Here is a 54,682-nt window from a genome sequence, read left to right on the forward strand (position 1 = left end):
GACCGACGCGCACCAATGTCAACGACTTCCGGGCAATCCTGATCGTCTGATCGCGTCCGGCGACGGATTGTTCAGGATTTCGTCACTGGCCGCGGCGCGCCGTCTCCGCCATCTCTCTTTGCAACGGACGCCGGCCCTCGGCGCCCGATCCCGTGAGAGGAGCGCGGCATGGGCCTTCTGGTCGACGGCGTCTGGCAGCAGAAAAAGCCCGGCTGGGCGCGCGAGGACGGGCGCTTCGTCCGTCAGGATTCGGTGTTCCGCAACTGGATCACGCCGGACGGCAGCCCCGGACCGAGCGGGGAGGGCGGCTTCCCGGCCGAGGCCGGACGCTATCACCTCTACGTCTCGCTCGCCTGTCCCTGGGCGCACCGGACGCTGATCATGCGTGCGCTCAAGGGGCTCGGGGACGCGATCGGCGTATCGGTGGTGCACTGGCTGATGCAGGACGACGGCTGGACCTTCGCGCCGGGGCCGGGCGTCGTGCCCGATCCGGAGTTCGGCGCCCGGTTCCTGCGCGACATCTACGTCGCTGCCGACCCCCATGCGAACGGGCGCGTCACCGTGCCGGTGCTGTGGGACAAGAAGCGGAAGACGATCGTCTCGAACGAGTCGGCCGAGATCATCCGCATGCTGAACTCCGCCTTCGACGGCGTCGGCGCGGCGGCGGGCGATTATTACCCCGAGCCGCTGCGGGCCGAGATCGACGCGGTCAATGCGCGGGTCTACGACACGGTCAACAACGGCGTCTACAAAGCCGGCTTCGCGACCTCGCAAGCCGCCTATGAGGAGGCCTTCGGCGCCCTGTTCGAGACGCTCGACTGGCTCGAGGCCCGGCTCGCCGGGCAGCGCTTCCTGATGGGCGACCGGCTCACCGAGGCCGACATCCGCCTCTTCACGACGCTCGTCCGCTTCGACGCGGTCTATGTCGGCCATTTCAAGTGCAACCGGCAGCGGATCGCCGATTACCCGGCGCTGTCCGGCTATCTGCGCTCGATCTACCAGATGCCGGAAGTCGGCCCGACGGTGAATTTCGAGCACATCAAGAAGCACTATTACCAGAGCCACACCAACATCAACCCGCCCGGCATCGTCCCGTCGGGTCCCATCCTCGACCTCGACGCCCCGCACGACCGCGAGACCCTCGGAGCGTGAAGGGACGGTCCTGCGGGCTGCGCAAGTTCGGTGACCCGCGCAGCCCGCGCCATCCGTCATGCCGGCCTTGGTGCCGGCATCCATAATCGTGCCGGTCGGCGTCTGGACGAGACGCGCTCCACCCGTCCTTCCCGCGACGGCGGGAAGCCATCAAGCCGCGCTGTGTTCGCCCGTCTCGACGCGCGCAGCGCCGCTCGTCCTGCCGCCCGTCCTGCCGGCCTCCCTCAACCCGTGTGAAACACCTCTTCCATCGCCGCCCACCATTCGCCCTTGGCGCGGGTGTTGAGCGGCACCTGCATCGGGCCGCAGAGCGCCCACCATTTCTGCGTCACCGGGTCGGCCGCCATCTTCGCCGTGTCGGCGGCGAAATCGGTGCCGTGATATTCCCAATAGGCGAACATCACATTCTCCGGCTCGCGCAGGAAGATGGTGTAGTTGCGGATGTTGCAGGCGGCGATCATGGCGAGAACCTCCGGCCAGACCGCGGCGTGGACGCGCTTGTATTCGGCGATCGCCTCGGGCTTCAGCCCGATCACGTGACCCATGCGCTGCATGTTTTTCCTCCCTCGGACGAGGAGAGGAGACTAGGCCGCCATCTTCCATATTTGAAGGCGGCCTTCTCTGATAAATTGCGCCCGGCGATCGAGGGAGGCCGCATGGCGGAAGAGGAGGGGCGCTATCGTGCGCCGGCGCTCGACAAGGGGCTCGACATCCTGGAGCGGCTCGCCGCGGCCGAGGAGGGTCTGTCGCAGGCCGAGATCGCCAAATCGCTCGGCCGCAGCGCCAACGAGATCTACCGCATGCTCGACCGGCTGGTGCGACGCGGCTATGTGCTGCGCACCGCCGGCGACCGCTACGAGCTGACGCTGAAGCTCTTCGCGCTCGGCCAGCGCCATCCGCCGACCCGGCGGCTCGTCGGCCAGGCCATGCCGCTGATGCGGGCCTTCGCGAAAGCGGCCGAACAGGCCTGCCATCTCGCCGTCTACGACCGCGGCCGTGTCGTCGTCATCGCGCAGATCGATGCGCCGAGCTATTTCACCTATACGATGCGGGTCGGAGCGCAGCTCGGCCTCTATTCGACCGGCTCGGGCCATGTGCTGCTGGCCTTCGCGCCACCGGCCGAGCGGGCCTTCATGGAGGCGGAGCACGAGGACGGCTTCGAGGATGCCGCGCCGCCCGAAGGCCTCGCGAAGCGTCTCGCCGAAGTGCGGGCGCGCGGCTACGAGCTGATGCCGAGCGCGCAGGTCGAGGGCGTGCAGAACATCTCGGTTCCGGTGCTGGGGCCGGAGGGGACGGTGCTCGCCGCGCTCACCTGCCCCTATATGCGCCGGATCGACCGCGACGACCGCCCCGATCCGCGCCGCACCCTCGCTCTCCTCGTCGAAGCGGGCCGGGACCTGTCGCGCCTGTCGGGCGGGACGGGGTAAGGCCCCCTTCGCCACGAAGAGGACGAGCCCTCGCCCGCCGGCGAATTCGGCTGTTGCCGACTTCGCCTTTTCCCCCCTCGGCTCGGCAACAGCCGAGCCGAGGGGGAGAGGGGTAGGGTGAGGGCCTGCCTTCTACAGCGACATGCCGCCGTCGGCGGTGAACCACTGGCCGGTCGTGTAGCCGCTCTCGTCGGAAGCGAGATGGACGGCGATCGCCGCGATCTCCTCGGCCTTGCCGAGCCGGCCGATCGGCTGGCGGGCGATGAAGGCGGCGCGCGCCTTGTCGTAATCGCCGGTCGCGTGCATGCGGCCCTCGAGCGACGGGCTCTCGACCGTGCCCGGGCAGATCGCGTTGCAGCGTATGCCGTCCTTGATGAAGTCGATGGCGATCGAGCGGGTGAGGCCGATCACCGCCGCCTTCGAGGCGGAATAGACGAAGCGGTTGGTGACGCCCATCGGCACGCCGGCGACCGAGGCGATGTTGACGATCGAGGCGCCGCCATTTGCCACCATGGCCGGCAGGAAGGCCTTGATCAGGCGGAACATCGAGCGGGCGTTGAGGTCGAAGGCGCGCTCCCAGTCCGCCTCGCTCGCCTCGAGAATCGTGCCGGCATGGACGATGCCGGCGCAATTGAAGAGCACATCGGGCGCCCCGGTCTCCGCCGCGAAGGCGGCGATCGCCGCCGCGTCGAGCACGTCGAGCTTGCGGGTCGTGACGTTCGGGATGCCGGCGAGGGCGGCGAGCGTCTCCTCGTTGACGTCGGTCGCGACGATCCGCGCCCCCTCGCGCGAAAACGCCTCGACGGTCGCCCGTCCGATTCCCTGCGCCGCCGCGGTGACGACGCACAGCTTGTCCTTCAGACGATCGACCATTCTTTCCTCCGGTCGCGGCGGGAGAGCCGCCTCTCCCCGATGAAGCAACCATTTATCTGTGAATGGCCTCTCCGGCAATGGAAAGGGCGGCCCGCGGCCGCCCTCCGTCTTCGGTCCTGCCGGGCGGAGCCCGTCTCAATAGGTGGCGCGGCCGCCCGAGACGTCGAACACCGCGCCGGTGGTGAAGGAGCATTCCTCGCTCGCCAGCCAGGTGATGATCGAGGCCATCTCGGTCGTCGTGCCGAACCGGCCCATCGGGATCTTCGACAGCATGTAGTCGATATGCGCCTGGCTGACCTGCTGCAGGATCGGCGTGTCGACCGTTGCCGGAGTGATCGCGTTGACCGTCACGCCGTCGCGCGCCAGCTCCTTGCCGAGCGACTTCGTCAGGCCGATCACCGCTGCCTTGGAGGCCGAATAGGCCGAGGCGGTCGGATTGCCCTCCTTGCCGGCGATCGACGCGACGTTGACGATGCGGCCATAGCCGTTCTTCTTCATCAAGGGTGCGATGTAGCGGTTGCAGTAGAAAAGGCCGTTGACGTTGATGTCGAACACCCGCTTCCACTCCTCGACCGGATAGTCGACGACGAGCGCGTTCTGGCCGGCGACACCGGCCGAGCAGACGAGCACGTCGATCTTGCCGAGATGGCCTTCCGCCGTCGCCGCGGCCGCCTCGACCGCCGCCGGATCGGTGACGTTCACCGCGATGCCGTGCGCCCGCTCGCCGAGTTCGGCCTTCACGGCCTCGATCCGGCCGGCGTCGACGTCCCAGATGCAGACCGAGCCGCCCTCGGCGACGATCCGCGCCGCCGTCGTCAGGCCGATGCCCGATGCGCCGCCCGTCACAACGGCGCCGCGTCCCTCGAACCGCCTCATCCCGTCCATGTCGTCGTCCTCTCCTCCGCGCCGAGTGCGCGGCGCCCTGTTTAGGCGCGGCGGCGCGCCGGCACAACGGGCGGGAAGCTGGCGCGGCGCCCCGATCGGGGCTAAGGGTCACCGCTTGAACGGCCGGAACGGACGAAGAGAATGGCGCTCGACAGGGTTGAAGACGCGATCGCGGCGATGGCGGCGGGCGAGCTGGTGGTGGTCGTCGACGACACCGACCGCGAGAACGAGGGCGATCTGATCATGGCCGCCTCGAAGGCCGCGCCCGACAAGATCGCCTTCATGATCCGCCATACGAGCGGCATCATCTGCGTGCCGATGATGCCGGACCGCGCCGAGACGCTCAACCTGGCGCCGATGGTCGCCAACAACCGCGATCCGATGCGCACCGCCTTCACCGTCACGGTCGATTACAGGCACGGCCTCACCACCGGCATCTCGGCCGAGGAGCGCGCCAACACGATCTCGGCGCTCGCCAACGACAATTGCGCGGCTTCCGATTTCGTCCGGCCGGGCCATATCTTCCCGCTCATCGCGCGGGAGGGCGGCGTGCTGATCCGCTCCGGCCATACCGAGGCGGCGACCGACCTCGCCCGTCTCGCGGGTCTCGAGCCGGTCGGTGTGCTCGCCGAGATCGTCAATGACGACGGCACCGTCAAGCGGCTGCCGCAGCTCCTCGAATTCGCCGCCGAGCACGGTCTGAAGATCATCTCGATCGAGGACCTGATCGCCTATCGCGCCCGCACCGAGACCTTCGTGCGCGAGGTCGATGCCTTCCCCGTCGCGATCGGCGGCCGCACCGCGAACGCGATCGTCTACGAGACGCCGTTCGATTCCATGCAGCATCTCGCCATCGTGTTCGGCGACGTGCGCGAGCAATCCGACATCCCGACCCGCATCCATCGCGCCGATCCGATCGCCGATCTCATTCAGAACGGCTCACAGGCCTGGCTGCGCACGACATGGAAGCGGCTCGGTGACGCCGATCGCGGGGTCTTCGTGCTGTTGCGGACGCCGATGATCATCCGCCCCGACGGACTGCCGGAAGGCACCGACGGCGAGGAACGGCACCGTTCGGCGCAGAGCCGCCGCCAGCGCTGGCGCGAGGTTGGGCTCGGCGCGCAGATTCTGCGCCATCTCGGGGTCCGCTCGATCCGCCTCCTCGCCGCGCACGAGCGGCAGTTCGTCGGCCTGCAGGGCTTCGGCATAGAGATCGTCAAGACGGAAATCTGCAGCGACTGACCGCCTCGCCGAGCTGCCGCGCCGAGCCCTTCGCCCCCGGCCTCCCTGTGACGGCGATCACAAGAGCGGGAACCGGCTTGCAGCCTCTTCATTGTCTTCCGCGAAACGGCCGACGGCCGGGAAAAGACAAAGGAGGCTCCGATGCTTCAGTGGGCTCTGATTTTCTTGATCGTGGCGTTGGTCGCTGCGGCGCTCGGCTTCGGCGGCCTGGCCGGTACGGCGGTATCGATCGCGAAGATCATCTTCGTCGTCGCGCTGATCCTCTTCCTCATTTCTGCGATCATGCATCTCGTCCGCGGGCGAGGCGTCTAGCGGCGCGGAAGAGCCGCCCCGCTTCTCCCCCTCGGCGGGGCGCGCCACCGCGCTTGAGACCGACGCCCGGACCGTTCCCTCCCCGCGGTCCGGGCGTCGGCCTTTTCACGTCCGGCCTTCGTTCCGCCGGACCCGCTTGCGCATGTTCAGAAGCCGAAAAGCCCCGGCGCCGCGACGGCGCCGGGGCTTTTGTGGGTGCTTGCGGGTTCAGCTGCGGATCGCGAGCGCGCGGCCGATCTCGGCCATGGAGGCTTTCGCGCTCTCCGGATCGGGCAGCGGCGCGCCGCCCTCGAGGATTTCCTCGAGCCGGGCCCGGGCGCGGCTGACGCGGCTCTTCACCGTGCCGACGCGCACCCGGCAGATCTCCGCCGCTTCCTCATAGGAGAAGCCGCTCGCGCCGATCAGGATCAGCGCCTCGCGCTGCTCGTCGGGCAGGAGCTGCATCGCGCGGAGGAAGTCGTCCATCTCCACCCGGCTCGTCTGGCCACCGATATCGGCGAGCCGCGCCGCATGGCTGCCGTCGGCATCCTCGATCTCGCGGCGGCGCTTGCGGCCTTCCGAGTAGAACTGGTTGCGCAGGATGGTCACCAGCCACGCATGCAGATTGGTGCCCTCGGTGAACTTGTCCTTGTTGGCGAGCGCCCGCATCACGGTTTCCTGAACCAGATCGTCGGCGCGGTCGCGGCTCCCGGCCAACGATCGGGCGAAGGCCCGAAGCATCGGCAAGGCGGCGACGAGTTCGTCCTTCATGCTGAACTTTTTCTCGGGATCGTTCACGTCGGCTCGCCGTCCGGCGCGGCCTTGGTGGCGATCTTGCTGTCGATGCTCTCGAGGAGCGACATGATGTCGTCGGGCAGCGGCTCGGCGAGCGCGTCATCGAAGACGCGTCGCAGCTGCCGTCCGATCCAGTCTTCCTTGCGCGGGCCGACCTCCTTGGCCGCCGGGGGCTCTGCCCCCGGAAAAGGGGTACGCAGGCCCTCGTTCTTGTCTTTGCTCACACTATCGGGTCCCGAGGTCATGGTTCGTCCCAGATTGCCGGCCAGAAAAGGGGCCAGCGCTAGGCAATCGTTCCGGGCGCGGATGGTTCCGCCGGGTCAGCAAATTTGAGGAACCAAGGGCGGACAATAGCGTTTGTGTTCGTCCCGCGGACCGTCTCGACAACAAGGGGGAAAAATGTCCGTCAGCATGTCCCAGGCGCTCGCGCCCCATCTGCCCTTCCTGCGCCGCTATGCGCGTGCGCTGACCGGCGGGCAGCAGAGCGGGGACGCCTATGTGCGCGCGTGCCTGCAAGCGATCGTCGACGATCCCTCGGTACTTCCCGAAGGCGAATCGCCGCGCGTCGCGCTCTATCATCTCTTCCATGCGCTCTGGTCCGGCACCCATGTCGATGCCGGCGAAGGGTCCCTGACTGGGGCCGAGGCGACGGCTCAGGAACGGCTCTCCACCATCCCGCCCACGGGCCGCCAGGCGCTTCTGCTCGTCGCGATGGAAGGTTTTTCGGAGGCCGAGGCCGCCCGCATCATGGATCTGTCCGAAGACGGTGTGCGCGGTCTGGTCACCGAAGCGCTCGCCGAGATCGACCGGCAGACCCGCACCTCGGTCCTCATCATCGAGGACGAGCCGATGATCTCGATGGACCTTTCCGGCATTGTCGAGGAACTCGGGCACCAGGTCTCCTCGGTAGCGCGCACGCGCGACGAGGCGGTGCGGGCCGTCGAAGCGCGGCGCCCGGGGCTCGTCCTCGCCGACATCCAACTCGCCGACGGGTCGTCGGGCATTGATGCCGTCAAGGACATCCTGGCGAGCTTCGCCGTGCCGGTGATCTTCATCACGGCGTTTCCGGAGCGCCTGCTGACCGGTGAGCGGCCGGAGCCGACCTTCCTGCTGACCAAGCCGTTCGATCCCCGTACGGTCAAGGCGGCCATCAGCCAAGCTCTGTTCTTCCGGTCGTCGGCCTCGCTCGCCGCGTGAGGGCGGAAAGGGCCCGCATGGGGCGGGCCCTTTCGCCGGTTCGTCAGAGCTTGCTGTACCAGGCGTCGACTTCCTGCTCCGCCTTGTCTTTGGCGATGCCGTAGCGTTCCTGGATCTTTCCGGCGAGTTCTTCCCGGCGACCCTCGATGATGTCGAGATCATCGTCGGTGAGCTTGCCCCACTGCTGACGGGCCTGGCCCTTCAGCTGCTTCCAATTGCCTGCGATCGTGTCACGGTTCATTGCGTTTCTCCAATTGTCTTGGATGACGGAAGAACAATGATCGCTCGCATCAATCGTTCCGAGCCGGGGAGGTGACATGGGCGGCCTGATCGAAGCGGTCCTGGGAGAGGGGGCCTTTCTTCCGCACGGCGTCTGCCTGCTCTGGTCGCCGGCGCTCCTCACCCTGCACGCCCTGTCCGACGCGCTGATCGCCGGCGCCTATTTCGTCATCCCGCTCGCCATCCTGCGCTTCCTGACGCTGCGGCACGATTTCGCGCCCTCCTATCGCCGCGTCGCCTATCTCTTTCTCGCCTTCATCTTCCTCTGCGGGCTCACCCATCTGATCTCGCTCGTCACCTACTGGCAGCCGCTCTACATCATCGAGGGCGGCGTCAAGGCGCTGACGGCTGCCGTGTCGGTGGTGACGGCGATCCTCGTCTGGCCGATCCTGCCCAAGCTCCTGACGCTTCCTTCACCGCAGGCGCTCGAGGAGTCGAACGCGCATCTGAAGCGCGAAATTCAGGCCCATGTGGAAACGCTCCGGCAGCTGAACGACAGCCGCGCCGATCTCGAGCGCCGGGTCGCGCAGCGGACGCGGGAGCTGATCGAGACCAATCAGCGCTTCGAGGCGGCACTGGCGAGTTCGGACGTCGCCGTCTTCTCGCAGGACCGCGATCTCGTCTTCACCTGGAGCTATGATCCGCACGGGCTGTGGCCGGCGCGCGAGGTGGTCGGCCGCACCGACGGCGACACCCTGCCGAGCCTCGTTTCCCAGGAAGTGGTGCGGGCGAAGCGGACCGTGGTCGAGGGCGGCCGCGGTGCGGCGATCAACATCGAGGTCGCCGCCGAGGATGGCGCGAGCCAGTATCTGCGGCTGTCGATGGATCCCTTGCGCGACGATGCCGGCGAGATCGCCGGCCTGACCTCGGCCGTGGTCGATCTCACCGAGCGGCACGATTACGAGACCCGCCTCTCCGCGCTGACGAGCAGCCTCGCCGAGGCGAATGCCCGCTTCGATCTGGCGCTGCGCGGGTCATCGATCTCGGTGTTCACGCAGGACGAGCGGCTCCGCTACACCTGGGTCTACAACACGCCGCTCGCTCCCGACCCCTCGGCGATCGCCGGCCGTACCGACGCCGAGCTGATGGGCGAAGACCGTGCCGCGGCGCTGATCGCGGCGAAGCGCGCCGTGATCGAGGCCGCCGCGCCGCGTACCCTCGATTTCGAGCTCGAGATCGAGGGGCGGCCGCGCTCCTTCGAGATGCGACTCGAGCCGATCGTCGCGCTCGACGGGCGGGTCACCGGCCTTGCCGGCGTCGCCGTCGACATCACCGAGCGGCGTTCGCACGAGCGCCACCTGCGCCTCGTGATGCGGGAACTGACGCATCGGTCGAAGAACCTGCTTGCCGTGATCCAGGCGATGGCCCGCCAGACCGCGGCGCGCAGCGACGACCCCAAGACCTTCGTCGAGCGCTTCTCCGCCCGGCTCCGCGCGATGGCCGCCTCGCATGATCTGCTCGTGGCGCAGGAATGGCACGGCGCCTATCTGCCCGATCTCGTCAAGGCGCAGCTCGCCCAGGCGGTCGATCCCGGCTCGGAACAGCTGGTGACCGAGGGGCCGCCGGTCAGCCTGCGGCCCGATGCGGCGCAGAATATCGGCCTTGCGCTGCACGAGCTCACCACCAACGCGGCGAAATACGGCGCGCTGTCCGTGGCCGACGGGCGGATCGCGATCCGCTGGCGGCTCGAGGGCGATCGCTTCGTGCTGCGCTGGGAGGAGCGGGGCGGACCCCCGGTCGAGCCGGCGTCGCGGCGCGGCTTCGGCGTCACGCTGCTCGAGCGCACCGTCGGTCAGGCGCTCGACGGCACCGTGTCGGTGTCGTTCGAGGACAGCGGTCTCGTCTGCGAGATCGTCATTCCGGCGAGCCATCTGCTCGCCTGACAGGCTGCCGGCGCCTCAGCGGCGCCGGCCGAGCCCGCTCGTCAGCCCCATCATGAAGGCGGTCGCAGCCGTGACGGCGCCTCGCGAGGCGGCGAGACGGCGCGCGCGTTCCCGCCGCCACGCGGCGATCACCAGCACGGCGAGGCCGATGAAGAGAAACAGGGCGGCGAAGATCAGTTTCGCCCCGAGCGGCCCGTAGGTCCGCGCGATCAGCTCATATCCGGCTGCCGTGACGAAGCCGAGCCCGATGGCGATCAGAAGCCCGGCGAGCAGCATCGCCGCCAGCGAGCGGGCCGCGCGGCCCGCGCCCTGGACGGCATTGCCGATCGCGGCCGCTGCCACCGCCTGAAAGAGTGCCCCGATCAAGACGCTGTCCTCCGCTTCAGCGGCGGGAGAACAGCGTGCCGAGCAGAAGCCCGACGCCGGTCGCGATCAGCACCGACGGGATCGGGTTGGCGGCGATCCGGCTCTCGAGATCCTCGGCGAGCATTTCACCGCGCCGCCGCGCATCGTCCGCGCTCATGCGCAGTGTCTCTCCGGTCCGCTCCGCCGCATTGCGCAGCGCGTCGGCGCCCGCCTCGACCCGCTGCGCACCGAGCGTGCGGATCGTCTCGGCGAGTGCGGCGACGTCCGCTCGCAGTACCCGAAGCTGTTCGGCGACGTCGCCGCCGTCGACCGTGTTCTCGCTGCCGAGATTGTTCTCTGCCATTTTGGTTCCTCTGCGCTGTCGCCGATCATGCGCGTCGGCCGCGTCGCTATCCTGTCTTCCGCCGGCCTTCGATCTCGTCGTGCCGCCAGACGTGACGCAAGGGGCGGCCGATCTCGACCGCCTCGATCGCCGCCGCCAATTCGATCGCCAGCCGCTCCAGCGGCGCGCGCTCGGGCGGCGCTGCGGACCTCGCCCGGCGTGCCGTCGCAGCGAGCCAGTGCTTGAGCGTGTCGCGCTTCTCGCCCGCGGTCAACGCGCCGTCCTCGAGCACCTCGTCCGGTGCTGCGAAGCCTGCATAACCGCCCATTTTCTTTATCGGCACCAAACCGCCGCTCCATTCTCGAGCCCCACCGGCCGTTGAACGGGGGAACAGGCCGTTCGGTTCCCGTGCGGCAGCAGCGGGAACCGACGCGCTGCCGCATTCTTGTCCTTCTTCAAGCGGCCGGTTCCGTGCCGCGGGCGCCTCCGTTATGGTGGCCGCAGCACGACCGACCGACCTCGTTTCCAACACCGCACAAGACTGGGGGCTCCGGATGGACCTGACATTGACCGCGCGCAACTCCTCTTCGCTGACGGAGCCGGCCGGGGGGCGTGTCGTTCCGGTCATCCTGTGCGGCGGTGCGGGCTCTCGGCTCTGGCCCTATTCGCGCGAGGCGCGGCCGAAACCCTTCCTGCCGCTCGTCGACGGCGAGACCACCTTCACGGCGACCCTGAAGCGCGTTTCGGACCGCTCGCTGTTCGCCGCGCCCGTCGTCGTCGCAAACGAGGATCACCGCTTCCTCGTCGCCGAGGAGGTGCGCGGGCTCGGCGTCGAGGCGACCATCATTCTCGAGCCGGAGCGGCGGGATTCGGCCGCCGCCGTGGCCGTCGCCGCGGCCTTCGTCGCGGCGCGCGACCCGGATGCGGTGGTGCTGATCCTCGCCGCCGATCACGTCGTGCGCGACGTTGCGGGCTTCCATGGCGCGGTCTCCGCCGCGCTCGCCGCCGCGCGGGCCGGCGCCATCGTCACCTTCGGCATCACGCCGACCAATCCGGCCACCGCCTATGGCTATATCCGCCGTGGCACCGCACTGCCTGAGGCCGAGGCGGTCTCGGCCGTCTCGGCCTTCGTGGAAAAGCCCGATGAGGAGACCGCGCAGCGTTATCTCGACGAGGGCTATGTCTGGAACAGCGGCAACTTCATGATGCGGGCCGCCGCCGGTCTCGCCGAGATCGAGCGACTCGCGCCCGAGGTCGCCGTCGCCGCCCGGATCGCGGTCGAGACCGCAAAGACCGACATCGACTTCCTTCGCCTCGACGGCGACGCCTTCGGGCGCGCGCCGAAGGTGTCGTTCGACTATGCCGTCATGGAGAAGACCGACAAGGCGGCGGTGATCGCCGCCACCTTCGACTGGTCCGATCTCGGCACCTGGGAATCGATCTGGGATGCCGGCCGGCCGGATGCCGCGGGCAATGTCGTGGTCGGCGAGGCCGTGCTCGAGGCGGTCAGCGGCAGCTATGTCAATGCCGACGGACCGGTGGTCGGTGTGGTCGGCGTCGACAATGTCGTCGTGGTCGCCACCGAGGATGCGGTGCTCGTCACCGACCGGTCACGCTCGGGCGAGGTGAAGCAGCTCGTGGCACGGCTGCGCGAATCCTATCCCGAAACCGTCGCGAGCCATATCCGCGTCTATCGGCCCTGGGGTTACTACCAGTCGATCGACAAGGGCGCCCGCTATCAGGTCAAGCGCATCGTGGTGAAGCCCGGCGCGCGGCTGTCGCTGCAGAACCATTTCCACCGCTCGGAACACTGGGTCGTCGTCACCGGCGTCGCCCGCGTGACCGTGGACGAGACTGTGCGGCTCGTGGGCGAGAACGAATCCGTCTACATCCCCCGCGGCGCGGTGCATCGTCTCGACAATCCCGGGAAAATCCCCGTCGAACTGATCGAGGTGCAGTCCGGCAGCTATCTCGGGGAGGACGACATCGTCCGCCTCGAGGACGACTACAATCGGAAATAGCCTCCGCCCTTCGTTCGAACTATACTCCTCTCGGGCAGGATAAACCGAGTCCACCGCGACGTTGCGCGGCGGGCCATCGCGGCGATGTCGTGGGGTCGGGCCGGTGCGCCAAGGGATCAGGCGCGTCGGCTTGCCGCGCGGTTGCGCCGGCGGGAGAGTATGGGATGGCGGGAGAAGGGGGCGGCATCCGCGATGTCGGCGGCATCGCGGCGGGTCCGATCTCTGGCGAAGACCCCGAATCGGCGCTGGCGCGGCTGATTCGGATCCGGGATCGCTTGCGGGAACTCTGGTCGTCCGACCGGGCGAGCCTGCCGCGCGACGAGATCGCCGCGCTGATCGAGGCGATGGCCGATTCCGAGCGCGAGATCCGCGAGCTCCGCCACCGGATGGTGGTCAGCGAGCGGCGCGATTCGCTCACCGGCGTGCTGAGCCGCCCGGCCATTCTCGCCGAAACCGAGGCTGCGATCGCCGGATGCGCCGGCGAGGGCCGGGGCGCCGCCCTGCTCGCCGACATCAACCGGTTCTCCGCGATCAACGAGCGGTTCGGCTCGTCGGCGGGCGACGGCGTGCTGCGCCAGGTGGCGCGCCGGCTCGAACGGCTCGTCGAGGCACGGTCGGACGAGACGGCGGAGGGAGAGGAAGCGCGGCTCGGCCGCATCGGCACCGATCGTTTCCTTGTCCTCCTGCCGCGCATCGCCTCCGACCGCGAGGCGACCGATGTCGCACTCGGCATCCTGCACATCCTCGAGGAGCCTGTGGTGGTCGGCACGGAGGCGGTCGCGGTGACGGCGAGCATCGGCATCGTGCATCTGCCCGAGGATGCGGGGACGGCCGACGCCGCGCTCGCCCGTGCCGCCGCCGCGCTCGCCGATGCCAACCGCTACGGCCGCGGCCGGATCGCCCGCTACCGGCCCGAGATCGGGCCGCCGGCGCCCGCCATGCGGGCGCTCGAGCCGGATCTGCGCAGCGCCGCGCGCTTCGAGCAGCTCCACCTCGTGTTCCAGCCCAAGGTGCGCTGCGCCGACGGCGCGATCGTCGGTGCCGAGGGGCTGCTGCGCTGGCGCCATCCCGAGCACGGGCTGATCGGGCCGGATCAGTTCATCCCGCTCGCCGAGGAGACGCTGATCATCGAGCAGATCGGCGGCTTCGTCCTGGGCGCGGCCTGCAAGGCGGCGCGCGCGATCAAGAATGCCGGCTTCGACATGACGGTGGCGATCAATGTCTCGGCGCGGCAGTTCGGCCAGCCCGCCTTCATCGAGCGCTTCTGGCGGGCGATGAAGCAGTACGATCTGGAGCCGGAGCGCTTCGAGATCGAGATTTCCGAACTGTCGATGCATCCGAGCCGCGACGACATGGCCGGCGCGCTCGAGGCGCTCAGGGCGATCGGCTTCCGGCTGATCCTCGATGATTTCGGCCGCGGCCAGACCTCGCTCGCCTTCCTCGCCGGGCTGCCCTTCGACGGGATGACGATCGACCGCTCCTTTGTCGCCGGCATCGGCCATTCCTCGACGGCGGAGCGGATGATCGGCGGCGCCCTCAAGCTCGCCGATGAGCTCGGTCTCGAGACGATCGCCGAAGGCGTCGAGACGGAGGCGCAGTTCGCCTTCGTGCGCGAGCGGCGCTGCGCCTTCGCGCAGGGCTTTCTCCTGTCGCCGCCCGTCGAGCTCGACGATTTCCTCGCGCTCGTCCGGCGCTCGCCGTTTCTCGGACCCGCCTCGCCCTCCTGAGGCGGGTCAGAGCGTTCCCTTGCCGGCGTCCGAGCCGAGCCGGGCGCGCCGCCGCTGCAGCACCAGCACGACGGCGAGGGCGGTGAAGATGACGAGGAAGGAAAGACCCGTCGTCACCGTGCCGAGCGCATAGAGCACCGGCGTCGTGACATTGGTCGTCATCGCATAGATCTCGAGCGGCAGCGTGTTGAACGTGCCGGCGGTCATCATCGTGCGGGCGAATTCGTCATAGGAGAGGGTGAAGCCGAACAGCGCGACACCGATCAGGCTCGGCAGGATCAGCGGCAGCACGACGAAGCGGAATGTCTGCCAGGGGCTGGCGCCGAGATCGCGTGCCGCCTCCTCATAGGCCGTATTGAAGCGGTTGAAGACGGCGAGCATGATCAGGAGGCCGAAGGGCAGCGTCCAGGTCAGATGGGCGCCGAAGGCCGAGGAATACCAGGCCGGCCGGATGCCGATCACCTGGAAGAGCAGGCCGATGCCGAGGCTGATCAGGATCGACGGCACGATGAGGCTCGCGACCGCCAGGTAGAAGAGCGGCGTCGAGGCGCGGAAGCGGCGGCGGAAGGCGAGGCCGGCGAGGAGCGAGACGAGCACCGTCACCGCCATCACCATGACGCCGAGCGACAGCGAGCGACGGAACGAGCCGCCGAAATCGCCGACCGCCTGCGTTTCGAACAACCGGCCGAACCAGGTGAAGGAGAAGCCGTTCATCGGGAAGGTGAGGCCGCCATTCTCGCCCTGGAAGGAGAGCAGCACGATCGTCGAGAGCGGGCCATAGAGGAACAGCACGAACAGCACGAAAAAGGCGGCGAGCAGCCAGAAGCCCCAGCCGCGGGTCTCGCTCAGCATGGGATTGCCCCCCCAAGAAGAGTTCGCTCTGTGAAGTCTTCCCCTCTCCCGCCGGCGGGAGAGGGGAAGGCGGCCGTCGTGTATCGAATAGCCCCCATCACAGCTCCTTGCGGATGTCGACGACGCGCAGGATCGCCGCGACCATCAACAGCACGACGACGAGCAGCACGACCGCGTTCGCGGCGGCGGCGGGATATTGCAGCAGCGACATCTGGTTGCGCATCATCAGCGCGACCGAGGCGCTCTGCCCGCCCGACATCACCTGCACGGTGGAGAAATCCGCCATGATGAGCGTGACGACGAAGATCGAGCCGATCGCGATGCCGGGCTTCGCGAGCGGGATGACGACGTGGACGAGCGTCTGGAAGGCGGAGGCGCCATTGTCGCGCGCCGCCTCGATCAGCGCCCGGTCGATGCGCACCAGAGAGTTGAAGATCGGCGTCACCATGAACAGCGTGTAGAGATGCACCATGGCGAGCACGACGGCGAAATCGGAATAGAGCAGCCATTCGACCGGCTGGTCGACGAGGCCGATGCTCTGCAGGAACCCGTTCATCAGGCCGTTGCGGCCGAGAAAGGGAATCCAGGAGATCATCCGGATGATGTTCGAGGTCAGGAAGGGCACGGTGCAGACGAGGAAGAGCACGGTCTGCATCGTCGCCGTGCGGATATAGAAGGCGAGGAAGTAGGCGACGGTGAACCCGATCGAGAGCGTGATCGCCCAGACGATCGCCGTGTATTTGAGCGTGTTGAGATAGGTCTTCCACGTCACCCAGGAGCCGAGCACGTCCTGATAGTTGGTGAGGATGAAGTCCGGAATGACGCGGGCGAAGTCGTAATCCCAGAAGCTCACCACGACGATGGTTATGATCGGCACGAGCAGGAAGAAGCCGAGGATCAGGGCGAGCGGCAGCGCCTGCAGATAGGGCACGAAGGCCGGCGTCTCGCCCGGCAGCTTCGTCGGCCGCCGCGTCGCGGCCTTCGGTCCGGGCGCGGCGGGGGCGGCCGATGGGGCGAGGACGGCTGTCTCTTCGACGGTGGTCATGCGCGCTCCGCTCGGGAAGGGTCCTCCCCCGCGACGCGGGGGAGGACGGATTGGCGACGCTGCCGTCAGGCGGCGATGAACTCGTTCCAGCGGCGGACCATGTAGCGGTCCTCGTCCATCACGGAGTTCCAGCAGGCGACGGCGCCCATGCGGGCCTCGAACGAGCCGCCGTCGCGGACAGCGCCGGCCTTCTCCATCACCTTGCCGTCGGGCGAGAGGATGTCGCCCTTGGCCGGCTTGCCGTCGACCCAGTAGCCCCACTCGTCTTCCGACATGAACGCCTTGGCGGTCTCCATCGCGGCCGAATAGTAGCCCTGGCGGTTGAGATAGGCGCCGACCCAGCCGGAGAGATACCAGTTGATGTATTCATAGGCCGCATCGAGCGTCGCGCCCGAGACGTGCTTGGCGATGCCGAGGCCGCCGCCCCAGGCGCGATAGCCTTCCTCGAGCGGCTGGTAGACGCACGGAATGCCCTTCGAGCGGACGGCGGCGACGGCCGGCGACCACATCGACTGGATCACAACTTCGCCCGAGGCCATCAGGTTGACGCTCTCGTCGAAGGTCTTCCAGAAGGCGCGGAACTGGCCTTCCTGCTTGGTCTTGATCAGGAAATCGATCGTGGTGTCGATCTCCGCCTTCGTCATGTTGCCCTTGTCGGCATATTTGATGATGCCGGCGGATTCGGCGATCATCGCGGCGTCCATGATGCCGATCGAGGGGATGTTGAGGATCGACGTCTTGCCCTTGAAGGCGGGGTCGAGAATGTCCTTCCAGTTCTTGATCGGACGGCCGACGAGGTCCGGACGGATGCCGAGCGTGTCGGCATTGTAGATCGTCGGGATCAGCGTCATCCAGTTGGTCGGCTCCTTCGCGAAGGTGGTCGACTCGGCGCTCTCGACGAAGCCGACCGTGTGCGGCGCGGTGCCCTGCGCGATGACCGAGTCCGGCTTCAGCTTGCCGGTGACGAAGAGCGGCACGATCTTGTCGAAATACTTGATCTTCGACACGTCCATCGGCTGCATGACGCCGGCCGGGAAGACCTTCTTGCAGATCCAGTATTCGATGTCGGCGATGTCGTAGGAATCCGGCTGCGTCACGGCGCGCTGCGCCGCGGCATCCGAATCCATCGCCGTCATCTCGAGCGTGATGCCGAGATCTTCCTTGCACTTCTCGGCGATCGCGTTGAGCGCCGACACGCCGGTGCCGAACTGGCGCAGCGTGATCGGGTTCTGCGCCCAGATGGTCGGAAAGCCGGTGATCGCGCCCGAGCCGGCGGCGAGACCGGCGGCGGCGGCCGATCCCTTCAAGAGCGAGCGGCGGGAAATGCCGCGCTTCTTCGTCGTCGTCATGATGAGGAGCTCCCTGTTCCCTCTTTGATCCTCGCGGCCGAACGCGACCGCTCGAATGGCGGTGGCGGCCGTCAGGCCGCGAATTCGTGGATGTCGGCCTCGTCCCAGGTCACGGCCGTGGCGTCGCCGACCTCGACGGGGCGGGCGAAGAACACCTTGTCCGGCACGATCGCGACGAGCTCGGTGCCATCCTCGGCGACGAGGCCGACGACGACGTTGCTGCCCTGATACTCGGTCGAGCGGACGATCGCCCGTCGGCCACCGGGTGCATCGTCCTGTGGCACGAGGCTGACCCGGTCGGCGCGCACCGAGACCGTCTTGCCGAAGATCGGCAGGATGTTGTGGCCGCCGATGAAGCGGGCGACGAACTCGCTCGCCGGGGTCTCGAAGATCGCGCGCGGCGCGCCGGCCTGCTCGATGCGGCCGTGCGACATGATCACCACGAGGTCGGCGAGCGCCATCGCCTCCTCCTGGCTGTGGGTGACGTGGATGAAGGAGATGCCGAGCTCGCGCTGGAAGCGCTTCAGCTCCGCCCGCACCCGGATCTTGAGGAAGGGATCGAGCGCGGAGAGCGGCTCGTCGAGCAGGAGGATCTGCGGGTCGGTGACGAGCGCACGGGCGAGCGCGACGCGCTGCTGCTGGCCGCCGGAGAGCTGCGCCGGCAGCCGCTCGGCATAGGGCGTCATGTCGACGAGGGCGAGCATCTCGTCGGCCCGCTTGTGGCGGGTCGGCTTGTCGATGCCCTTCATGCGCAGCGAGAAAGCGACATTGTCGCGCACCGAGAGATGGGGGAACAGCGCGTAGGACTGGAACATCATCGCCGAGCCGCGCTGGGCCGGCGGCTTGTCGTTGACGATCTGGTTGCCGAGCACGATGTCGCCGTCGGAGACGGATTCGTGTCCGGCGATCATCCTGAGCGTCGAGGACTTGCCACAGCCGGACGGCCCGAGCAGGCAGCAATAGGTGCCCGCCTTGATCTTGAGACTGATCGAATCGACCGCCACCGTGCCGCCATAGCGCTTGGTGACGGATGCGAGCTCGAGATCGGCCGGTCGCGCCATCGCTGCCTCCAAAAATCGATGCGAAGAGGAGTCGCAAGCGGCGTGCCAAGCGCCTTCGCACCTGCGAAATGGCGTCAAGCTATTGATTTTACGGACACCGGACCGGTGCCGGGACTTATGAGCCCAATTTGAAGGCGGTTTTGCCCGTGCTCAATTTTGGGGCGACGGGACACAAAGATTCAGCACGATCGTATACGATCGGTGTTTGCCTCGTATCCGCCGGCAGCGTAGTCTCATCCCGGTCGGCAGACCGCCGACGGACAGCCATGCAGAACCGAGCTCCCCCCGACCGGACGACCCTTCTCGCCCCCGCCTCAGGACGGGTGCCGCCGCGTTCCGCACGCGCCGCCTCGATCCATGCCGAGCTTCTGGCGGCGATCGTCGACCGCCGGCTGGCGCCGGGCACCCGCCTGCCCGAGGACGAGATCGGCGCGATCTACGGCGCCAGCCGGACGATCGTCCGCGCCGCGCTCGAGGCGCTGTCCCACGAGGGCCTGGTGACGATCGAGCCGAACCGCGGTGCGGGTGTCGCACGGCCGAGCGTCGCGGAAGCCGGCGAGGTCTTCCAGGCGCGCGGGGTGATCGAGCCGCAGGTCGCCGTGCTCGCGGCCGCAGGCGCGACGCCCGAAGCGATCGCGCGGCTTCGCGCCTGCATCGAGGAGGAGCACGCCGCGCTCCATGCGGGCGAGCATCGCCGGGCGATCGTGCTGTCGGGCAATTTCCACAATCTGATCGCCGAGATGGCGGGCCAGTCGATCCTCGCCCTCTGGGTGCGCGAATTGGTGCTGCGCTCCTCGCTGATCCTGTCGCTCTATTGGCGCCGGCCGGAGCTCACCTGCGCCACCCCGGCGCATGCCGCGCTGATCGACGCGCTCGCCGGCGGAGACGCCGCCGCCGCGGCCCGGTTGATGGCCGAGCACATCGCCGATCTCGCCGAGGGCCTCGACCTGACCGAGCGGAGCGCGACACCGGTTCCGCTCGCCGATCTCCTCGCTCCGCCGCGATAGGCGGCGAACCCGGCTTGCGCCGGCACCGCCGATCGGCTATTCGACTGTCGTTCCGCGGGGGAAGTCCCGCGGAGCCGTAAGCGTTTCCGTCAAGCAACGCGCTCATCGACCCACGCGGATCGGCCGTGGGTCCGCCGATCCGTCGGCGTGCGCACGGCGAACCTTACGAGATCTCGAATGTCCTTGCCGTTTCACTTCCTCCGCCCGCGAAAGCTGCCCGCGCGCTTCAATGCCGCGGCCTTTCCCTTCGTCCTGTCGATCGCCATGACGGCGATCGTCTCGGCGGTCTCGACGCTGAAGAGCCTCGGCTTCGCGCCCGGCTTTCCGGGCCGCTGGCTGTCGGCCTGGGGGCTCTCCTGGCTGATCGCCTACCCGGTGCTCCTCCTCATCCTTCCCGCCGTCCGGCGGATCGTCGCCGCGGTGGTGGTTCAGCCGCCGCTGCGGCGGTAGAGCTCGGGGTTCAGCGCCGGATCATTATACATCTTGAACTGGCGATAGAGGCGGAAGCCGCGTGTTTTCGCCTCGATCTCTCCGATCAGGGTGTCGAGCGCCGCGGCGAGATCGCCGCGCTGGCGCAGGATCGTCGCGAGCTTGGCGGCGCAGGCCGAGCGGTGCGCGTCGGACGCGTCCGGCCGCTCCGCTTCCTCCCGCATGTGGTAGGCCTTGAGGGCGAGGATCGACAGCCGGTCGACGATCATGCCGGGGGTCTCCGAGTGCATCGGGCAACCCTCGGGGAACGGCCCGGCAGCGGCAGCCAGCCAGTCGTCCAGCCGCTCGACCGCATTGTTGCGCTGCTGGTTCAGCCGGTCGATCGCCCGCTTGGCGCGGTAGACGTGCTCGAAGCCGAGATCGTCGCGGCGCGCGCGGTCCTCCTCGTGCCAGAGCTGAAAATTGAAGCCGTGATTCTCTTCCATCGCGGCCATGGCGCCGTCGCCGGAGGGCGTCACGGGTCCGCTGTGCCACAGCACCGTCAATTCGACCTGACGCTCGACCAGCGCGGCGATGTCGAGAAGGGGCATCAGGAAGGGACCGTGACGGTGGCAGCCGGAATGAGCGCGCGCGCCCGGGCGAAGACCTCGGCCGGCGAGAGCGGGCCGTGGCCCTGCGGCTCGTCGCGGAGCGGCAGGACGTTCGCGTTGAACGGCCCGGTGCGGTCGTGGAACGAGGCGAGATAGATCGCGACGCAGGGCGTTCCGGTCGCGGCGGCGAGATGGAGCAGCCCGGAATCATTGCCGACGAACACGTCGGCCGCCGCCGCCTGATAGACCGCATCGGCGAGATCGGTATCGGTGAAATCGCGCAGCCGCTCCGCGGCCGCGGGTATCAGGGCGGCGCGGATCGTCGCCGCCATCGTGCGCTCGGAAGGCCCGCCCATCACCCAGACCTCGAAGCCGGCGGCGGCCGCGGCCGCGGCGAGCGCGACATAGCGCTCGAGCGGCCAGCGCCGCTCCGGCCCGTTCGATCCGGGTGCGATCGCGATGATCGGCGGGCCGTCCTCGGCAATGCCGGTGCGCCGGCGCCAGGCGGCGAGGTCGGCCGCCGAGACCTCGAGCCGCGGCGGCGGCAGGTCGACCGGCTCGCGCTCCATCGGCGGCATGGCGAGCATGGCGCAGCGCATGCCGATATGGATGTGGTCGAACTCGCCGCTCCGCATGTCGTTGACGAGGCCGTAGCGCATCTCGCCCCGCCAGCCGGTGCGGCGCGGAATGCCGGCAAGGAAGGGGGCGAGCGCGGCCTTCACCGTGCCCGGCATGATGATCGCCGCGCGATAGTGCCGGTCGCGCAGGCGCCGTGCGAAGCGGAACGCTGCGGCGAGCGAGAGCCGGCCGCGCACATGCGGCTCGACCACCGCCGCACGCAGTTCCGGCATGAAGCGGGTGAGCGGGGCGCAGAGCGGGCTCGCCACCATGTCGATCGGCCGCCCCGGAAAGCGCGCGGTGAGTATCCGCACGGCGGTGTGCGCCCGCACGAAATCGCCGATCCACTGGAACGGGACGACCAGAATCGCGCCGTCGCCCTCGCTCGCTCTCGCCTGTCGGTCCGTCACGCGTGCCCCGCCTTTCCGCCCGTGCCATGACTGCGGTGCCCGGCCCGCCGCGTCAAGCCCGCCACCCCTGCTTGTGGTTTGTGCATTTCAGATTGGAACTGCTCAAGACAGTCTCTTGACGGCACGTTTGGAATTTGTCCAACTGATCAAGTTTTCCGCGGCCGCGGAACCAAGAACGACAGAGGGCGCGGCAAGCGGGCCGATGTATGGCGGGGTCGGAGTCGCCCTGCCGCGCCGTTATGGGAGACGCGTTCTTGAGCACGATTTCTGCGCCGGATATCGCCTCCGGCCGCCTGGCGCCGGAGGATTACCGCGCCAATTTCGGCGACATCCATCCGCCGCTCGATCGTCATCAGGCGCTCGTGGAGTCGGACCGCTGCTATTTCTGCTATGACGCGCCCTGTGTCGCGGCGTGTCCGACCTCGATCGACATTCCCCTCTTCATCCGCCAGATCAGGACGGAGAACCCGAAGGGGGCGGCGGAGACCATCCTGTCGCAGAACATCCTCGGCGGCATGTGCGCGCGCGTCTGCCCGACCGAGACGCTGTGCGAGGAAGCCTGCGTGCGCGAGGCGGCCGAGGGCAAGCCGGTGAAGATCGGCCTGCTGCAGCGTTTTGCCACGGACGTGCTGATGGAGACGGGCGAGCAGCCCTTCGTCCGCGCGCCCTCGACCGGGCGGCGCGTCGCCGTGGTCGGCGCCGGCCCGGCCGGTCTCGCGGCCGCGCATCGCCTCGCCATGCACGGCCACGACGTGGTGATCTATGACGCCAGGCCCAAGCCCGGCGGGCTCAACGAATACGGCATCGCCGCCTATAAGGCGCCGGACGGCTTCGCGGGCGCCGAGGTCGATTTCATCCTGTCGATCGGCGGCATCACGGTCGAGAACGGCAAGGCGCTCGGCCGCGACATCGCGCTGTCGGAGCTGCGCGGCGCCTATGACGCGGTCTTCCTCGGCATGGGTCTCGCCGGCGTCAATGCGCTCGGCCTCGACGGCGAGGAACTGCCCGGTGCCGAGGACGCCGTCGATTATATCGGCCGGCTCCGCCAGACGGACGACCTCGCCGCCCTGCCGGTCGGCCGCCGCATCGTGGTGATCGGCGGCGGCATGACGGCGGTCGATGTCGCCGTGCAGTCGAGGCGGCTCGGTGCCGAGGAGGTGACGATCGTCTACCGCCGCGACCGCGCGGCGATGGGCGCCTCCGCTTATGAGCAGGAGCTCGCCGCGACCGACGGCGTGGTGATCCGCCACAACGCGCAGCCGCTGCGGCTCGTCACGGAGGGCGGCCGGGTCACCGGCGTCGTCTTCGAGCGCACCCGCAGCGAGGCCGGCGCGCTCGCGGCCACCGGCGAGACCTTCACGCTGCCCGCCGACATGGTGTTCAAGGCGATCGGCCAGAAGCTCGTGCCCGCCGCCTTCGAGGAGCCGGGCGCGGCGCTGACCCTGAAGGGGGGCAAGATCGCCGTCGACGAGGAGCGCCGCACGACGCTGTCCGGCGTCTGGGCGGGCGGCGACTGCGCCGCCACCGGCGAGGACCTCACGGTCGCCGCCGTCGCCGACGGCCGGATCGCCGCCGAATCCATCCACCGCGCATTGAGCGCCGCCTGAGGGGCACCGCCATGGCCGACCTGCGCACCGAATTCGTCGGAATCAAATCGCCGAACCCGTTCTGGCTCGCCTCCGCGCCGCCGACCGACAAGGCCTACAATGTCGTCCGCGCCTATAAGGAAGGCTGGGGCGGCGTGGTCTGGAAGACGCTCGGCGAGGACGGCCCGCCGGTCGTCAACGTCTCCGGCCCGCGCTACGGCGCGATGCATGCCGGCGACCGCCGGCTGGTCGGGCTCAACAATATCGAGCTGATCACCGACCGGCCGCTCGAGATCAACCTGCAGGAGATCAAGCAGGTGAAGCGCGACTGGCCGGATCGCGCCCTCGTCGTCTCGCTGATGGTGCCCTGCGTCGAGGAGAGCTGGAAGGCGATCCTGAAGCGCGTCGAGGAGACCGAGGCGGACGGCGTCGAGCTGAATTTCGGCTGCCCGCACGGCATGAGCGAGCGCGGCATGGGCTCGGCGGTCGGCCAGGTGCCGGAATACATCGAAATGGTGGCGCGCTGGTGCAAGACGCACACCCGCATGCCGGTGATCGTCAAGCTCACGCCGAACATCACCGACATCCGTTACCCCGCCCGTGCGGCGAAGGCGGGCGGTGCCGACGCGGTGTCGCTCATCAACACCGTCTCCTCGATCATCGGCGTCGACATCGATACCTTCGCGCCGCTGCCGACGATCGACGGCAAGGGCTCGCATGGCGGCTATTGCGGCCCGGCGGTGAAGCCGATCGCCCTCAACATGACGGCGGAGATCGCCCGCGACCGGGAGACGCGCGGCCTGCCGATCTCCGGCATCGGCGGTGTCACCACCTGGCGCGACGCGGTCGAGTTCATGGCGCTCGGCGCCGGCACGGTGCAGGTCTGCACGGCCGCGATGACCTATGGCTTCCGGATCGTCAAGGACATGATCGAGGGCCTGTCGCAGTATATGGACGAGCGCGGCTTCCGCAGCGTCGAGGAGATCGTCGGCCGCGCCGTCCCGAACGTCACCGACTGGCAGTATCTCAATCTCAACTACGTCGCCAAGGCGAAGATCGACCAGGATCTCTGCATCGAATGCGGCCGCTGCCACATCGCCTGCGAGGACACCTCGCACCAGGCGATCACCAGCATGAAGGACGGCAAGCGCCATTTCGAGGTGATCGACGAGGAATGCGTCGGCTGCAATCTGTGCGTCAGCGTCTGCCCGGTCGAGGATTGCATCACCATGGTGCCGCAGACGGCGGGCGTCGACCCGCGCACCGGCCTCGCCAATGACCGGCCCTATGCCAACTGGACGACGCACCCCAACAACCCGATGGCCCGGCCGGCCGCGGAGGTGGTCGCCGAGCCGGCCGAGTAGGTTCAGCTCTCCAGCGCCTCGACCTCCGCCGTCATGCGGCGGAGGCGTTCGGAGAGGTCGCGCGTCATGTTGGCGTAGATCCGGACGATCATCTCCGGATGCGCCTCGCCGACCTCCTTCAGCTGTTCGACCGAGAAGCCGTAGCAGACCACCCGTTCGCGCGCGACGACCTCGGCGGAGCGCCGGCCGCCATCGATCACCGCCATCTCGCCGAAGGAGAGGCCGGGTCCGAGCGAGGCGATGCGGATCGTCTTGCGGCCGTCGCGCTCCGGCGCCGGCACCTGCACCGACACCGAACCGCGGGCGATCACGAAGAACACATTGGCGGCGTCACCGGCCCGGATGAGCGTGTCGCCCGTCTCGAAGACGAAGGGCCGCGCCATCGCCTCGAGCCGCTTGATGTCCTCGGCCGGCAGGCCGCGGAAGAGGTCGATCGAGGCGAGCGAGAAGCGGCTCTCCTCGCCGCTCAACCCCGCCGCGGCGATCAGCCGGTTCTCGAACCATTCGAGCGCCGCGTCGCGATCGGCGAAGACGCGGCCCGAGAGACCGCCCGGCGCCTCGGCGAGGCCGCGATGGAGGTCGCCGAGCGGCCCCTCGGCGCCGAGATGGGCGAAGGCGAGGCTGCGCTGCGGCGTCGCGAAGCCCGCGGCGAGCCGCAGCAGCAGGCTCGACGCCGCCTCGTCCATCGAGGGCACGCGGCGCAGATCGAGGATCAGATGGTCGGCGTCGCCGGCGAGCGCGCCGACCCGCCGCAAGAGGCGTTCGGTCGAGCCGAAGAACAGCGGCCCCTGCACCTCCAGAATGGCGATGCGGCGCCCCTCGGCGTCGAGCACGCGCCGCTCGGCCGGCCCGCGCACCCGCTTCGAGCGGGTGACGTCGGCGCGCAACTCGCGGCGGATCACGGTGCGGGCGGTGATCTGCGTCTTGAAGACGTGCAGCCCGAAGGTCGCCGCGATGTCGCGGCAGGCGGCGACGCCGCGCACGCTGTTGCCGTGCCCGTCGATCGGCGGCGAGAACACGGCGATGCCGAGCTGGCCGGGGATCACCGCCATGATCGAGCCGGCGACGCCGCTCTTCGCCGGGATGCCGACATCATAGGACCATTGCCCGGCATAATTGTACATGCCGCAGGAATTCATCACCGACAGCACGTCCGGGATGAACTCGGCGGCGAGCGCCCGTTCGCCGGTGAGCGGATTGACGCCGTTATTGGCGAGCGCGGCGCCCATCACGGCGAGGTCGACGGCCGTCACCTCGATCGCGCATTGGCGGAAATAGACGTCGAGAATGTCTTCCGGTGCCGCACGGATCATGCCGCTGTTGAGCATCATATAGGCGATCGCCCGGTTGCGGTGGCCGGTCGCCTTCTCGGATTCGAACACCGCCTCGTCGATCGCGAGCGGCCGGCCGGCGAAGCGGCCGAACAGAGCGAGCAGGGTGTCGATCCGCTCGCCGAGCGTATGGCCGCGCACCGTCTCGGCGACGGCGATCGCCCCGGCGTTCACCATCGGGTTGAACGGACGGTTGTGCACCTCGTCGAGCACGATCGAATTGAACGCCTCGCCGGTCGGCTCGACGCCGACCCGCTGCAGCACGGCCTCGCGGCCGTAGCGCTCGAGCGCATAGCCGTAGAGGAAGGGTTTGGACACCGACTGGATGGTGAAGGGCGTGCGCGCGTCGCCGGCGGCGTAGACCTTGCCGTCGACGGTGGCGATGGCGATGCCGCATTGCATCGGATCGGCCTTGGCGAGTTCCGGGATGTAGGAGGCGACCGTTCCGCCGGACATCCGGCCGATGCGGAAATGGAGGTCGTCGAGATAATCCTGGATCGGGTCGGGTGCCGCCGTGTCCGGTCCGTGTCCTGCTGACGTCATGCTTCCCCTCGATGCCCCAGACGCGGGGGGAATGATACAAGGCCCGTGCCAGCGAAATGAAGAGAAAGCGAAGACGGCTGAGCTTCGTGAGGCCTCAGTCCGGCCTCGGCCGCAGTCCACCGAGGATCAGCTCTTCGAGCGTCCGCGCCGCCCGGTCGAAATGGGCGGTCTCGGACGGCTCCGCACCGAGCACGGCGCGCACCTGGACGTCGAAATCGGCGTAATGCTGCGTCGTCGCCCAGATCGTGAAGACGAGGTGATGCGGGTCGACCGGCGCGATGCGCCCTTCCGCGATCCAGCGGCGGATCACTTCGGCCTTCTCGTCGACAAGGGCCTTCAGCGGGCCGGCGAGGATGTCGCCGATCACAGGCGCGCCCTGCAGGATCTCGAGCGCGAAGAGCCGCGAGGCCTTCGGGCGGTCGCGCGACAGCTCGAGCTTGCGGTCGATATAGGCCTTCAGCTCGGCGAGCGGCTCTTCGCCTTCGCCGAGATGGGTGAGCGGGCCGAGCCAGTCGTCGAGCGTATGCTCGAGGATCGCCCGGTAGATGTCCTCCTTGCGGCGGAAGTAATAGAGGAGGTTCGGCTTCGTCATGCCGGCCCGTTCGGCGATCTGGTCGATCGTCGCACCGCGGAAGCCATAGGTCGAGAACACGTCGAGGGCCGCGTCGAGGATCTTCTCCTCGTTCGCCTGCTGGATGCGGGTGCGCTTCTTCGTCCGTTGCGCGCGGGCGGCCTCGGGCGGGTTCATCGGCGCGGCGGCAGGGAGGGGCGCATCGGGGCGTGCATCGGGGCCTTGGCGACGAGGAAGAGGAGCCGGAGCCCTCCTAGGCCAAACGGCTGCGTCGCGCAATTCGATCTGCACCGCCTCAGAAGCTCGGCGGCGTGCAGGCGGTGACGAGTTCGAGCTCGCCCTCGCCGATGTTCCTGAAGGCGTGCGGCTTGCGGCTGTCGAAGAAATAGGCGTCGCCGGGGCCGAGTTCGTAGCGCGTTCCGGCCACTTCGAGCAGCATCCGGCCGCGGATCACGAGCCCGGCCTCCTCGCCCTGATGCGACAGCATCGCCTTGCCGGACTCGGCGCCCGGCTGATAGCGCTCGTGCAGCATCTGCAGGCTGCGGCCCTCGAGATCGGAGCCGACCTGGCGGTAGGAGATGCCGCCGCCGGCGATCTCCTTCAGTTCCGCCGCGCGGTAGACGACCTTCTCCGCCTCGCCGCCGTCCTCGGCGAAGAATTCGGCGAGGCTGATCGGGATGCCGGCCAGAATCTGCCGCAGCCCCGAGACCGAGGGGCTGACGCGGTTCGCCTCGACCATCGAGACGGTGGCGTTCGAGACCCCGGCGCGCTTGGCGAGCGCGCGCTGCGAAAGGCCGTGCCGCAGCCGCAGCGCCCGAAGCCGCGCCCCGACATCGAGTTCGTAGGGGCGGCCGGTCATGGCGGCAGGGCAGGGCGGCGAGCGTTCATGTGTTCAAGATATAGAACGTTCTTAACGCCGCCTGTCAATTGACCGGCCAAATGGCGGGGGTTACGTTCACGAAAATGACCGCCCCGACCGGCCGGCCGGTCCCCCGGAGCCCCCGATCATGTCCGCTTCCTCGCGCCTCAACAATCTCGACGCCTTCTGGATGCCGTTCACCGCGAACCGGCAGTTCAAGCAGAATCCGCGTCTCCTCGTCGGCGCCGAGGGCATGCGCTACACGACCGCCGACGGCCGCACCCTGCTCGATGCCGCCGCCGGCCTGTGGTGCGTCAATGCCGGCCATGCCCGGCCGCGCATCGTCGAGGCGGTGGCCAAGCAGGTCGCCGAGCTCGATTACGCGCCGGCCTTCCAGATGGGCCATCCGAAGGTGTTCGAGCTCGCCGCGCGGCTCGCCGCGATGTTCCCGAGCCCGCTCGACCATGTCTTCTTCACCAATTCCGGTTCGGAATCGGTCGACACGGCGCTGAAGATCGCGCTCGCCTATCACCGCGCCAAGGGCAATGCCGGCAAGTTCCGCCTGATCGGCCGCGAGCGCGGCTATCACGGCGTCGGCTTCGGCGGCATCTCGGTCGGCGGCATCTCGAACAACCGCAAGACCTTCGGCACGATGCTGACCGGCGTCGACCACATCCGCCACACCCACGATCTCGCCCGCAACGCCTATTCGAAGGGCCTGCCGGAGCACGGCGCGGAGTTCGCCGACGATCTCGAGAAGGTGATCGCGCTGCACGACGCCTCGACCATCGCGGCCGTCATCGTCGAGCCCGTCGCCGGCTCGACCGGCGTGCTCATCCCGCCGAAGGGCTATCTCGAGCGGCTGCGGGCGATCTGCGACAAGCACGACATTCTCTTGATCTTCGACGAGGTGATCACCGGCTTCGGCCGTCTCGGCAAGCCGTTCGCCGTCGATTATTTCGGCGTCGTGCCGGATCTCGTGACGACGGCGAAGGGCATCACCAACGGCACCATTCCGATGGGCGCGGTGATGGCGTCGAAGACGATCTACGACACCTTCATGAACGGCCCGGAGAACATGATCGAGCTGTTCCACGGCTATACCTATTCCGGCCATCCGGTCGCCTGCGCCGCCGCGCTCGCCACCCTCGACACCTATGAGGAAGAGGGCCTGCTCGAGAAGAGCGCGGAGACGATCGCCTACTGGCAGGACGCGGTGCACAGCCTGAAGGGCCTGCCGCACGTCATCGACCTCAGGAATCTCGGCCTGATCGGCGCGGTCGAACTGGAGCCGATCGCCGGCGCCCCGACCAAGCGCGCCTTCGCCGCCTTCCTGAAGGCCTTCGAGACCGGGCTGATGATCCGCACGACGGGCGACATCATCGCGCTCTCGCCGCCGCTCATCATCACGAAGGCGGAGATCGACGAGCTGTTCGGCAAGCTCGCGGCGGTGCTCGAGGCGATCGACTGAGCCGGTCGCCATCGAACGGAAGACGACAAGAAGAAGGGGAGGAGGCCTCCATGGAGACGATCCATAACGCGATCGGCGGCGCGATCGCGCGTTCGACGTCGCTCAGGACCCAGCCGGTCTACAATCCGGCGACCGGCGAGGCGACGGCGATGCTGCCGCTGTCGACGGCGGCCGAGCTCGATGCCGCGGTGGCGGTCGCAAAGGCCGCCTTCCCGGCCTGGGCCGACACGCCGCCGCTGAAGCGGGCGCGCTTCATGTTCCGCTTCAAGGAACTGGTCGAGAAGAACGCCGACCGGATCGCCCGTGCGGTCTCCGCCGAACACGGCAAGACGCATGACGACGCGCTCGGCGAGGTGCAGCGCGGCCTCGAAGTGGTCGAGTTCGCCTGCGGCATCCCGCATCTCCTGAAGGGCGAGTTCTCGCGGAACGTCGGGCCGTCGATCGACACCTATTCCGATCGCCAGGCGCTCGGCGTCGTCGCCGGCATCACGCCGTTCAACTTCCCCTGCATGGTCCCGCTCTGGATGTATCCGATCGCGGTCGCCTGCGGGAACACCTTCATCCTCAAGCCCTCGGAGCGCGATCCCTCCGCACCGATGGTGATCTGGGAACTGTTCCGCGAGGCCGGCTTCCCCGAGGGCGTGCTCAACATCGTGCACGGCGACAAGGAGGTGGTCGACGCCATCCTCCACCATCCGGATATCAAGGCCGTCTCCTTCGTCGGCTCGACCCCGATCGCGCACTATGTCTACGCGACCGGCACGGCGGCGGGGAAGCGCGTCCAGGCGCTCGGCGGGGCGAAGAACCACATGGTGGTGATGCCCGACGCCGACATGGACAAGGCGGCCGATGCGCTGATGGGCGCCGGCTACGGCTCGGCCGGCGAACGCTGCATGGCGGTCTCGGTCGCGGTGCCGGTCGGCGAGAAGACGGCCGACGCGCTCGTCGAGGCGCTCGCGCCGCGTGTGCGCGCCCTCAAGATCGGTCCGGCGACCGATGCCGAGGCCGAGATGGGCCCGCTCGTCACCAGGCAGCACATGGACAAGGTCCTCGGCTATATCGACAGGGGCGTCGCCGAGGGGGCGCGGCTGGTCGTCGACGGCCGCGGCTTCACGCTGCAGGGCTACGAGAACGGCTATTTCGTCGGTGGCACGCTTTTTGATCAAGTGGGCAAGGAAATGACGATCTACCGTGAGGAGATCTTTGGTCCCGTGCTCTCCGTCCTGCGCGCCCAGTCCTTCGGCGAGGCACTTTCGCTGATCAATGCCCATGAATACGGCAACGGCACCGCGATCTTCACGCGGGACGGCGATGCCGCGCGCTCGTTCGCCGACAAGGTCGAGGCCGGCATGGTCGGCATCAACGTGCCGATCCCGGTGCCGGTCGCCTATCATTCCTTCGGCGGCTGGAAGCGGTCGATCTTCGGCGACCACGCGATCTACGGGCCCGAGGGCATCCGCTTCTACACGCGGCTGAAGACCGTCACGAGCCGCTGGCCCGACGGCATCAAGTCGGGCGCGGTGTTCAACTTCCCGACGATGTGAGGCGCCTAGCGATGGCCGAGCCGCTCGCGGGCCAGGGCCGCCAGAAAGCCGGAGCGCGTACCGCCCTGGCCCTTGGCCGCCCGATCGATCGCCTCGACGAGATGCTCGTCCATTGTGATGTTGATGCGGACGGTCCGGCCCGGTGGATCGTAGGGCAGCAAGGTGACGATATGGGGTTCGCTGAACTCGAAGGCGAATTCCGGATCGGCCCGGATTGCATCGAGGGTGCGCGGGATCGGCATTGCCTCGCCATCCTCGGCCATGCCTTCGAGGTGGAAAGCGAGCGCTTCGGCGCCGTTCGCAATCGTCTCATCGAGCGTGTCGCCGGCCGAGATGCAGCCCGGCACGTCGGGAAAGGAGATGCCGTAATTCCCGGCTTCGCCATGGATCAGGGCCACGATCGATTTCGCCATCTCAGATCCTCTCAAAGGCAGGGGCCCGGTCGGGCACGCCTGTTTCGAAGCAGTCACGCCTCAAGCGTCCCGATTCCAGGGCCAGCCGGCTTGCCGGTAGATGGATCGGACCGTTCCGAGCTTGATATCCCGGCGCGGATGAGGAACGGTCACGCGACCGGGTCTGCTCGGATGCTTGAAATTGTGATGCGATCCGTTGATCGACACCTCGACCCAGCCCTCGTCGTGAAGCCGCCTGATGAGGTCCTTGCTGTCCGTCACGATGCCGCCCCGCGCGAATACACACTTATGCGCATGGATGCCCGAAATCAAGCATGACGACCAACGGAACGGTGATCCCATGACCTCCCCGACCGACAATCTCCGCATCAAGGGCGAGCGGCTGTGGGACAGCCTGATGGAGATGGCGAAGGTCGGGCCGGGTCTGCGCGGCGGCAATAACCGGCAGACGCTGACGGATGCGGACGCCGAGGGCCGCGCCCTGTTCCGCCGCTGGTGCGAGGCGGCGGGCATGACGGTGGCGGTCGACAGGATGGGCACGATGTTCGCGACGCGGCCGGGCACCGATCCGGACGCGCTGCCCGTCTATATCGGCAGCCATCTCGACACCCAGCCGACCGGCGGCAAGTTCGACGGTGTTCTCGGCGTGCTCGCCGGGCTCGAAGTGGTGCGCAGCCTCAATGATCTCGGCATTCGCACCAGGCATCCGGTCGTCGTCACCAACTGGACGAACGAGGAGGGCGCCCGCTTCGCGCCGGCCATGCTCGCCTCCGGCGTCTTCGCCGGGGTGCACACGCTCGACTGGGCCTATGGCCGCAAGGATTCCGAGGGCAAGAGCTTCGGCGACGAGCTCGCCCGCATCGGCTGGGTCGGCGAGGAAGAGGTCGGCGCGCGCAAGATGCACGCCTATTTCGAGTATCACATCGAGCAGGGGCCGATCCTCGAGGCGGAAGACCGGCAGATCGGCGTCGTCACCCATTGCCAGGGCCTGTGGTGGCTCGAATTCACCCTCACCGGCAAGGAGGCGCACACCGGCTCGACGCCGATGGCGCTGCGGGTCAATGCCGGCCTCGCCATGGCGCGGATCATCGAGATGGTGCAGCGGGTCGCGATGGACAGCCAGCCCGATGCGGTCGGCGGCGTCGGCCAGGTCGCGTTCTCGCCCAATTCGCGCAACGTGTTGCCCGGCAAGGTGGTTTTCACCGTCGATATCCGCAGCCCCGACCTCGCGAAGCTCGACGGCATGCGGGCGCGCATCGAGGCGGAGGCGGCGGAGATCGCCGCCGCCCTCGGCGTCGGCTGCACGGTCGAGGCGGTCGGCCATTTCGATCCGGTCACCTTCGACCCGACCCTCGTCGGCCGGGTGCGCGCCGCCGCCGAGCGGCTCGGCTACAGCCACAGAAACATCGTTTCGGGGGCGGGACACGATGCCTGCTGGACGGCGAAGGTCGCACCCTCGACGATGATCATGTGCCCGTGCGTCGACGGGCTGAGCCATAACGAGGACGAGACGATCACGCCGGACTGGGCGGCCGCGGGTGCGGACGTTCTCTTCCACGCCGTGATCGAGACCGCCGAAATCGTGGCGTGACGCGCCAGAGTAGAGCAAGAAAAGGGAGCAGCCGATGTCGACCGTGATCAAGGGTGGCACCATCATCGCCGCCGACCGCACCTATGAGGCGGACATCCTGATCGAGGGCGAGACGATCAAGGCGATCGGTCCCGACCTTGCGGGCGACACGGTGGTCGACGCCGCCGGCGCCTATGTGATGCCGGGCGGCATCGACCCGCACACCCATCTCGAAATGCCCTTCATGGGCACGACCGCGGCCGAGACCTGGGAGAGCGGCACCTTCGCGGCGCTGTCGGGCGGCACGACGACGGTGGTCGACTTCGTCATTCCGGGCGAGGACGGCATGCTCGCCGCGCTCGAGGCCTGGGAGGGCAAGGCGACCCGGCAGGCCTCCTCCGACTACTCGTACCACATGTGCGTCACCGGCTGGTCGGAGAAGCATTTCGACGAGATGGCGAAGGTCGTCGAGCGCGGCATCAACACCTTCAAGCACTTCATGGCCTATAAGGGCGCGCTGATGGTCAATGACGACGAGATGTTCGCGTCGTTCCAGCGCTGCGCCGCGCTCGGCGCGCTGCCGCTCGTCCATGCCGAGAACGGCGACATCGTCGCCGCGCTGCAGAAGAAGTTCATGGATGACGGCGTCACCGGGCCGGAGGCGCACGCCTTCTCGCGGCCGCCCGAGGTCGAGGGCGAGGCGACCAACCGCGCCATCATGATCGCCGATGCGGCCGGCGTGCCGGTCTATATCGTGCACGTCTCCTGCGAGCAGGCGCACGAGGCGATCCGCCGCGCCCGCCAGGCCGGCATGCGCGTCTATGGCGAGCCGCTCGTGCAGCACCTCACCCTCGACGAGGGCGAGTACTTCAACCGCGACTGGGACTATGCCGCGCGCCGGGTGATGTCGCCGCCCTTCCGCGACAAGAAGCACCAGGACAGCCTGTGGGCCGGCCTCGCCGCGGGCTCGCTACAGGTGGTGGCGACCGACCACTGCGCCTTCACGACCGAGCAGAAGCGCTTCGGCCTCGGCAATTTCACCAAGATCCCGAACGGCACGGGCGGGCTCGAGGACCGCATGCCGGTGCTGTGGACGAAGGGCGTCGAGACCGGCCGGCTGACGCCGAACGAGTTCGTCGCCGCGACCTCGACCAACATCGCCCAGATCCTCAACATCTATCCGCAGAAGGGCGCCATCCTGCCCGGCTCGGACGCCGATCTCGTCGTCTGGGACCCGAAGCTCACGAAGACCATCTCGGCGGCGAACCAGAAGTCGATCATCGATTACAACGTCTTCGAGGGCGTCGAGGTGCGCGGCCTGCCGCGCTACACGATCTCGCGCGGCGAGGTGGTGTGGACGGACGGCAGGAACGACGCGCCGCGCCCCGGCCGCGGCAAGTTCGTCAAGCGCAAGCCCTTCCCGGCGATCAACAAGGCGCTGTCGACCTGGAAGGAACTGACCGCGCCGCGCGCCGTCACCCGCTCGCCCGAGCACATGCCGATCGGCGTCTGAGACGGAGAAGCGATGCGCGTCGGGGGCGGGACGATGGGGTCGATGGCGGCGGCGGCCGGCGGTCGCGAGGCGGTGATCGAGATCGACCGCCTCTCGCTCACCTACGAGACCAATGACGGTCCCGTCCACGCGCTCTCCGACATCGATCTGTCGATCGGGCGGGGCGAGTTCGTGTCGCTGATCGGGCCGTCGGGCTGCGGCAAGACCACGCTCCTGCGCGTCATCGCCGATCTCGAACAGCCGACCGGCGGCGCGATCGCGGTCAATGGCGTGTCGCCCCGGGCGGCGCGCGAGGCCCGTTCCTACGGCTATGTGTTCCAGGCGGCGGCGCTCTATCCGTGGCGCACCATCGCCCGCAACGTCGCGCTGCCGCTCGAGATCATGGGCGTTCCGAAGGCGGAGCGCGAGCGGCGGGTCGCCGACAACCTCGCCCTCGTCAACCTCGCCGGCTTCGAGCGCAAATATCCCTGGCAGCTCTCCGGCGGCATGCAGCAGCGCGCCTCGATCGCCCGGGCGCTCGCCGTCGAGCCGGACCTCCTCCTGATGGACGAGCCGTTCGGCGCGCTCGACGAGATCGTCCGCGATCATCTCAACGAGCAGCTCCTGAAGCTCTGGGCGAAGACGCAGAAGACCGTCGTCTTCGTCACGCACTCGATTCCGGAGGCGGTGTTCCTGTCGACCCGCATCGTCGTGATGTCGCCGCGGCCGGGCCGGGTGACCGACATCGTCGACTGTTCGGCCCTGCCGCGCGAGCGCACGCTCGACGTGCGCGAGACGCCGGAATTCTTGGCGATCGCGCACCGCGTCCGCCAGGGCCTGCGCGCCGGGCATTCCTATGAGGACTGAGCAATGAGCGCCTCTCTCGCCGCGCCTCCGGTTCGACGCCCGCGGGGCCGCGAGGGTGCCTTCGTTCCCGTCCTCGCCGTCGTGCTGGCGCTCGTCGCCGTCTGGTATGCCGGCGCTTATGTCCTCAACCGGCCGCAGGTGATGGACGCCTTCGCGCGGCAGAAGGTGGAGCCGGATTTCGAAAGCCTCGTCGCCGCGACCTGGTCGATGGAGCGGCCGGTCCTGCCGGCGCCGCATCAGGTCGCCGCGGAGCTCTGGAAGACGACGGTCGAGCAGCGCATCACCTCGAAGCGCAGCCTCGTCTTTCACGGCTGGATCACGCTCTCCTCGACGCTCGTCGGCTTTGCGATCGGCACCGCGCTCGGCATCCTGCTCGCCGTGGCGGTCGTCCATGTGAAGAGCCTCGAGAAGAGCCTGATGCCGTGGATCGTCGCCTCGCAGACGATCCCGATCCTCGCCATCGCCCCGATGGTCGTCGTCGTGCTCAATGCGGTCAACATCACCGGCCTGCTGCCGAAGGCGGTCATCTCGACCTATCTCTCCTTCTTCCCCGTCACGGTCGGCATGGTGAAGGGGCTGCGCTCGCCCGAGATCCTGCATCTCGACCTGATGCGCACCTTCAGCGCCAGCGCCTGGCAGACCTTCTGGAAGCTGCGCCTGCCGGGTTCCGTCCCCTTCCTCTTCACCTCGATGAAGGTCGGCGTCGCGGCGAGCCTCGTCGGCGCGATCGTCGCGGAACTGCCGACCGGCGCGGTTTCCGGCCTCGGCGCGCGGCTCCTCTCCGGCTCCTATTACGGCCAGACGGTGCAGATCTGGGCGGCGCTCGTCGCCGCCTCGCTGCTCGCCGCCGCGCTCGTCACGATCGTCGGCGCGATCGACCGGCTGGTCGTGCGCCGCATGGGCATGGCGCGATGAGGGCGCGAAGGAAGGCCCTCACCCTGCCCTCTCCCGCGAGCGGGAGAGGGGATGCCCGGCGGGTGTGTTGGGTGGGGGATGGGATTGCCGGGCGGATGTCGAAAGGTGAGGGACTGTCCCTTCCATCCGTCATGCCGGCCTCCGTGCCGGCATCCATGATCGAGGCGGATGGGGGAGGGGACGTTTCGGTGTCGCATGACGGGGCGCCGTCGCGCGGACGGCCCGGAGGCACGATGATGGACCCCGGCACGGAGGCCGGGGTGACGGGTGTCCGGGGTAGTCGGGGTGGCTCTCGCATGGGGCGGGGAAGAGCCCTCACCCTACCCTCTCCCGCGAGCGGGAGAGGGGATGCCCGGCGGGTGTGTTGGGTGGGCGGTGGGATTGCCGGGCGGATGTCGAAAGGTGAGGGACTGTCCCTTCCATCCGTCATGCCGGCCTCCGTGCCGGCATCCATAATCGAGGCGGATGGGGGAGGGGAAGTTTCGGTGTCGCATGACGGGGCGCCGTCGCGCGGACGGCCCGGCGGCACGATTATGGACCCCGGCACGGAGGCCGGGGCGACGGGTGTCCGGGGTAGTCGGGGTGGCTCTCGCATCGGGCGGGGAAGAGCCCTCACCCTACCCTCTCCCGCGAGCGGGAGAGGGGATGCCCGGCGGGTGTGCGGGGCGAGGGGAGGGCGGCGATGACCGCGGTGCGCGGGTTGCTGCAGCCCTGGCTGATCCTGCCGCTCATGATCCTCGCCGTCGTGCTGCCGCTCGATGCGGCCGATCCGGCGAGCCTGTTGCCGCGGCAGGGGCCGTTCGCCTGGACCGCGCTCGTCGCGCTCGGGGCGGCGGCGGTCGCCGCGGCGAAGGCCCATGAAGGGCCGAGCGCGGGGCTGCTGGTGCTCGCCTTCGGAACGGTGGTCGGTGCCCTTTTCGCGCTCGACCGTCTGCCCGCGATCGCCGGCCATCCGGGGCCCGGCTATCTCGCCTTCGCCGCCGCGACCTGGCTCGCCGCCTGGGCGCTCGTCTCGGAACTCTCGGCGATGCCGACCCGCGCGCCGGCCGCCGCCTTCCTGATGCGGCTCCTCGTCCCCGCGCTGTTCGGCCTCACCCTCCTCGTCGCCTGGGAGATCCTGATCGTCGCCTTCGCCGTGCCCGCCGTGCTCCTGCCGCCGCCCTCGGCGATCGGGGCGCGGATCGCCGTCTCGATCCCGACGCTCGCCGCGGATTTCCGCCAGACCTTCCTGAAGGCGGTGGTCGCCGGCTATGCGATCGGCTGCGGTGCGGGCTTCCTCGTCGCCATCCTCGTCGACCGCGTGCCCTTCCTCGCCCGCGGCCTGCTGCCGGTCGGCAATCTCGTCTCGGCGCTGCCGATCGTCGGCATCGCGCCGATCCTCGTGATGTGGTTCGGCTTCGACTGGCAGTCCAAGGCCGCGGTCGTCGTGGTGATGACCTTCTTCCCGATGCTCGTGAACACCGTCGCCGGCCTCGCCGCGGCCGATCCGATGAGCCGCGACCTGATGCGCACCTATGCGGCCGGCTACTGGACGTCGCTCCTCAAGCTGCGGCTGCCGGTGGCGATGCCCTTCATCTTCAACGCACTCAAGATCAATTCGACGCTCGCCCTGATCGGCGCCATCGTCGCCGAATTTTTCGGCACGCCGATCGTCGGCATGGGCTTCCGCATCTCCACCGAAGTCGGGCGCATGAACATCGACATGGTGTGGGCGGAAATCGCGGTGGCGGCACTCGCCGGCTCCGCATTCTACGGCGCCGTCGCGCTCGTCGAGCGCGTGGCGACGTTCTGGCACCCGTCGTTTCGCAGGTGAGAAGGCGGCTGTCCTTACCGAAACCGGAGGGGTTGATGAAGAAGGTTCTGTTGGGTGCGCTCGCGCTGGCCGCGGGCCTGATGACCGGCGTGTCGGCGCAGGCCGCGGACGCGCTGACGCTGCAGCTGAAATGGGTGACGCAGGCGCAGTTCGCCGGCTATTACGTCGCCAAGGACAAGGGCTTCTACGAGGAGGAAGGCCTCGACGTCACGATCAAGCCGGGCGGCCCCGACATCGCCCCCGAGCAGGTCATCGCCGGCGGCGGCGCCGACGTGATCACCACCTGGATGCCCGCCGCGCTCGCCAGCCGCGAGAAGGGCGTGCCGCTCGTCAACATCGCGCAGCCGTTCAAGACATCCGGCCTGATGCTGACCTGCCGCAAGGAGACCGGCATCGCCTCGCCGGCCGACTTCAAGGGCAAGACGCTCGGCGTCTGGTTCTTCGGCAACGAATATCCCTTCCTCGCCTGGATGGCGAAGCTCGGGCTCCCCACCACCGGCGGCGCCGACGGCGTCACCGTCGTCAAGCAGGGCTTCAACGTCGACCCGCTGCTGCAGAAGCAGGCCGACTGCATCTCGACGATGACCTACAACGAATACTGGCAGGTGATCGACGGCGGCATTCCGGAGAGCGAGCTGGTCGTCTTCAAATATGAGGACCAGGGCGTCGCGACCCTCGAGGACGGGCTCTATGTGCTCGAGGACAAGCTCGCCGACCCGGCCTTCGTCGACAAGCTGGCACGCTTCGTGAAAGCCTCGATGAAGGGCTGGGCCTATGCCCGCGAACACACCGAGGAAGCCGCGAAGATCGTGCTCGACAATGACGAGACCGGTGCGCAGACGGAGAAGCACCAGCTGCGCATGATGGGCGAGATCAACAAGCTGACCGAGGGCTCGACCGGCAAGCTCGACGAGGCGGATTACAAGCGCACCGTCGCGACGCTGCTGTCGGCCGGCGGCGAGGACCCGGTGATCACCAAGGAGCCGCAAGGCGCCTGGACCCACGCCGTGACCGACAAGGCCGGCATCGAGTGAGAGACCGGGCGGCCGCCGAACGGGAACACCCGCGGCCGCCGCCCTCGATCCAGAGGGGATCGTGAACGGGCGCCGCAGGGCGCCCGTTCTGCGTTTCGGGGGGAGGGACCCGGTGTGACGGATCCTCGCCTGCGCGAGGATGACGGGTGCGCGACATGGCGGCGGTGCGTCACGTCGCCCGGCGGCACGATTATGGACCCCGGCACGGAGGCCGGGGTGACGGGTGTGCTGCGGGGCGAGGGCCTCCGGCGGCGACGCATTCACCCCCCACCCCGACCCTCCCCCACAAGGGGGGAGGGAGGCTGTCGCTCCCTCGCCCTTCCGGCCGCTCCCGCGTCGCGTGCCGACCGTTTTCCGAACAGCCCCCTCCACCCGTCATGCCGGCCTTCGTGCCGGCATCCATAATCGTGACGTACGGGCCGTGAGAAGGGGCGTCCCCATCCGTCATCCCGGCGAAAGGCGGGACCCATCACGCCGCGCGACGGTCGCCCCGATCGGACCCGGCCCGAGCTCGGCTTGATGGGTCCCGGGTCTCGGCTATGCCTCGCCCGGGATGACGCGTGGGCGGGCTGGTGGTGTCGCTCGCGCCGCCCGGCGTCCCGATTATGGACCCCGGCACGGAGGCCGGGGTGACGGGTGTTCGGGGGGGCGAGGGCGGCCGGCGGCGGCGCATTCACCCCCCACCCAGACCCCCCCCCACAAGGGGGGAGGGAGGCTGTCGCTCCCTCGCCCTGCCGGCCGGCGGGGGGCGCGCTGACGTCGGAGAGGGCCGGGCGAGCGCGGCGGGAGAGGGCCGGGCGAGGGGTCTACACGACGTTCTTTTCGAGCAGCTTTCGGCCCGCGGCGATGCGGTCATAGCCGAGCTCGGCGAGGTCGAGCGTCTCGTAGCGGCCGGCGACGACCAGTTCGGCGAGGCCGCGGCCGACCGCCGGGGCCTGCTGCAGGCCGTGGCCGGAGAAGCCGTTGGCGACGAGGAGGCCGGCGAGCGGCAGCGGGCCGACGACCGCATTGTGGTCGAAGAGGTTCATGTCGTAATGCCCGGCCCAGGCGCGCCCGGGGCGGATCGCCTCGAAAGCCGGGATGCGGGCGGCGAGCACCGGCCAGATCGTCTCCTCGAACAGCGTGTGGTCGACCTCGAAATCCTCGGCTGGCGGGCCGTCGAGATCGTCCGGCGCGACGCCGGCGATAAAACCCTCGCCCTCCGGCCGGCAATAGACGCCGGTCGGATCGATGAGGAGCGGGAAGCCGGCGAGCCGCTCGCGGCAGGCGAAGGTGAAGACCATGCGCTTCTTCGGCACCACCGGCAGAGGAAGGCCGAGACCCGCCATCAGCGGGGCGGTGCCCGAGCCGGCGGCGAGGATCACCCTGCCGGCGGCGATGCGGGCCCCGTCGGCGAGGCGGACGCCGGTCGCGCGGCCGCCCTCCCGCTCGACCGCCACCACCTCGGCCGAGACGGTCTCGACGCCGAGCGCGCGCGCCTTGCGGCGGAGCGCCTGCATCAGGCCGTAGCCGTCGAACCAGCCTTCGCCCGAACGGCCCCAGGCGCCGGCGGCGAGCCCCTCGGTCGACAGCCAGGGAAACTGCGCCGGCAGGTCCGGCGCGTCGAAATGCAGGATGTCGGCGCCGAGCGCGGTCTGCAGCCGATGGTTCTCGGCGAGCTGGGCCGCGCCCGCCGGGGTGGCGAGGAAGAGATAGCCGCCCTCGACGAGGCCGATCGACGGCCGGTCGCCCTCCACCTCGAGGATCGTGCCGATCGCGCGGAGGAAGGCGATGCCCTCGAGCGAGATGGCGATGTTGACGGCGCTCGAGAACTGCTGGCGGATCGAGCCGGCCGACAGCGCCGTCGCGGCGAAGCGGAAGGTCGGATCCTTCTCGACGAGCAGCACCCGGCCGGAAAAGCCCGGATGGGCGGCGAGATGATAGGCGGCGGACGCGCCGTGCACGGCGCCGCCGACGATGACGACATCGTAGCGCGAACTCGGATCGGTCATGGGATGGGCACCAGAGGGCGGTCGATCGCTTCGCGGAGCGCGAATTTCGATTCGATGCGGGCGACATGGGGGAGGCGGCCGAGCACCGTCGCGTGCAGGCGCTCGAAATCGGAAAGGTCGCGCGCGGCGATCCGCAGCAGATAGTCCGAGGCGCCCGACATCAGGAAGCAGGAGAGGATGTTCGGGCATTTGCGCGCCGCCGCCTCGAAGGCGCGCAACGCCTCGTCGTTCTGGCGGTCGAGCGAGATCTCGACGAAGGCGGTGATGCCGAGGCCGACCGCGGCGCCGTCGACCACCGCCTTGTAGCCCTTGATCACCCCCTCCGCCTCGAGCCGGGCGAGCCGGCGCGAGCAGGCGGAGGCCGAAAGGCCGACGCGCGGGGCGAGATCGACCGTCGCCACCCGCCCGTCGCGGGCGAGCGCCGACACGATCTTCGCGTCGAACGGATCGATGTGCATGGATCGTCGAAGGAGTGGCTGGAGGGCGGCGAATTCATGCGCAGCCTAGCATTCCAGCGCGCGAAATCGCAAGGAAACGCCGCTGCGGCGGGCTTAATCTTTCGGCCTATAAGAAACCCGGGGGATCGATCATGCTCGTCGGCGTGCCGAAGGAGATCAAGAACAATGAATTCCGCGTCGGGCTGACGCCCGGCGCGGTCCGCGAATATGGCGCGCACGGCCATGCCGTGCTCGTCGAGCGCGATGCCGGCGCCGGCATCGGCGCGACCGACGCCGATTACCGCGCGGCGGGCGCGGAGATCGCGGCCGACGCGGCGGAGGTGTTCGCCCGCGCCGCGATGATCGTCAAGGTGAAGGAGCCGCAGCCGGAGGAGTGGAGCCAGCTTCGCGAGGGGCAGATCCTCTTCACCTATCTGCATCTGGCGCCCGATCCGCAGCAGGCGCGCGGCCTGATGGCGTCGGGCGTCACGGCGGTCGCCTATGAGACGGTGACCGACGGGGCGGGCGGCCTGCCGCTGCTCGCGCCGATGAGCGAGGTGGCCGGACGGCTGTCGATCCAGGCGGCGGCGACGGCGCTCGAGCGGCCGCATGGCGGCCGCGGCATCCTGATGGGCGGCGTGCCGGGCGTGCCGCCGGCGAAGGTGGTGGTGATCGGCGGCGGGGTCGTCGGGCTGCAGGCGGCGCAGGTGGCGGCCGGCATCGGCGCCGAGGTGGCGGTGCTCGACCGCTCGCTCGCCCGGCTCCGGGCGCTCGACGCGCATTTCGCCGGCCGGGTGCGGACCCGCTTCTCGACGCTGCACGCGGTCGAGGAGGAGGTCGCCTCCGCCGACGCGGTGATCGGCGCGGTGCTGATCCCGGGCGCTGCGGCGCCCAGGCTCGTCAGCCGGGCGATGCTCGGCACGATGAAGCGCGGCGCGGTGCTCGTCGACGTGGCGATCGACCAGGGCGGCTGCTTCGAGACCTCGCGTCCGACGACGCACGCCGCGCCGACCTATGAGGTCGACGGCGTCGTACACTACTGCGTCGCCAACATGCCGGGCGCGGTGCCGCTCACCTCGAGCCATGCGCTCAACCACGCGACGCTGCCCTTCGGCCTCGCCCTCGCCGACCACGGCCTCGCCGCGCTCGCCGCCGACCCGCATCTCCGGAACGGCCTCAACGTCCACCGCGGCCGGATCACCCACAGGGCGGTGGCGGATGCGCTCGGCGAGCCCTTCGCCGACCCCGCGGGCGACCTCGCCGCCTGATCGCCTCACCCCGCCCGGGCGCGGCGGTCGGGGCGGCGGGGCTTCGCGGCGAGGTCGGCGAGGATGGGGCAGTCGGGGCCCGCATCGCCCGGGCAGGCGGCGGCCATCGTCGCGAGCGTGTCCTTCAAGGCGACCAGTTCGGCGATCGCCGCGTCGAGCCCGGCGAGCCGGCTCTTGGCGATCGCCTTGACGCCGGCGCTCGCGCGGTGCGGGTCGTCCTGCAGGGCGAGCAGATGCCGGCAATCGGCGATCGAGAAACCGAACCGGCGGGCGCGCTGCAGGAAGACCAGCCGCTCGACATCCGCCGTGCCGTAGTCGCGATAGCCGTTCGCCGCCCGGCTCGGCGCGATCAGGCCGATCTCCTCATAATAGCGGATCGTCTTCGCCGGCAGGCCGGACCGTTCCGCCGCGCGTCCGATGTTCATGGGCTCCTCCCGGCACACAGCTGTCCTGGGCTCGCAGGCGTTCGCGCCATGAACGCGCCCGCCGCGTCCTTCGTTGCCGGACCATCGGGCGCCAGCGCCTTTCGGCCGATGGCCGGTCTCGTCCCCTGCGGTCGCGCGACGTCCTTTCGGGCCGTGTCCGGCCCCGGCGGGCCGGGTCGCGTCGGGTCCGGTGTCGTCATGACCGGTCGCGCGATGTTCCGCCGGGGCTTGCACGTTTCGAGAATCGTCATGGAGGGCGTCTCCCGGGCGGCGACGGGCCGCGGCCCGCCGGATCGGGGAGGACGCCGCGCGCCTGCGCCCGCTCCTCTCCGATATGGGTCCGCCGCGGGTCCCGTCAATCGGCGGCGCCGCATGCGGCGCGGCCGGGCCGGCGCCTTGCCGAGGCCGGGGCTCCTAAAGCGGTGTCTCCGTCGGCCCGCTCGTCTCGGCCGGCGGGCTCACCGGATCGTCTTCGGGCGTCTTGCCGATGATCTCGATCCGCACACCGCGCACGTCGATCGCCGTGCCGTCCCCCGGCACGCCGGGCTCGATGAGGAGCAGGTCGTTCTCCGGCCCCGCGCCGCGGTCGGGCGGAACCGCCCAGGTCGCCGAGAAGGTCTGCCACTCGGCGTCGGGCCGGCCGATGATCCACGGGCCGACCGTGCGGCCATTCTGATAGGTGAAGCGGAACGAGCCGGACGGCCGGTCCGGCGAGCCTCGGGCGACGACGATCAGCCGGATGGTCTGGCCGGCCAGACGCTCGAAGGCACCGCGCCCGACATTGAGCCGCGTGCCGGTCGAACTGGTCGAGGTCGAGATGCGGACGAAGCCCTGGTCAGGCCCGCCGTCGAAACGCACCGGATTGGCGGGGGCCGACTGGAAGACGGTCGGATCGCGGCCGTCGAACAGCACGATCGTGCCCTCCGGCGCGTCGCCGGCCGGGGCATCGACCGCCGCGACGGAGACCTGCGTCGCGCCGTCGTCGACGAGTTCCTGCACCGTCGGCTTCGCCGGCGCCACGACCTTCTCCTCCGGCAGGGCGGGCAGGGCGTTCGGGTCGGCGAGCTGGGGGGCGCCCGCCTGCTCGATGAGAGACGAGACGAACCAGACGCACCAGACGAGGCCGAGGATCACCAGCGTCGCGCCGACGCCGGCGAGGAGGGTGGAGGGCGACCGCGCCGCGACATCGCCGCCGAACCGGGCGAGGAAACCGCTCCCCCACCCCACGCCTCCGTCCCGCTCCGGATGCGCCGCGCCGCGCGGCCCGGCCTCGCCGTCCCCGTCCTTCTCCTCCTCATCATCCGCCTCTTCCGGCTCCATCCGGCCCCAGGCGACTTCGGTCTCCGTCGCAAAGCGGTCGCGCCCTTCGTCCGCGCGCCAGGCCGTCCCGGCTTCGAAGGGGGCGGGGTCGTCGTGCCAGGCGGCGGGTAAGCCGCCGTCGTCTCCCGGCCGCGCGCCGGCCGGAGCGGGTGCGGCCGTCTCGGCCTCCTGCTCGGCGAACGCCGGTTCGAGCCCGCCGGACGCGATCTCGATCTCGATCCGGTCGACGGCCGAATCGAAATCGCCCAGCCGGGCGTCGATTTCGTCGCGCGTCAGCGGCGGATCGTAGGACCACAGGAGACGCACCATCGCCTCGCGCGCGCTCGCGAAGGCGCGCGCGCGCGAGGCCGGATCGTCGGCCGGGAGGTGCGCCATGGAACGGCGAAGGACGGCATAGAACTGCGTCATGAGCTACCGCAGTGGCGCCCGCTGGTTAAGGTCACGTTAGCTTCCTTTGCTCCCGGCCTCACCCGAGCAGGGACCGCCCGCCGATGATGCGGGGGTCCGCGGTGCCGATCACTTTCTTCTCGCGTCCCGCATAGGCGACGCCCGCGAGCACATGGCGGATGATTTCCAGCCGCGCGCGCTTCTTATCGTTCGAACGCACGATCGTCCACGGGGAGTCGCGCGTGTCGGTGGCGTCGAGCATCCGGTCGCGCGCCTCCGTGTAATCGTCATAATGCTCCAGCGCTGCATAATCGATCGGCGAAAGCTTCCAGATCTTGAGCGGGTCGTGACGCCGCTCGTGGAATTGCTTCATCTGCATCTCGCGGCCGATCTCGAGCCAGAACTTGAACAGCACGATGCCGTCGTCGATCAGCATTTCCTCGAGCTTCGGCGCCTCGCGGAGAAAGCAGCGATAAGCGTCGTCGTCGCAGAAGCCCATCACCTTCTCGACGCCGGCCCGGTTGTACCAGGAGCGATCGAACAGAACCATTTCGCCGGCGGTCGGCAGGTGGGCGATGTAGCGCTGGAAATACCACTGGCCGGCCTCGGTCGGGGTCGGCTTCGGCAGGGCGACGGTGCGGGCGCTGCGCGGATTGAGATTCTGGCGCATCGCGAAGATCGCGCCGCCCTTGCCGGCCGCGTCCCGCCCCTCGAACAGCAGGACGAGCCGCCGGCCCTCGGCGATGATCGTCTGCTGCAGCTTGACGAGCTCGATCTGCAACTGGCGCAGCGCGGCGAGATAGGGCTCGAGGCCGAGCTTGTCGGTGTAGGGATAGCCGCCCGAGGCGAATGCCCGCTCGGCGACGAAGGCGGGCAGCACCGGATCGTCGAGATCGAAGGCGCCGTGTTTCGTGTCGATCGCCGGCGCGTCCTCGGCGGGGGCGATTTCGGCCGGCAGGGTCTCGCCCGGCTTCTTCTTTTTCTTCTTGTCGTTTCGTGCCATGGCCGGGGGGGCTCCAGGGACCTGTCGTGCGGGCGTCATGATGATCGGCCCCAGTGACAGGTCATGCGATCATGACGCCGATTCGGACGTCAACAAGGCAGGACGGCGAACCGGTCGAAGAAAGGGTCGGACGGGATGAGCGAAGGCGATGCCGAGGAGACCGGCATGCTGGGGCGGCTGCGGGCGGTCCGTTTCCGGCTCGCCGCCATCGTGCTGATCGTTGCGGCCTTCGCGCTCGCCGGCACGATCGAACCGCCAGCCGCCCTGCTCCTCGCCGCCATCATGGCGCTTCTCTGCCTCGCGCCGGCGGCCGGGACGGCCCGCGAGGCGCGCCTGCCGAAGCCCGCCGCGGCGCCGACCTGGCCGGAACTGGGGGTGAAGAGCGTCACCGACGCGCTGCCCTATCCCTGTTTCGTGCTCGATCGGCGCGGTGTCGTGCGCTACGGCAACACGCTCGCGCAGGGCGCCTTTCCGATCCGGCCGGGCGACCCCTTGAGCTTCCGGCTGCGGGCGCCCGACCTCGTCGCCGCCTTCGAACGGGTCGCGGCCGGAGGGGCGGCGGAGCGCGTCACCTTTTCCGAGCGCGTGCCCACCGAGCGGTGGTACGACGCCTGGTTCGCCGGTCTCGACCCGCGCAGCAACGGCCTGCCGGCCTTCGTCGTCCTCGTCTTCCAGGACCTCACCGAGCAGCGCCGGCTGGAGCGGGTGCGCGCCGATTTCGTCGCCAATGCGAGCCACGAACTGCGCACCCCGCTCGCCTCGCTGTCCGGCTTCATCGAGACGCTGCAGGGCCCGGCGCGCGACGACGCCGAGGCCCGGCGGCGCTTCCTCGCCATCATGCACGAGCAGGCGAGCCGGATGAGCCGGCTGATCGACGATCTCCTGTCGCTCTCGCGCATCGAGATGAAGGCGCACATGCGGCCGCAGGCGCCGGTCGATCTCGCCGCCGTGCTGCGCCATGTCGTCGATTCGCTCGAGCCGCTCGCCCGCGACAACGGTGTCGCGATCGAGACGGAAGGGCTCGGCACGCCGGTGACCGTCGCCGGCGACCGCGACGAGCTGGTCCAGGTGTTCGAGAACCTCGTCGAGAACGCCTGCAAATACGGCCAGGGCGGCGGCCGGGTCGAGGTGACGCTGCGGCCGGGCGCCGGCGAGCGGAAGGACGTGACCGTCGCCGTGCGCGATTTCGGGCCCGGCATCGCCGAGGAACACCTGCCGCGCCTCACCGAGCGCTTCTATCGCATCGACGTCCAGGCGAGCCGGGCGATCCGCGGCACCGGGCTCGGCCTCGCCATCGTCAAGCACATCCTCGCCCGCCATCGCGGCCGGCTGACGATCGAGAGCCGGCTCGGCGAGGGCGCCCGCTTCACCGTTCATCTTCCGGCCGCCGCCTCGCGGGATTCTCCCGCGCGGAGTGATAATAGCCTTATAAATCAATAGTTTATTTTGTCATAAAACTGTATCCGCGGCGTCATAGAACCATTGCGCAAGGCGCCTAGGGTCCGCCCGTAACCTCAGGTGACGTGCAGGACACCTGGCCGGCACCATCCTCCAAAGGGAGAGATCACGTGATTTCCAAGATTCTTTCGGGCGTCGCCGTGGCCGCGCTCGCGACCGCCGCCTTCGCCGCGACCGCCTCCGCCCAGTCCCGCGACACGATCCGCATCGTCGGCTCGTCGACCGTCTATCCGTTCACCACCGCCGTCGCCGAGCAGTTCGGCAAGGGTGGCCAGTTCAAGACCCCGGTCGTCGAGTCGACCGGCACGGGCGGCGGCTTCAAGCTGTTCTGCGGCGGCGTCGGCGTCGACTTCCCCGATGCCTCGAACGCCTCGCGCGCCATCAAGAAGAGCGAGTTCGAGGACTGCGCCAAGAACGGCGTCAACGGTATCGTCGAGCTGAAGGTCGGCTTCGACGGCCTGACGGTCGCCAACGCCAAGGCCGGCCCCGACCTCAAGCTGACCAAGGCGCAGCTCTTCCTCGCCCTCGCCAAGCAGGTTCCCGGTCCGGACGGCAAGCTGGTCGCCAACCCCTATGTCAACTGGAACGACATCGACGCCTCGCTGCCGGCCGAGAAGATCGAAGTGCTCGGCCCGCCGCCGACCTCCGGCACGCGCGATTCCTTCCTCGAACTGGTGATGGAGAAGGGCGCCGAGAGCTTCGACACGCTGAAGGCGCTCAAGAAGTCCGACGCCAAGGCGTTCGAGGTGGTCTGGAAGTCGATCCGTGAGGACGGCGCCTATATCGACGCCGGCGAGAACGACAACCTGATCGTCCAGAAGCTCGAGGCCAATCCGCAGGCCGTCGGCATCTTCGGCTACTCCTTCCTCGAAGAGAACGCCGCGAAGATCAAGGGCGCCGAGATCAACGGCGTCGTGCCGGACTTCGAGACGATCGCGTCGGGCAAGTACACGGTGGCGCGTCCGCTGTTCATCTACTTCAAGAAGCAGCATGTCGGCGTCGTTCCGGGCCTGCAGGAGTTCCTCGGCGAGTACGCCTCGGACAAGGCGATGGGCGAGGACGGCTACCTCTCCGCCAAGGGTCTCGTGCCGCTGCCGGCCGACGAGGCGAAGAAGGCCGAGGACGCCGCGAAGAACCTGACCACGATCGACGCCCCGGCGTCCTGATCGACCGACCCGGAGCCGCGGCGCGCGCCGCGGCTCCTCTTCCGGTATTCCCGCGTCGACGGTTTCCGGTGTCGACAGTTCGGCTGGCGCGGGCCAGCGCGCGGCGCGAGAGGCGTCCGCCGTATCGGGGCTGAGATGACAAGCTTCTATCTGGTCGCTCTCGCGGTTCTGACGGTCGCCGCCTTCCTGGCCGCCCGCGGCCGGGCCGGAGCGCTCGGCGCTTCCGGGCGGCTGCATTCGCTGCCGACCTATCACGGCCTGCTCGCGGCTTCCGCCGTCGTGCTGCCGATGATGCTCGTGCTCGCCGTCTATGGCGCCACCGCGCCGAGCTTCGTGCAGTCGCAGGCGATCGCCGCGCTGCCGGGCGATCCGCTCGGCGACGATGCGCTCGCCCGGGCGACACGCATGCGCGAGATCGCCAATGCGGTCGCCAACCCGGCCGGCGCGACGCCCGAGACGCTCGCCGCCGCCGAGCGCTACCGCGCGGCGCAGGCCATGGCCGACTGGGCCCTGCTCATCGTCGGGATCGGCCTCGGCGGGCTCGGCGCGGCCTGGATGGTGCGCAAGGTCGGACCGCATTTCCGCGCCCGCAACGGCTTCGAACGGGTGGTGATCGGCGTGCTGATCGCCTGCGCCCTCGTCGCGATCCTGACGACGGTCGGCATCGTCTTCTCGGTGCTGTTCGAGACGCTGCGCTTCTTCACCAAATATTCCTGGCTCGACTTCCTGACCGGGCTGCAATGGAGCCCGCAGACGGCGATCCGCGAGGATCAGGTCGGCCAGTCGGGCGCGTTCGGCGCGGTGCCGCTCTTCGTCGGCACGACGCTGATCATGCTGATCGCGATGCTGATCGCGGCACCGGTCGGCCTGTTCTCGGCCATCTACATGGCGGAATACGCCTCGCCGCGGCTGCGCGGCATCGCCAAGCCGGTGCTCGAGATCCTCGCCGGCGTGCCGACCGTCGTGTTCGGCTTCTTCGCCGCGCTCACCGTCGCCCCGGCGATCCGCTCGCTCGGCCTGACGCTCGGCCTCGACGTCGCCTCGGAGAGTGCGCTCGCGGCCGGTGTCGTCATGGGCATCATGATCATCCCCTTCGTCTCCTCGCTCTCCGACGACGTCATCAACGCCGTGCCGCAATCGCTGCGCGACGGGTCGTACGGAATGGGCGCGACGAAATCCGAGACCATCAAGAAGGTCGTGCTGCCCGCGGCGCTGCCGGGCATCGTCTCGGCGATGATGCTCGCCGTCAGCCGCGCCGTCGGCGAGACGATGATCGTCGTGATGGCCGCCGGCCTCACCGCCAACCTGACCTTCAATCCGCTCGAGGCGGTGACGACGGTGACGGTGCAGATCAAGACCCTGCTCGTCGGCGACCAGGAATTCGACAGCGCCAAGACGCTCTCCGCCTTCGCGCTCGGCTTCGTCCTCTTCTTCTTCACGCTGATCCTGAACGTCGTCGCGCTTCGGATCGTCAAGAGATATCGGGAGCAGTATGACTGACGTCGTCCTTCCCGGCGCCCGCACCGTGGCGCGCCCCTCCGAGGAAGCCGCCCGCGCCCTGGTGCGCCGGCGCTACCGGACCGAAGCCCGGTTCCGCGCCTACGGGCTCGGAGCCATCCTCTTCGCCGCCCTCGCCGTGGTGGTGCTGGTCGCCGACATCGTCTCGAAGGCACTGCCGGCCTTCACGGTGAGCGAACTGGTGCTGCCGGTCGAGGCGAGCCCCGAGGCGCTCGACGTGGCGCCGGCGGCCGACGCGGCGGCGCTCGCCGGGGCGAATTTCGTCGCGCCGATCCGCCAGACCCTCCTCGGCTACTATCCCGAGGTGCGCGACCAGCGGCGGCTCCGCTCGCAGCTCTACGGCCTGCTGAGCTCGGATGCCGGCATGGGCCTCCGGCGGGCGCTGACCGCCGATCCGGCGGCGCTCGGCAGCACGCTGACGGTGCCGGCGCTGCTGTCTGACGACGCCGACCTGTTCTACAAGGGCTACGTCACCGAGGTGACGACGGAGCGGACCAACGGCATCGGCACGCCGAGCGGCGTTTCGGGCACCGTCACCGTCTTCTCGGCCGCCAACGATTTCGCCAACGAACTGGTGGCGATCAAGAACGCCCTCGCGGGGCGGGCGCGCGAGCTCACCCGGCAGCGCGAGGATTTCGCCGAGCGCCTCGCGACGCTCCAGCCGGCGCTCGAAAGCGCCCGGCAGGCGGCCGCGGCGGTGCCGGACGATGCCGGTCTCGCCGGGATCGCGGCGAAGCTCGACTCCGACCGGACGAGCCTCGACGGCACGATCGCCGGACTGGACGCGCAGATCGCCGATCTGCAGCAGCGCGCGCAGGGCGCCGGCACGTCCGAAGTGATCGACGCCCAGGTGCCGAGCGTGCTCGTCGCCATCAATGGCGGCGTCGTCAAGGCGACCGAGGTGCACAATGACCGCATCGTCGGCGAGACGCTCGTGCCGCTGCAGTCGGCCGCCGACGCCGCGCCGGGCACCTGGGAGGTGCTGCGCTACGACCGTCCGGAGGCCGCCCGCAAGCTCTCCGACCAGGAGGTCACCTGGCTGCGCGGTCTCGAAGCGCGCGGCCTCGTCTCGCAGCGGCTCAACTGGATGTTCCTCACCTCGGGCGACAGCCGCGAGGCCGAGCTCGCCGGCATTCTCGGCGCACTGGTCGGCTCGGCGCTCACCATGCTGGTGACCCTCGCCATCTGTCTGCCGGTCGGCGTCGCCGCGGCGATCTATCTCGAGGAGTTCGCGCCGAAGAACCGCTGGACCGAGATCATCGAGGTCAACATCAACAATCTCGCGGCGGTGCCCTCGATCGTCTTCGGCCTGCTCGGCCTCGCCGTCTTCCTCAACTTCTTCGGCATGCCGCGCTCGGCGCCTCTCGTCGGCGGCTGCGTGCTGGCGCTGCTCGTCATGCCGACCATCATCATTGCGAGCCGCGCCGCGCTGAAGGCGGTGCCGCCTTCGATCCGCGAGGGTGCGCTCGGCGTCGGCGCCTCCCACCAGCAGGCGGTGTTCCACCACGTCCTGCCGCTCGCCATGCCCGGCGTCCTGACCGGCACGATCATCGGCATGGCGCACGCGCTCGGCGAGACCGCCCCGCTCCTCCTGATCGGCATGGTCGCCTTCATCGTCGATGTGCCGACCGGCGTCACCCAGGCCGCGACCGTGCTGCCGGTGCAGATCTTCCTGTGGTCCGATCTGCCCGAGATCGGTTTCCAGGCGAAGACCTCGGCGGCGATCATCGTGCTCTTGCTCTTCCTCTTCCTGATGAACGGCATCGCCATCCTGCTGCGCAAGCGCTTCGAGCGCCGCTGGTAGGCCGGGACGGCCACGGAGTGAACGGTATGAACAGCCTCGTCCAGACGCCCAAGACCAGCGCGCGCGCTGCCGAAAGCACGCCGCACAGCCTTCACCCGAAGGTCGTCGCCAAGGACGTCAACGTCTATTACGGCGACAAGCACGCCCTGCACGACGTGACGATCGACATTCCGGAGAAGGCGGTGATGGCCTTCATCGGCCCTTCGGGCTGCGGCAAGTCGACCTTTCTGCGCTGCATCAACCGGATGAACGACACGATCTCGATCGCCCGGGTGACCGGCGACATCCTGATCGACGACCAGCACATCTACGATCCCAAGCTCGACGTGGTGCAGCTGCGCGCCCGGGTCGGCATGGTGTTCCAGAAGCCGAACCCGTTCCCGAAATCGATCTTCGAGAACGTCGCCTACGGCCCGCGCATCCACGGCCTCGCCCGCTCGAAGACGGATCTCGAGGAGATCGTCACCGCGAGCCTGCAGCGGGCCGGGTTGTGGAACGAGGTCAAGGACCGGCTCAACGAGGCCGGAACGGGGCTCTCCGGCGGCCAGCAGCAGCGCCTCTGCATCGCCCGGGCGATCGCCGTCAGTCCCGAGGTGATCCTGATGGACGAGCCCTGTTCGGCGCTCGATCCGATCGCCACGGCGCGCGTCGAAGAACTGATCGACGAGCTGCGGCAGAACTTCACCATCATCATCGTCACGCATTCGATGCAGCAGGCGGCCCGCGTCTCGCAGAACACCGCCTTCTTCCATCTCGGCATTCTCGTCGAGACCGGCCCGACCGACCAGATCTTCACGACGCCGCGCGACAAGCGCACCCAGGACTACATCACCGGGCGCTTCGGCTGACCCGCGGAGAACGCCCGATGTCCGAACATATCGTCTCCCGTTTCGACGAGGAACTGAAGGACCTCGCCCGCCGCATCGCCGAAATGGGCGGGCTCGCCGAGCGCCAGGTCGACCATGCGATGACCGCGCTGACCCGGCTCGACACCACGCTCGCGCGCTCGGTGATCGACGACGACCGCCGCCTCGACCTGCTGCAGCACGAGGCGGAGGAAATGGCGATCCTCACCATCGCGCGGCGCCAGCCGATGGCGATGGATCTGCGCGAGATCGTCGGTGCGATCCGCATTTCGAACGATCTCGAGCGGGTCGGCGACCTTGCGAAGAACATCGCCAAGCGGGTGATCGCGCTCGAGGGACAGTTCCAGTCGCCGAAGCTGCTGCGCGGCGTCGAGCACATCGCCGAGCTCTCGCTCGCCCAGTTGAAGAACGTGCTCGACGCCTATGCGACGCGCGATCTCGAACAGGCGACGGAAGTCCGCGATCGCGATGGCGAGGTGGACGCGATGTATACCTCGCTGTTCCGCGAACTGCTCACCTATATGATGGAAGATCCGCGCAATATCGGCTTCTGCGCGCATCTCCTGTTCTGCGCGAAGAACATCGAGCGGATCGGCGACCACGCGACGAACATTGCCGAGACGGTGCACTATGTGGTGACCGGCGAATTGCAGCTCGACGAGCGGGTGAAGCAGGACGCCTCGAGCACGACGACCGTCGCGTTCGAGGGCTGACGGGAGGCCGCCGATGTCGCCCCGTGTGATGATCGTCGAGGACGAGGAGGCGCTCTCCCTCCTGCTGCGCTACAATCTCGAGGCCGAGGGCTACAGCGTCGAGACGGTGGAACGCGGCGACGACGCCGAGACGCGGCTGCAGGAGACGGTTCCCGATCTCCTGCTTCTCGACTGGATGCTGCCGGGGATCTCCGGGATCGAGCTGTGCCGGCGGCTGCGCGCGCGCGACGCCACGCGCGGCCTGCCGATCGTCATGCTGACGGCGCGCGGCGAGGAGCAGGAGAAGATCCGCGGCCTCGCGACGGGCGCCGACGACTATGTCGTCAAGCCGTTCTCCGTGCCCGAGCTGCTCGCCCGCCTGCGCGCCATCCTGCGCCGGACGCGGCCCGAGGTGATCGCGACGCTTCTGCGGGCCGGCGACATCGAGCTCGACCGCGAGACGCACCGGGTGCGGCGCGGCGGCCGGGAACTGCATCTCGGGCCGACGGAGTTCCGCCTGCTCGAATTCCTGATGCGCAGCCCCGGCCGGGTGTTCAGCCGCGAGCAATTGCTCGACGGCGTCTGGGGCCGCGACGTCTATGTCGACGAGCGGACGGTCGACGTCCATATCGGCCGGCTGCGCAAGGCGGTGAACCGCGGTCGCGCGCGCGACCCGATCCGCACGGTGCGGGGTGCCGGCTACGCCTTCGACGACCAGTTCGCCGCCTAATCACAGCTTGCGGCCGGGTCTCCCCCCTCCCGCTCCGCGGGAGAGGGCAGGGTGAGGGCTCTTCCCTTCACCGATCAGGAGGAACCCACCCTCACCCTTCCGTCCTAAGCGTCTCGGTCGCTTGCGCTCCCTGCGACGCCAAGGCCGGAAGCCCTCTCCCGCGGAGCGGGAGAGGGGGGCGGCGCCGGCTGTTCGGAATGGCGGCCGACGATGGGCCGAGTGGACACGGCTGAGAGCGTCGGCCGGGTTCCCCTCTCCCGCGCCGCGGGAGAGGTTGGGTGAGGGCTCTTCCCTTCACCGATCAGGAGGAACCCACCCTCACCCTTCCGGCCTAACCGTCTCGGTCGCTTGCGCTCCCTGCGACGCCAAGGCCGGAAGCCCTCTCCCGCGGAGCGGGAGAGGGGGGCGGAACCGGCTGCGCGG

General features: G+C 69.0%; 53 protein-coding genes and 2 pseudogenes (1 of these 55 running past the window's edge). 30 read left to right on the forward strand and 25 right to left on the reverse strand.

Going from position 1 to position 54,682, the window contains the following annotated elements:
• Both GGQ63_RS11630 and GGQ63_RS11635 read left to right on the forward strand, forming a co-directional pair.
• Nucleotides 1–50, forward strand: partial view of a glycerate kinase type-2 family protein gene (locus GGQ63_RS11630; protein ID WP_183855948.1) — the 3' portion only. The gene continues 1,240 nt to the left of window position 1, outside the view; 50 of the gene's 1,290 nt are visible here — the last part of the coding sequence; its start codon lies beyond the left edge, outside the window; it ends in the stop codon at nucleotides 48–50.
• A 118-nt stretch (nucleotides 51–168) separates the two neighbouring features.
• Entirely contained in the window at nucleotides 169–1,152 is a 984-nt protein-coding gene (locus tag GGQ63_RS11635; RefSeq protein WP_183855950.1) for a glutathione S-transferase family protein, read from the forward strand.
• 224 nt (nucleotides 1,153–1,376) lie between these two features.
• On the opposite strand, the gene GGQ63_RS11640 is transcribed toward GGQ63_RS11635, so the two are convergent.
• Nucleotides 1,377–1,706, reverse strand: coding sequence for an L-rhamnose mutarotase (locus GGQ63_RS11640; protein WP_183855952.1), 330 nt, complete (start codon nucleotides 1,704–1,706; stop codon nucleotides 1,377–1,379).
• Between the two features lie 102 nt (nucleotides 1,707–1,808).
• On the opposite strand from GGQ63_RS11640, the gene GGQ63_RS11645 reads away from it, so the two are divergent.
• Nucleotides 1,809–2,579, forward strand: coding sequence for an IclR family transcriptional regulator (locus tag GGQ63_RS11645; RefSeq protein ID WP_183855954.1), 771 nt, complete (start codon nucleotides 1,809–1,811; stop codon nucleotides 2,577–2,579).
• 132 nt (nucleotides 2,580–2,711) lie between these two features.
• Here GGQ63_RS11645 and GGQ63_RS11650 read toward each other — a convergent pair whose 3' ends face one another.
• Nucleotides 2,712–3,452, reverse strand: coding sequence for an SDR family oxidoreductase (locus GGQ63_RS11650; protein WP_183855956.1), 741 nt, complete (start codon nucleotides 3,450–3,452; stop codon nucleotides 2,712–2,714).
• A gap of 135 nt (nucleotides 3,453–3,587) precedes the next feature.
• Nucleotides 3,588–4,337 carry an SDR family NAD(P)-dependent oxidoreductase gene (locus GGQ63_RS11655; protein WP_183855958.1) on the reverse strand — a complete coding sequence of 250 codons (750 nt, stop codon included), beginning with the start codon at nucleotides 4,335–4,337 and terminating at the stop codon, nucleotides 3,588–3,590.
• Between the two features lie 141 nt (nucleotides 4,338–4,478).
• On the opposite strand from GGQ63_RS11655, the gene ribB reads away from it, so the two are divergent.
• Nucleotides 4,479–5,579, forward strand: coding sequence for a 3,4-dihydroxy-2-butanone-4-phosphate synthase (ribB, locus tag GGQ63_RS11660; RefSeq protein ID WP_183855960.1), 1,101 nt, complete (start codon nucleotides 4,479–4,481; stop codon nucleotides 5,577–5,579).
• 141 nt (nucleotides 5,580–5,720) lie between these two features.
• Entirely contained in the window at nucleotides 5,721–5,891 is a 171-nt protein-coding gene (locus GGQ63_RS11665) for a DUF1328 domain-containing protein (protein ID WP_183855962.1), read from the forward strand.
• Between the two features lie 207 nt (nucleotides 5,892–6,098).
• On the opposite strand, the gene GGQ63_RS11670 is transcribed toward GGQ63_RS11665, so the two are convergent.
• Together GGQ63_RS11670 and GGQ63_RS11675 are read right to left on the reverse strand one after the other, a co-directional pair.
• Nucleotides 6,099–6,641 (reverse strand): sigma-70 family RNA polymerase sigma factor, encoded by a 543-nt coding sequence (locus GGQ63_RS11670; RefSeq protein ID WP_183856189.1) that lies wholly within the window; start codon nucleotides 6,639–6,641, stop codon nucleotides 6,099–6,101.
• Between the two features lie 23 nt (nucleotides 6,642–6,664).
• Nucleotides 6,665–6,910, reverse strand: coding sequence for a NepR family anti-sigma factor (locus GGQ63_RS11675; RefSeq protein ID WP_183855964.1), 246 nt, complete (start codon nucleotides 6,908–6,910; stop codon nucleotides 6,665–6,667).
• 166 nt (nucleotides 6,911–7,076) lie between these two features.
• Here GGQ63_RS11675 and GGQ63_RS11680 point away from each other — a divergent pair, with 166 nt between their 5' ends.
• Nucleotides 7,077–7,862 carry a response regulator gene (locus GGQ63_RS11680; RefSeq protein ID WP_281380141.1) on the forward strand — a complete coding sequence of 262 codons (786 nt, stop codon included), beginning with the start codon at nucleotides 7,077–7,079 and terminating at the stop codon, nucleotides 7,860–7,862.
• A gap of 43 nt (nucleotides 7,863–7,905) precedes the next feature.
• On the opposite strand, the gene GGQ63_RS11685 is transcribed toward GGQ63_RS11680, so the two are convergent.
• A complete protein-coding gene (locus tag GGQ63_RS11685) occupies nucleotides 7,906–8,103 on the reverse strand; it encodes a CsbD family protein (RefSeq protein ID WP_183855966.1) in 198 nt (65 codons plus the stop codon).
• Between the two features lie 76 nt (nucleotides 8,104–8,179).
• Between GGQ63_RS11685 and GGQ63_RS11690 the strand changes: the two genes are divergently transcribed.
• The gene (locus GGQ63_RS11690) at nucleotides 8,180–10,024 is read left to right on the forward strand and encodes a sensor histidine kinase (RefSeq protein ID WP_183855968.1); all 1,845 of its coding nucleotides are present in this window, start codon (nucleotides 8,180–8,182) and stop codon (nucleotides 10,022–10,024) included.
• A 15-nt stretch (nucleotides 10,025–10,039) separates the two neighbouring features.
• On the opposite strand, the gene GGQ63_RS11695 is transcribed toward GGQ63_RS11690, so the two are convergent.
• From GGQ63_RS11695 to GGQ63_RS11705, 3 genes are read right to left on the reverse strand one after another with little or no spacing between them, the layout of a single operon-like run.
• Complete coding sequence (locus GGQ63_RS11695) at nucleotides 10,040–10,390, reverse strand: hypothetical protein (protein ID WP_183855970.1); 351 nt, start codon at nucleotides 10,388–10,390, stop codon at nucleotides 10,040–10,042.
• Nucleotides 10,391–10,406: 16 nt separating this feature from the next.
• Entirely contained in the window at nucleotides 10,407–10,733 is a 327-nt protein-coding gene (locus tag GGQ63_RS11700; protein WP_183855972.1) for an ElaB/YgaM/YqjD family protein, read from the reverse strand.
• Between the two features lie 46 nt (nucleotides 10,734–10,779).
• Nucleotides 10,780–11,040 carry a hypothetical protein gene (locus tag GGQ63_RS11705; protein ID WP_183855974.1) on the reverse strand — a complete coding sequence of 87 codons (261 nt, stop codon included), beginning with the start codon at nucleotides 11,038–11,040 and terminating at the stop codon, nucleotides 10,780–10,782.
• Between the two features lie 226 nt (nucleotides 11,041–11,266).
• On the opposite strand from GGQ63_RS11705, the gene GGQ63_RS11710 reads away from it, so the two are divergent.
• On the forward strand, nucleotides 11,267–12,733 hold the full coding sequence (locus GGQ63_RS11710; RefSeq protein ID WP_183855976.1) for a mannose-1-phosphate guanylyltransferase/mannose-6-phosphate isomerase: 1,467 nt from the start codon (nucleotides 11,267–11,269) through the stop codon (nucleotides 12,731–12,733).
• A 164-nt stretch (nucleotides 12,734–12,897) separates the two neighbouring features.
• Nucleotides 12,898–14,460, forward strand: a complete 1,563-nt coding sequence (locus tag GGQ63_RS11715) for a putative bifunctional diguanylate cyclase/phosphodiesterase (RefSeq protein ID WP_183855978.1) — start codon at nucleotides 12,898–12,900, stop codon at nucleotides 14,458–14,460.
• Nucleotides 14,461–14,466: 6 nt separating this feature from the next.
• Here the strand turns inward: GGQ63_RS11715 and GGQ63_RS11720 are convergent, their stop codons facing one another.
• From GGQ63_RS11720 to GGQ63_RS11735, 4 genes are all read right to left on the reverse strand, one after another.
• The gene (locus GGQ63_RS11720; RefSeq protein WP_183855980.1) at nucleotides 14,467–15,312 is read right to left on the reverse strand and encodes an ABC transporter permease; all 846 of its coding nucleotides are present in this window, start codon (nucleotides 15,310–15,312) and stop codon (nucleotides 14,467–14,469) included.
• A 97-nt stretch (nucleotides 15,313–15,409) separates the two neighbouring features.
• Nucleotides 15,410–16,357 carry an ABC transporter permease gene (locus tag GGQ63_RS11725; protein ID WP_183855982.1) on the reverse strand — a complete coding sequence of 316 codons (948 nt, stop codon included), beginning with the start codon at nucleotides 16,355–16,357 and terminating at the stop codon, nucleotides 15,410–15,412.
• A 65-nt stretch (nucleotides 16,358–16,422) separates the two neighbouring features.
• Nucleotides 16,423–17,706 carry an ABC transporter substrate-binding protein gene (locus GGQ63_RS11730; RefSeq protein ID WP_183855984.1) on the reverse strand — a complete coding sequence of 428 codons (1,284 nt, stop codon included), beginning with the start codon at nucleotides 17,704–17,706 and terminating at the stop codon, nucleotides 16,423–16,425.
• Nucleotides 17,707–17,777: 71 nt separating this feature from the next.
• Nucleotides 17,778–18,767: an ABC transporter ATP-binding protein gene (locus GGQ63_RS11735; RefSeq protein WP_183855986.1), complete on the reverse strand. Its 990-nt coding sequence runs from the start codon at nucleotides 18,765–18,767 to the stop codon at nucleotides 17,778–17,780.
• A 266-nt stretch (nucleotides 18,768–19,033) separates the two neighbouring features.
• Between GGQ63_RS11735 and GGQ63_RS11740 the strand changes: the two genes are divergently transcribed.
• Nucleotides 19,034–19,774, forward strand: a complete 741-nt coding sequence (locus tag GGQ63_RS11740) for a GntR family transcriptional regulator (protein ID WP_183855988.1) — start codon at nucleotides 19,034–19,036, stop codon at nucleotides 19,772–19,774.
• Nucleotides 19,775–19,951: 177 nt separating this feature from the next.
• Nucleotides 19,952–20,224, forward strand: coding sequence for a DUF2798 domain-containing protein (locus tag GGQ63_RS11745; protein WP_183855990.1), 273 nt, complete (start codon nucleotides 19,952–19,954; stop codon nucleotides 20,222–20,224).
• Here the strand turns inward: GGQ63_RS11745 and GGQ63_RS11750 are convergent.
• Complete coding sequence (locus GGQ63_RS11750) at nucleotides 20,203–20,793, reverse strand: DUF4254 domain-containing protein (protein ID WP_183855992.1); 591 nt, start codon at nucleotides 20,791–20,793, stop codon at nucleotides 20,203–20,205. The genes GGQ63_RS11745 and GGQ63_RS11750 overlap by 22 nt on opposite strands.
• Nucleotides 20,793–21,821 (reverse strand): lipopolysaccharide heptosyltransferase II, encoded by a 1,029-nt coding sequence (gene waaF / locus GGQ63_RS11755; RefSeq protein ID WP_183855995.1) that lies wholly within the window; start codon nucleotides 21,819–21,821, stop codon nucleotides 20,793–20,795. The genes GGQ63_RS11750 and waaF overlap by 1 nt, the downstream gene beginning before the upstream one ends.
• A gap of 254 nt (nucleotides 21,822–22,075) precedes the next feature.
• Here waaF and GGQ63_RS11760 point away from each other — a divergent pair, with 254 nt between their 5' ends.
• A complete protein-coding gene (locus GGQ63_RS11760) occupies nucleotides 22,076–23,428 on the forward strand; it encodes an NAD(P)-dependent oxidoreductase (protein ID WP_246429738.1) in 1,353 nt (450 codons plus the stop codon).
• Nucleotides 23,429–23,439: 11 nt separating this feature from the next.
• Complete coding sequence (preA, locus tag GGQ63_RS11765; protein ID WP_183855999.1) at nucleotides 23,440–24,771, forward strand: NAD-dependent dihydropyrimidine dehydrogenase subunit PreA; 1,332 nt, start codon at nucleotides 23,440–23,442, stop codon at nucleotides 24,769–24,771.
• Nucleotides 24,772–24,773: 2 nt separating this feature from the next.
• Here the strand turns inward: preA and glsA are convergent, their stop codons facing one another.
• From glsA to GGQ63_RS11780, 3 genes are all read right to left on the reverse strand, one after another.
• A complete protein-coding gene (glsA, locus tag GGQ63_RS11770; RefSeq protein ID WP_183856001.1) occupies nucleotides 24,774–26,645 on the reverse strand; it encodes a glutaminase A in 1,872 nt (623 codons plus the stop codon).
• Nucleotides 26,646–26,739: 94 nt separating this feature from the next.
• Entirely contained in the window at nucleotides 26,740–27,393 is a 654-nt protein-coding gene (rutR, locus tag GGQ63_RS11775) for an HTH-type transcriptional regulator RutR (RefSeq protein WP_183856003.1), read from the reverse strand.
• Between the two features lie 118 nt (nucleotides 27,394–27,511).
• On the reverse strand, nucleotides 27,512–28,075 hold the full coding sequence (locus GGQ63_RS11780; protein ID WP_183856006.1) for a cupin domain-containing protein: 564 nt from the start codon (nucleotides 28,073–28,075) through the stop codon (nucleotides 27,512–27,514).
• Between the two features lie 148 nt (nucleotides 28,076–28,223).
• Here GGQ63_RS11780 and aptA point away from each other — a divergent pair, with 148 nt between their 5' ends.
• Both aptA and GGQ63_RS11790 read left to right on the forward strand, forming a co-directional pair.
• Entirely contained in the window at nucleotides 28,224–29,546 is a 1,323-nt protein-coding gene (gene aptA / locus GGQ63_RS11785) for an omega-aminotransferase AptA (protein ID WP_183856008.1), read from the forward strand.
• A gap of 50 nt (nucleotides 29,547–29,596) precedes the next feature.
• Complete coding sequence (locus GGQ63_RS11790) at nucleotides 29,597–31,090, forward strand: CoA-acylating methylmalonate-semialdehyde dehydrogenase (RefSeq protein WP_183856010.1); 1,494 nt, start codon at nucleotides 29,597–29,599, stop codon at nucleotides 31,088–31,090.
• 5 nt (nucleotides 31,091–31,095) lie between these two features.
• Here GGQ63_RS11790 and GGQ63_RS11795 read toward each other — a convergent pair whose 3' ends face one another.
• Entirely contained in the window at nucleotides 31,096–31,503 is a 408-nt protein-coding gene (locus GGQ63_RS11795) for a type II toxin-antitoxin system HicB family antitoxin (protein ID WP_183856012.1), read from the reverse strand.
• Nucleotides 31,504–31,563: 60 nt separating this feature from the next.
• Nucleotides 31,564–31,767: a type II toxin-antitoxin system HicA family toxin gene (locus GGQ63_RS11800; protein ID WP_343061139.1), complete on the reverse strand. Its 204-nt coding sequence runs from the start codon at nucleotides 31,765–31,767 to the stop codon at nucleotides 31,564–31,566.
• 76 nt (nucleotides 31,768–31,843) lie between these two features.
• Here GGQ63_RS11800 and GGQ63_RS11805 point away from each other — a divergent pair, with 76 nt between their 5' ends.
• The 6 genes from GGQ63_RS11805 (at nucleotide 31,844) to GGQ63_RS11830 (ending at nucleotide 39,194) form a co-directional block, all read left to right on the forward strand.
• Nucleotides 31,844–33,094: a Zn-dependent hydrolase gene (locus GGQ63_RS11805; protein ID WP_183856016.1), complete on the forward strand. Its 1,251-nt coding sequence runs from the start codon at nucleotides 31,844–31,846 to the stop codon at nucleotides 33,092–33,094.
• Between the two features lie 34 nt (nucleotides 33,095–33,128).
• A complete protein-coding gene (hydA, locus tag GGQ63_RS11810) occupies nucleotides 33,129–34,586 on the forward strand; it encodes a dihydropyrimidinase (RefSeq protein WP_183856018.1) in 1,458 nt (485 codons plus the stop codon).
• Nucleotides 34,587–34,628: 42 nt separating this feature from the next.
• Nucleotides 34,629–35,432, forward strand: coding sequence for an ABC transporter ATP-binding protein (locus GGQ63_RS11815; protein ID WP_210308491.1), 804 nt, complete (start codon nucleotides 34,629–34,631; stop codon nucleotides 35,430–35,432).
• A gap of 3 nt (nucleotides 35,433–35,435) precedes the next feature.
• The gene (locus tag GGQ63_RS11820; RefSeq protein ID WP_183856022.1) at nucleotides 35,436–36,347 is read left to right on the forward strand and encodes an ABC transporter permease; all 912 of its coding nucleotides are present in this window, start codon (nucleotides 35,436–35,438) and stop codon (nucleotides 36,345–36,347) included.
• Nucleotides 36,348–37,029: 682 nt separating this feature from the next.
• The gene (locus tag GGQ63_RS11825; protein ID WP_246429739.1) at nucleotides 37,030–38,160 is read left to right on the forward strand and encodes an ABC transporter permease; all 1,131 of its coding nucleotides are present in this window, start codon (nucleotides 37,030–37,032) and stop codon (nucleotides 38,158–38,160) included.
• 35 nt (nucleotides 38,161–38,195) lie between these two features.
• Nucleotides 38,196–39,194, forward strand: a complete 999-nt coding sequence (locus GGQ63_RS11830; RefSeq protein ID WP_183856024.1) for an ABC transporter substrate-binding protein — start codon at nucleotides 38,196–38,198, stop codon at nucleotides 39,192–39,194.
• An 806-nt stretch (nucleotides 39,195–40,000) separates the two neighbouring features.
• On the opposite strand, the gene GGQ63_RS11835 is transcribed toward GGQ63_RS11830, so the two are convergent.
• A complete protein-coding gene (locus GGQ63_RS11835; protein ID WP_183856026.1) occupies nucleotides 40,001–41,185 on the reverse strand; it encodes an NAD(P)/FAD-dependent oxidoreductase in 1,185 nt (394 codons plus the stop codon).
• Nucleotides 41,182–41,643 carry an Lrp/AsnC family transcriptional regulator gene (locus GGQ63_RS11840; protein WP_183856028.1) on the reverse strand — a complete coding sequence of 154 codons (462 nt, stop codon included), beginning with the start codon at nucleotides 41,641–41,643 and terminating at the stop codon, nucleotides 41,182–41,184. The genes GGQ63_RS11835 and GGQ63_RS11840 overlap by 4 nt, the downstream gene beginning before the upstream one ends.
• Nucleotides 41,644–41,774: 131 nt before the next feature.
• Here GGQ63_RS11840 and ald point away from each other — a divergent pair, with 131 nt between their 5' ends.
• Nucleotides 41,775–42,890: an alanine dehydrogenase gene (ald, locus tag GGQ63_RS11845; RefSeq protein ID WP_183856029.1), complete on the forward strand. Its 1,116-nt coding sequence runs from the start codon at nucleotides 41,775–41,777 to the stop codon at nucleotides 42,888–42,890.
• Between the two features lie 5 nt (nucleotides 42,891–42,895).
• On the opposite strand, the gene cueR is transcribed toward ald, so the two are convergent.
• The 3 genes from cueR to ppk2 form a co-directional block, all read right to left on the reverse strand.
• Nucleotides 42,896–43,315, reverse strand: a complete 420-nt coding sequence (gene cueR / locus GGQ63_RS11850) for a Cu(I)-responsive transcriptional regulator (RefSeq protein WP_183856032.1) — start codon at nucleotides 43,313–43,315, stop codon at nucleotides 42,896–42,898.
• A gap of 414 nt (nucleotides 43,316–43,729) precedes the next feature.
• A complete protein-coding gene (locus GGQ63_RS11855) occupies nucleotides 43,730–45,043 on the reverse strand; it encodes a hypothetical protein (RefSeq protein WP_183856034.1) in 1,314 nt (437 codons plus the stop codon).
• A 58-nt stretch (nucleotides 45,044–45,101) separates the two neighbouring features.
• Nucleotides 45,102–46,025, reverse strand: coding sequence for a polyphosphate kinase 2 (gene ppk2 / locus GGQ63_RS11860; protein ID WP_183856036.1), 924 nt, complete (start codon nucleotides 46,023–46,025; stop codon nucleotides 45,102–45,104).
• Nucleotides 46,026–46,160: 135 nt separating this feature from the next.
• Here ppk2 and GGQ63_RS11865 point away from each other — a divergent pair, with 135 nt between their 5' ends.
• The 8 genes and pseudogenes from GGQ63_RS11865 (at nucleotide 46,161) to phoB (ending at nucleotide 54,259) form a co-directional block, all read left to right on the forward strand.
• Entirely contained in the window at nucleotides 46,161–47,465 is a 1,305-nt protein-coding gene (locus GGQ63_RS11865; RefSeq protein ID WP_183856038.1) for an ATP-binding protein, read from the forward strand.
• A 131-nt stretch (nucleotides 47,466–47,596) separates the two neighbouring features.
• Nucleotides 47,597–48,649: a PstS family phosphate ABC transporter substrate-binding protein gene (locus GGQ63_RS11870; protein ID WP_183856196.1), complete on the forward strand. Its 1,053-nt coding sequence runs from the start codon at nucleotides 47,597–47,599 to the stop codon at nucleotides 48,647–48,649.
• Nucleotides 48,650–48,784: 135 nt separating this feature from the next.
• Nucleotides 48,785–50,149, forward strand: a complete 1,365-nt coding sequence (gene pstC, locus GGQ63_RS11875) for a phosphate ABC transporter permease subunit PstC (protein ID WP_183856040.1) — start codon at nucleotides 48,785–48,787, stop codon at nucleotides 50,147–50,149.
• Nucleotides 50,142–50,633: pseudogene (locus GGQ63_RS22395) on the forward strand (DUF3333 domain-containing protein); the annotation flags it as partial. The gene pstC and the pseudogene GGQ63_RS22395, both read left to right, overlap by 8 nt.
• A 534-nt stretch (nucleotides 50,634–51,167) precedes the next feature.
• A pseudogene (gene pstA / locus GGQ63_RS22400) lies at nucleotides 51,168–51,971 on the forward strand (phosphate ABC transporter permease PstA); the annotation flags it as partial.
• Nucleotides 51,972–51,997: 26 nt separating this feature from the next.
• Entirely contained in the window at nucleotides 51,998–52,819 is an 822-nt protein-coding gene (gene pstB, locus GGQ63_RS11885; protein ID WP_183856044.1) for a phosphate ABC transporter ATP-binding protein PstB, read from the forward strand.
• A gap of 17 nt (nucleotides 52,820–52,836) precedes the next feature.
• Entirely contained in the window at nucleotides 52,837–53,550 is a 714-nt protein-coding gene (phoU, locus tag GGQ63_RS11890; protein ID WP_183856046.1) for a phosphate signaling complex protein PhoU, read from the forward strand.
• A 13-nt stretch (nucleotides 53,551–53,563) separates the two neighbouring features.
• Entirely contained in the window at nucleotides 53,564–54,259 is a 696-nt protein-coding gene (gene phoB / locus GGQ63_RS11895; RefSeq protein ID WP_183856049.1) for a phosphate regulon transcriptional regulator PhoB, read from the forward strand.
• Nucleotides 54,260–54,682: the final 423 nt, after the last annotated feature.

The sequence above is a fragment of the Prosthecomicrobium pneumaticum genome, assembly GCF_014199915.1.
GTDB classification, from domain to species: domain Bacteria; phylum Pseudomonadota; class Alphaproteobacteria; order Rhizobiales; family Kaistiaceae; genus Prosthecomicrobium; species Prosthecomicrobium pneumaticum.

What these genes read in the sequence shown, in the direction of transcription:
- phoB (WP_183856049.1), top strand. Translation starts at nt 53,564, where the DNA reads ATGTCGCCCCGTGTGATGATCGTCGAGGACGAGGAGGCGCTCTCCCTC.
- GGQ63_RS11735 (WP_183855986.1), bottom strand. Translation starts at nt 18,767, where the DNA reads ATGGCGCGACCGGCCGATCTCGAGCTCGCATCCGTCACCAAGCGCTAT.
- GGQ63_RS11805 (WP_183856016.1), top strand. Translation starts at nt 31,844, where the DNA reads ATGACCTCCCCGACCGACAATCTCCGCATCAAGGGCGAGCGGCTGTGG.
- rutR (WP_183856003.1), bottom strand. Translation starts at nt 27,393, where the DNA reads ATGAACCCGCCCGAGGCCGCCCGCGCGCAACGGACGAAGAAGCGCACC.
- ribB (WP_183855960.1), top strand. Translation starts at nt 4,479, where the DNA reads ATGGCGCTCGACAGGGTTGAAGACGCGATCGCGGCGATGGCGGCGGGC.
- GGQ63_RS11715 (WP_183855978.1), top strand. Translation starts at nt 12,898, where the DNA reads ATGGCGGGAGAAGGGGGCGGCATCCGCGATGTCGGCGGCATCGCGGCG.
- ppk2 (WP_183856036.1), bottom strand. Translation starts at nt 46,025, where the DNA reads ATGGCACGAAACGACAAGAAGAAAAAGAAGAAGCCGGGCGAGACCCTG.
- GGQ63_RS11640 (WP_183855952.1), bottom strand. Translation starts at nt 1,706, where the DNA reads ATGCAGCGCATGGGTCACGTGATCGGGCTGAAGCCCGAGGCGATCGCC.
- GGQ63_RS11650 (WP_183855956.1), bottom strand. Translation starts at nt 3,452, where the DNA reads ATGGTCGATCGTCTGAAGGACAAGCTGTGCGTCGTCACCGCGGCGGCG.
- GGQ63_RS11645 (WP_183855954.1), top strand. Translation starts at nt 1,809, where the DNA reads ATGGCGGAAGAGGAGGGGCGCTATCGTGCGCCGGCGCTCGACAAGGGG.
- GGQ63_RS11705 (WP_183855974.1), bottom strand. Translation starts at nt 11,040, where the DNA reads ATGGGCGGTTATGCAGGCTTCGCAGCACCGGACGAGGTGCTCGAGGAC.
- GGQ63_RS11830 (WP_183856024.1), top strand. Translation starts at nt 38,196, where the DNA reads ATGAAGAAGGTTCTGTTGGGTGCGCTCGCGCTGGCCGCGGGCCTGATG.
- GGQ63_RS11670 (WP_183856189.1), bottom strand. Translation starts at nt 6,641, where the DNA reads ATGAAGGACGAACTCGTCGCCGCCTTGCCGATGCTTCGGGCCTTCGCC.
- ald (WP_183856029.1), top strand. Translation starts at nt 41,775, where the DNA reads ATGCTCGTCGGCGTGCCGAAGGAGATCAAGAACAATGAATTCCGCGTC.
- GGQ63_RS11635 (WP_183855950.1), top strand. Translation starts at nt 169, where the DNA reads ATGGGCCTTCTGGTCGACGGCGTCTGGCAGCAGAAAAAGCCCGGCTGG.
- GGQ63_RS11795 (WP_183856012.1), bottom strand. Translation starts at nt 31,503, where the DNA reads ATGGCGAAATCGATCGTGGCCCTGATCCATGGCGAAGCCGGGAATTAC.
- GGQ63_RS11780 (WP_183856006.1), bottom strand. Translation starts at nt 28,075, where the DNA reads ATGACCGGCCGCCCCTACGAACTCGATGTCGGGGCGCGGCTTCGGGCG.
- GGQ63_RS11690 (WP_183855968.1), top strand. Translation starts at nt 8,180, where the DNA reads ATGGGCGGCCTGATCGAAGCGGTCCTGGGAGAGGGGGCCTTTCTTCCG.
- hydA (WP_183856018.1), top strand. Translation starts at nt 33,129, where the DNA reads ATGTCGACCGTGATCAAGGGTGGCACCATCATCGCCGCCGACCGCACC.
- GGQ63_RS11750 (WP_183855992.1), bottom strand. Translation starts at nt 20,793, where the DNA reads ATGCCCCTTCTCGACATCGCCGCGCTGGTCGAGCGTCAGGTCGAATTG.
- GGQ63_RS11665 (WP_183855962.1), top strand. Translation starts at nt 5,721, where the DNA reads ATGCTTCAGTGGGCTCTGATTTTCTTGATCGTGGCGTTGGTCGCTGCG.
- pstC (WP_183856040.1), top strand. Translation starts at nt 48,785, where the DNA reads ATGACAAGCTTCTATCTGGTCGCTCTCGCGGTTCTGACGGTCGCCGCC.
- GGQ63_RS11655 (WP_183855958.1), bottom strand. Translation starts at nt 4,337, where the DNA reads ATGGACGGGATGAGGCGGTTCGAGGGACGCGGCGCCGTTGTGACGGGC.
- phoU (WP_183856046.1), top strand. Translation starts at nt 52,837, where the DNA reads ATGTCCGAACATATCGTCTCCCGTTTCGACGAGGAACTGAAGGACCTC.
- GGQ63_RS11680 (WP_281380141.1), top strand. Translation starts at nt 7,077, where the DNA reads ATGTCCCAGGCGCTCGCGCCCCATCTGCCCTTCCTGCGCCGCTATGCG.
- GGQ63_RS11820 (WP_183856022.1), top strand. Translation starts at nt 35,436, where the DNA reads ATGAGCGCCTCTCTCGCCGCGCCTCCGGTTCGACGCCCGCGGGGCCGC.
- GGQ63_RS11740 (WP_183855988.1), top strand. Translation starts at nt 19,034, where the DNA reads ATGCAGAACCGAGCTCCCCCCGACCGGACGACCCTTCTCGCCCCCGCC.
- GGQ63_RS11790 (WP_183856010.1), top strand. Translation starts at nt 29,597, where the DNA reads ATGGAGACGATCCATAACGCGATCGGCGGCGCGATCGCGCGTTCGACG.
- GGQ63_RS11835 (WP_183856026.1), bottom strand. Translation starts at nt 41,185, where the DNA reads ATGACCGATCCGAGTTCGCGCTACGATGTCGTCATCGTCGGCGGCGCC.
- GGQ63_RS11725 (WP_183855982.1), bottom strand. Translation starts at nt 16,357, where the DNA reads ATGACCACCGTCGAAGAGACAGCCGTCCTCGCCCCATCGGCCGCCCCC.
- preA (WP_183855999.1), top strand. Translation starts at nt 23,440, where the DNA reads ATGGCCGACCTGCGCACCGAATTCGTCGGAATCAAATCGCCGAACCCG.
- GGQ63_RS11700 (WP_183855972.1), bottom strand. Translation starts at nt 10,733, where the DNA reads ATGGCAGAGAACAATCTCGGCAGCGAGAACACGGTCGACGGCGGCGAC.
- cueR (WP_183856032.1), bottom strand. Translation starts at nt 43,315, where the DNA reads ATGAACATCGGACGCGCGGCGGAACGGTCCGGCCTGCCGGCGAAGACG.
- aptA (WP_183856008.1), top strand. Translation starts at nt 28,224, where the DNA reads ATGTCCGCTTCCTCGCGCCTCAACAATCTCGACGCCTTCTGGATGCCG.
- GGQ63_RS11710 (WP_183855976.1), top strand. Translation starts at nt 11,267, where the DNA reads ATGGACCTGACATTGACCGCGCGCAACTCCTCTTCGCTGACGGAGCCG.
- GGQ63_RS11675 (WP_183855964.1), bottom strand. Translation starts at nt 6,910, where the DNA reads ATGACCTCGGGACCCGATAGTGTGAGCAAAGACAAGAACGAGGGCCTG.
- GGQ63_RS11840 (WP_183856028.1), bottom strand. Translation starts at nt 41,643, where the DNA reads ATGCACATCGATCCGTTCGACGCGAAGATCGTGTCGGCGCTCGCCCGC.
- pstB (WP_183856044.1), top strand. Translation starts at nt 51,998, where the DNA reads ATGAACAGCCTCGTCCAGACGCCCAAGACCAGCGCGCGCGCTGCCGAA.
- GGQ63_RS11865 (WP_183856038.1), top strand. Translation starts at nt 46,161, where the DNA reads ATGAGCGAAGGCGATGCCGAGGAGACCGGCATGCTGGGGCGGCTGCGG.
- GGQ63_RS11815 (WP_210308491.1), top strand. Translation starts at nt 34,629, where the DNA reads ATGGCGGCGGCGGCCGGCGGTCGCGAGGCGGTGATCGAGATCGACCGC.
- GGQ63_RS11730 (WP_183855984.1), bottom strand. Translation starts at nt 17,706, where the DNA reads ATGACGACGACGAAGAAGCGCGGCATTTCCCGCCGCTCGCTCTTGAAG.
- GGQ63_RS11745 (WP_183855990.1), top strand. Translation starts at nt 19,952, where the DNA reads ATGTCCTTGCCGTTTCACTTCCTCCGCCCGCGAAAGCTGCCCGCGCGC.
- GGQ63_RS11720 (WP_183855980.1), bottom strand. Translation starts at nt 15,312, where the DNA reads ATGCTGAGCGAGACCCGCGGCTGGGGCTTCTGGCTGCTCGCCGCCTTT.
- glsA (WP_183856001.1), bottom strand. Translation starts at nt 26,645, where the DNA reads ATGACGTCAGCAGGACACGGACCGGACACGGCGGCACCCGACCCGATC.
- GGQ63_RS11855 (WP_183856034.1), bottom strand. Translation starts at nt 45,043, where the DNA reads ATGACGCAGTTCTATGCCGTCCTTCGCCGTTCCATGGCGCACCTCCCG.
- GGQ63_RS11685 (WP_183855966.1), bottom strand. Translation starts at nt 8,103, where the DNA reads ATGAACCGTGACACGATCGCAGGCAATTGGAAGCAGCTGAAGGGCCAG.
- GGQ63_RS11825 (WP_246429739.1), top strand. Translation starts at nt 37,030, where the DNA reads ATGACCGCGGTGCGCGGGTTGCTGCAGCCCTGGCTGATCCTGCCGCTC.